The organism is Streptomyces sp. NPDC048565 (assembly GCF_040650935.1).
Lineage (GTDB): Bacteria > Actinomycetota > Actinomycetes > Streptomycetales > Streptomycetaceae > Streptomyces.
This window is the reverse complement of record NZ_JBEZIH010000015.1, coordinates 114,960-172,630: the sequence shown is the minus strand read 5'-3', so window position 1 is coordinate 172,630 and position 57,671 is coordinate 114,960. Positions and strand designations below refer to the sequence as shown.

Here is a 57,671-nt window from a genome sequence, read left to right as displayed (position 1 = left end):
TCCTCAGGGGCGGGGTGGGCGCCCCCCGCACGGGACGCGCGGGCGCCGTCGAGCAGGGGGGTGGCACGCGGGGCGGTGGCAGGCGGGGCGGACCGCCTCCGGTGTGCCTGGCGGCCGCGCCCCTGCTGGGTGAGCGCCCGCAGGCATGTCCATCTGGCCAGGGCGTACAGCCAGGATTTACGTTCCTCCTCGGCCGTGGGGCACCGGCCGTCCTGCCGCTCGGCGATCGCCAGGACCGAGCCGAGCGCCTCGGTGGCCGCCTCGTGGTCGCAGAGCACGGAGAGGCAGTAGGTGAACAGGCCGTCGAGGTGCGGCTCGTACCGTGCGGACGACCGCCGCGCCGAGGGGCGGACCTCGCGGCGGTGCGCCCGGTGTACGCCGGTGGTGTGTGTGGGGGTCTCCTGCCTGCTGCTCGTCACGTGGCGACCGTAGGCAGATGCGGGCGGAACCCTGACGGCACTTTCCGGCATTTAATCCTTACGAGTGACGGTCTCACTCGAAAGGGGACAGGAATCCCAGATTCCACCGGAAATACCGCACCGAGCGCATGTTCGGTCTCCATGCCCACACCCGGTGCTGTCGGACCCCACCTATACGGTGACGCCATGGCTGCCCGTACGAAATCCGCGAAGGACCGTCCGTCCTACCGTTGCACCGAATGCGGCTGGACGACGGCCAAATGGCTCGGCCGCTGCCCTGAGTGCCAGGCCTGGGGGACGGTCGAGGAGTTCGGCGGCGCACCGGCGGTCCGTACGACGGCCGCGGGCCGGGTCTCCGCAGCCGCGGTGCCGATCGGCCAGGTCGACACCCGGCAGGCCACCGCCCGCTCGACCGGGGTCAGCGAACTGGACCGCGTGCTCGGCGGAGGGCTCGTGCCCGGCGCCGTCGTGCTGCTCGCGGGCGAGCCGGGCGTCGGCAAGTCGACGCTGCTGCTCGACGTGGCGGCCAAGGCGGCGTCCGATGACCACCGGACGCTCTATGTCACGGCGGAGGAGTCCGCCGGCCAGGTGCGGATGCGCGCCGACCGGATCCGCGCGATCAACGACCATCTGTATCTGGCCGCCGAGACCGACCTCTCCGCGGTCCTGGGGCATCTGGACGCGGTCAAGCCGTCCCTCCTCGTCCTCGACTCCGTACAGACCGTCGCCTCGCCCGAGCTGGACGGCGCGCCCGGCGGCATGGCCCAGGTCCGCGAGGTCGCGGGCGCGCTGATCAGGGCATCCAAGGAGCGCGGCATGGCGACGCTCCTGGTGGGCCATGTCACCAAGGACGGCGCGATCGCGGGACCGCGCCTCCTGGAGCACCTCGTCGATGTGGTGCTGTCCTTCGAGGGCGACCGGCACGCCCGCCTCCGCCTGGTCCGAGGCGTGAAGAACCGGTACGGCGCCACGGACGAGGTCGGCTGCTTCGAGCTGCACGACGAGGGCATCACAGGCCTGGCCGACCCCTCCGGACTCTTCCTCACCCGCCGTGACGAGCCCGTCCCAGGCACCTGTCTGACGGTCACCCTGGAGGGCAAGCGCCCGCTCGTGGCCGAGGTGCAGGCACTGACGGTCGACTCGCAGATCCCCTCGCCCCGGCGCACCACATCGGGCCTGGAGACCTCCCGTGTCTCGATGATGCTGGCCGTTCTCGAACAGCGGGGCAGGATCAGCGCCCTCGGCAAACGGGACATCTACAGCGCGACGGTGGGCGGCGTGAAGCTCACCGAGCCCGCCGCGGACCTCGCGATCGCCCTCGCGCTGGCCAGTGCCGCCAGCGACACACCGCTCCCGAAGAACCTCGTCGCGATCGGCGAAGTGGGCCTCGCCGGGGAGGTCAGAAGGGTGACGGGGGTCCAGCGCAGGCTGGCGGAGGCGTACCGTCTCGGGTTCAAGCACGCCCTGGTCCCGAGGGACCCGGGAAGGGTCCCGGCCGGTATGAAGGTCACGGAAGTGGCCGACATGGGCGACGCCCTGAGAGTCCTTCCCCGTCGCTCTCGGCCGGACGGACCACAGGACGACGGCGCACGCCGGTAGACTTTGCCCTGGTCTCGCCCGCCCGTACGAACGGTATGAGGGACGCAAGGGCACCGCAAACCTGTGACCGGAGGAGTGCAGTGGCAGCCAACGACCGGGCAGCATCGCCCGGAAAGTCCGGCCAAGGCACGGGGAACGAGGCGCTGATGCGCGCCTCGTTGAGCGCTGTCGCGCCCGGAACTGCCCTCCGGGACGGCCTGGAGCGCATCCTCCGTGGCAATACCGGCGGACTGATCGTCCTCGGCATGGACAAAACCGTCGAATCCATGTGTACCGGCGGCTTCGTGCTGGACGTGGAGTTCGCCGCGACGCGCCTGCGTGAACTCTGCAAGCTGGACGGCGCGATGATCCTCGACAAGGAGATGACCAAGATCCTCCGGGCCGGCGTGCAGCTGGTCCCGGACGCCTCCATCCCCACCGAGGAGACGGGCACCCGCCACCGCACCGCGGACCGCGTCTCCAAGGCGTGCGGCTTCCCCGTGGTTTCGGTCTCCCAGTCGATGCGCCTGATCGCGCTGTACGTGGACGGGGAGCGGCGGGTCCTGGAGGAGTCCTCCGCGATCCTGTCCCGCGCCAATCAGGCGCTCGCCACCCTGGAGCGGTACAAGCTCAGGCTCGACGAGGTCGCAGGGACGCTCTCCGCGCTGGAGATCGAGGACCTGGTCACCGTCCGGGACGTCACGGCGGTCTCGCAGCGGCTGGAGATGGTGCGCCGCATCGCGACCGAGATCGCCGAGTACGTGGTGGAGCTGGGCACCGACGGCCGTCTTCTGGCGCTCCAGCTGGACGAGTTGATCGCCGGCGTGGAGCCGGAGCGCGAGCTGGTCGTCCGCGACTACGTCCCCGAACCCACCGCGAAGCGGTCCCGTACGGTCGCGGAGGCGCTGGCCGAGCTGGACACGCTCACCCACACCGAGCTGCTGGAACTCCCCGTGGTGGCACGGGCGCTGGGCTACAGCGGCTCGCCCGAGACGCTGGACTCGGCGGTCTCCCCGCGTGGCTTCCGGCTGCTGGCGAAGGTGCCGCGGCTGCCCGGAGCGATCATCGAGCGACTGGTGGAGCACTTCGGCGGCCTGCAGAAGCTGCTCGCAGCGAGCGTGGACGACCTCCAGACCGTGGACGGGGTCGGCGAGGCGCGGGCCAGGAGCGTCCGCGAGGGACTCTCGCGGCTGGCGGAGTCCTCGATCCTTGAGCGGTACGTCTAGAAATCACCCGTCACGGCCCGTCCGGGCCTGACACGTCCGAGCCCCGCCGGTCCTGACCGGCGGGGCTCGGGCGTGTCTCCGGGAGGCGCCGGCTCAGTTCGTGGAGTCGAGCCTGGTGCGCTGCTCGGGGGTCAGTTCGAGGTCCACCGAGGCCAGGCTCTCGTCGAGCTGCGCGACCGACGACGCTCCGACCAAGGGGAGGATCGGGATGTCTCCGCCCAGGAGCCACGACAGGACGACCTGGTTGACGGTCGCTCCGACCTCCTCCGCGACCTCGGCCAGCGCCGCGAGGCGGGCCGGGGTGCCGGCGTGCTCGAAGCCCGGCCCCAGAGGCTTGTCGTCACGGACGTACGCACCGGAGAGCAGAGGCGTGTAGGCGACCTGGGTGAGCGAGGGAGTCGCCCGTACGTAGCTGAGCAGGTCGCCGCTGACGAGGCCCTGGTTGCCGTCGGGGGAGCGCAGGCTCGGGGTGTCCATGCGCTGGCGCAGGTAGCTGTGGTGGTGCTGGAGCACCTCGTAGCCGGGAAGTCCGGCGGCAGCGGCCAGCGCACGGGCCCGCTCCACCCGCCAGGCCCAGTGGTTGCTGGCGCCGAGCAGTCCGGCGATGCCGTCCTCGACGACTCCGCCGAAGCCCTCGACGGTCTCCTCCAGGGGGGTGTGCTCGTCCATGACGTGTGCGTAGAGCAGGTGGATCCGCTCGATCCCGAGCCGGTCACGGCTGCGCTCGGCGGACTCACGGATCACCTTGGCCGAAAGACCCTCGATGTCGAGGCTGAACCCGCTGGTGGGGGCGTTCGGGCGGGCGCCCAGCTTGGTGGCGAAGGTGATCTCGTCACCGATTCCGCGGCTGCGGATCCAGCGCCCGAGCAATTCTTCGCTTTCACCACCCTGTGTCCCGTTGACCCAGAATGAGTAGTTGTTGGACGTGTCGATGAAGGTGCCGCCCGCCTCCACGAAGCGGTCGAGAAGGGCAAAGGACGTCGCCTCGTCGGTCACCGTTCCGAAAAGCATCGAACCGAGGCTCACCACACTGACCTCGCGGCGGGTCTTCGGGTCGCTGCCAATGACGCGGTATTTCATGTGCATCCTATCCGGAAGGGGATCCGTGCTCAGAAGACGGAATTGTTAATTCCGTGTCGACAATGTTTGAACGGCGGAAAGGGACTGGACCATCGTCTTCGCCACGGCTTCGAGATGGGGGACCAGAAAGAAGTGCCCCCCGCTGAAGACGTCGAGCCGGAAGCTGTCCGTCGTGTGGTCGGCCCACGCCTCCGCCATCGGAATGTCCACCCGCGGGTCGCTGTCCCCGATGAACGCGGTGACGGGGCAGTCGAGTCGGGGGGCGCCCTGGTAGCGGTACGTCTCCGTGGCGACGTAGTCGCTCCTCACAGCCGGAAGAATAGCGTCCAGCAGGTCCGGGTTCCTCAGCATCCGGGCATTCGTGCCGCCCAAGTACTCCATGTCGGCGATGAGTTCCTCGTCGGTCGCGAGGTGTACCGAGCCCGGCGCGGGGATGGACGGAGCCCGTCGCCCGGAGACGAACAGCGCCGTCGCCGCGGCCCCGCGTGCGCGCAGCCGGCAGGCGACCTCGAAGGCCAGGGTGGCACCCATGCTGTGACCGAAGAGGGCGAAGGGCTGCCCGACCCGGTCGGCCAGTTCGGCGGTGACGGCGTCGGCCAGGTCGGTCAGGCTCTCGATACAGGGCTCGTTGAACCGCTCCTGGCGGCCCGGGTACTGCACGGTCAGCATCTCGATCCCGGGCGCCAGGAGGGCCGAGAGCGGGTGGAAGTACGAGGCGTTGCCACCGGCGTGCGGGAAGCAGAAGAGCCGCAGCGCACAGGGATCCGCGGCGTGGAACCGGCGCAGCCACGGGGTGTCGGGCAGGTCCGCGGTCATCGGGCCCGGGCCGTGATGGGCACCCGCTTGTAGCCGGAGACGAAGTTCGAGGCGAGGCGCTCGGGCTTGCCGGCGGGCCGGAAGTCCTCGAAGCGGGTGAGGAGTTCCTCGAAGAGGATCCGCAGCGTGATCCGGGCGACGCTGTGACCGATGCAGTAGTGCGGGCCGATGCCGAAGGCGATGTGCTTGTTGGGCTTGCGGCGGATGTCGAAGTCCGTGGCGTCGGGGAAGACCTTCTCGTCCCGGTTGGCGGCGCCGAGCCAGACCACCAGCGCGTCCCCCGCGGCGATCCGGGTGTTGCGGACCTCCGTGTCACGGGTGGCGTAGCGCAGGAAGTGGTTGACCGGGGAGGCCCAGCGCAGCGCCTCCTCGACGGCGGTGTTGTTGACCTCCGGGTGGGCTGCCCAGTCCTCCAGCACCCCGCTGTCGATGAACTGCGCCATGACGAAGTTCGGCGAGTGCGGGGTGGTGACGTTGGCGCCCAGGAGAAGGCTGTAGCAGTTCGCCACGATCTCACCGGGGTCCATGTGGCGGCCCTCGAACTCGGTGGTGATCAGCACACTGAGCAGGTCGTCGCCGAGGTTGTTGCGGCGGAACCGGACGAGGTCCTGGAAGTAGGCGAACAGCTCCCGGTGCGCGGCCTCCAGGGTGGCCGCCTTGCCGCCCGCGTCCTGATAATCCGGGTCGTCCGCGGCTATGCACACCGTGGTGAGGCGGCTGAGCCAGGGCCAGTCGGTGCTGGGCAGGCCCATCATCGTGCCGGTCACGGACATCGGCATGGCCAGCATCGCCTCGGCGAAGTCGAAGGTGCCACCGTCCCCGAGCGGACTGATCAGATCGATGATCAGCGGACGGATCATGTCCTTCTGGCGCTCCACGGCCTTGACCGCCAGCGCCTTCTTCAGCCGGGTCTGCATCTCCGTGTGCCGGGGCGGGTCGGTGACGGCCAACTGCTTGCCGCCGGCCGGGTCGTCCGTGCCCAGGAGGTCGAGCATGGTGCCGCGCTCGGAGGTGAAGACGGCGGTGTCGCGCAGTACCCGCTCGGCGTCGTCGAACCCGACGACGTTCCAGAACCCCCGCTTGTCGTCGACCTCCTGCCGGGTCAGCGTGTCGAGGCCGCGCATCCGCTGCCAGACGGCGTGCGCGTCGCCGTCGCTGTAGATCAGCGGGTCGACGAGGTCAGTGGGTCCCTGGTGTACGGGGCATCTGGAAAACGGGGCGTCGTGGACCTTCAAGAGCTGTTGTCCTTCCGTCCGGTTCGGGGCCGACTTTCCGGAATTGATATGGGAAGAGTGGCGCGGGACAACATACAGGCGAACCGCAGAAATGGGCGTCGCTTTCCAGCCATGTGAGGCGGGTCAAGCCACTTTGTCGAATCTTTGAATTCGGCGTGTTAAGGACTGTACCGGGCCCGCCAAGATCACCCTTGACGTGTCATATCACGTGACGTAGCGTCCTCCCCCGGCTACGAACGGGCCCCTTTCCCACTCATGCCGGAGTCGGGAAGGCCGGGGCATGGGCGGCCGTACACGGGGGGGAATTCTTAGTGTTACCCGAATCCAATTTGGGAGATGGTCCCTGGTACCCGGCCACCCCTATGCAACAGGGCCTGTGGGTGCTGGACCGCGACGAACTGCTGCGGCCTACGCAGCTGGTCCCCTCGGTCGTCGAGTTCACCGGGCCGGTGGATCACCCGCTGCTGGTCTCGGCGGTCCGCCGGGCGCTGAGCCGGCATCCGTCGCTGCGGGCCCGCTTCCGGCTTGATCTGAAGCATCGCCGGGTCGAGTACAGCACCCATGAGGCGCCGGCTGACGCCGGGTTCCTCGACGCGGCCGCCGAGGGGTGGACCGAGGACGAGATCGACCGGTTGGTGCAGGCCCTGTGCGGCACTCCGTTCGACCTGGCCACCGAGGCCCCCGCACGGGCCGAGGTCATCCGGACCGGCGCCGATCGCACCCTCCTGGTGATCACCTCGCACCACATCGTGTTCGACGGTCTGTCACGCACGATGCTGCTGGAGGAGATCTTCACCATCTACCGCGCCGGACTGACCGGTACGGAACCGGAGTTGAGCAGCCCTCCGCACCCTGCCTCGGTGGTCGCCACACCCTCGGCGGAGGACGTGGCCGCTCAGGTCGAAGAGGTGGTCGAGCGGCTGCGCGGTGCTCCCACGGAGGTGCCGCTCCCCTTCGAGCGTTCCGGCGCGGCCAAAGGGGAAACGTCACTTCTCGGTACCACCATCACCACCGGCCTCGACCCGGAGCGGACCGCCGGCGCCTTGGCGGTGGCGTCCGAGGAGGGCTGCACCACCTTCATGCTGGGCGTCGCGCTGCTGGCCGGGACCCTGGCCCGCCGCAGCACCCAGCGGGACTTCCTCATCGCCTTCGCCTGGCCCGGCCGCGACCACCCGGACGCCGCCGACGTCATCGGCATGTTCATCACCACCGTGGTGCTACGCGTGTCACTCGAACCCGACACCACGTGGCGCGAGCTGCTGGGCAACGCGCGCGTCAGCAGCATGGAGGCGTTCATGGACAGCGACGTGCCGCTGGACGCGATCTCCGGCCGGCTCAATCCCGACCGCAACGCCCTCTGGCCGCCGCTGACCCCGGTGCTCCTCAACCTGGACGACGCGCCGCACGCCCCTGAACTCGCGCCGGGCGTCACGGGCCGGCTGCGTCCGCTCGACCCGCTGTACATCAAGTACGACCTCGCACTGTTCGTCCGCATCGAGGACGGTGCCGACGGACGGCGGCTGGAGCTGTCCCTGGATTACCCGGCAGACGTCAACGACCACTCCACCGTCTCCGCCTTCCTGTCGGATCTGCGGCGCAGTGCCGCGGACCTTGCCACTTCTCCGGAGGAAACCGTGCTCGAACAGTCCATCGACGCGATCGATCTCGACGACCCCGCCCAGCGGCTCGACCTCGTACGGTCCACCTGGCAGGAGGTCCTGCAGAGCGACGACATCGAGGACGACGTCAGTTTCTTCGAGTCGGGCGGTGACTCCCTCCTTCTCGTGATGCTCGTCGAGCGGCTGAGCCAGGCCTCCGGCCGCATGCTGCGCACGGTCGACCTCTTCAGATCCGCCACGGTGAGCGGCCAGGCGGACCTGCTCGCGGCCCCCTCCACGGAGCCGCGGAAGGCCGCCGGCCCCGCCGACAGCCGCCTCGGCATGCTCGACGCCGCCCGCAACCGGCGCGCGACCGAAGAGGCCGTCTGATGACATGCGCAGACCTGGCCGTATCCGTCCTCGGCGAGGGGACGGACCCGGCGGACTTCGCCACGGACAGCTTCATCGCACTCGGCGGCGACTCGCTGCGCGCCATGCGCCTGGCCGCGCTCGCCGAGGAACAGCTGGGTCTGCGCATCGCGGCGGCGGCGCTGCTGAGCGAGACCCCGCTCGCGACCGTGCTCTCCGGCGCCGAGCCGGTCACGGGGGCCGGCGCGGACCCCTCGGCCGGTGACGTCTCCGACGACGGCTCCCTCTCCCCGGCACAGCGCGGGATGTGGCTCATCGAGAGCCTGGCCGGCGGTTCTCCGTACAACCTGGTGTTCACCTGTTTCGTCGAGGACGGCGCGCTGGACCGGGACTGCCTCGCGAAGGCTCTGGCCGAGACCACCGGCCGCCACGAGGGGCTGCGCACCGTCTTCCGCGAGACGGAGCGTGACGTCGTGCGCGAGGTCCTGTCCGCCCACGTACCGGAACTGACGACGTACGTGTACGACGGCCCGACGGCGGGATTCGAGGAGTACGTCCGCCACGAGGGCGCCCGGCAGGGACGCAGGCCCTTCGACCTGTCCGCGGCCCCCGCCTACCGGTGGCTGCACTTCTCGCAGCCGGGAGGCGGCGAGGCGGTCGTCCTGGCCGCTCATCACATGGTGCTCGACGGCTGGGCGGTGGGGCTGCTCCTCACGGAGGTCTTCGCCCGCTACGGCGCACTCGCCGACGGAGCGGCCGAGCCGGACCTCGGCCCGGACGTACCGGTGGGAGTGCTCTCCCGCCGCCAGGAGTCCCTGCGCGCCTCAGGCGTGTGGGACGGCCAGGCCGAGCTGTGGAAGAGCCACCTCGACGGAGTGCCCAGGGTCCTGGAGCTGCCGGCCGACCGGCAGCGCCCGGCCGTCCAGGACGCCACGGGCGGTCGCAGCGCACTGGACCTCGGCCCCGAGGTGACCGCCGCGGTGACCGGACGGGCCCGGGAGCTCGGCATCACCCCGTACGCCTTCCTGCTCGGCGCCTTCGGCCTGACCCTGAGCCGGCGGACGGGCAGCCGGAGCCTGCTCGTCGGCGTGCCGCTGCTCGGTCGCGGGTTCTCCGAGCTGGAACACCTGGTGGCGGTGACGGGCAACCTGGTTCCGGTACGCGTCGACGTCGACGACGAGGCCACCGCCGCCGGGTACCTCCGCTCGGTCCACGCGTCCCTGGGGCGCAGCATCGACGCCGGGGACCTGCCCTTCGAGGAGCTGGTCGCCCGTCTGGGCGTCGAGCGCAGCCTCGGCTGCCACCCTCTCGTCCAGGTCTGCTTCGGCATGCACGACCAGCTCGTCCCGCAGGGACTGCGCGCCGGCTCCGCCCGGCTACGGGTCGAGGAAGGACATGGCGGCGGTTCGCAGTTCGACCTCACGATGCTCGTCGGGCACGCCGATCCGTCGTTCTCCGGCCATGTGGAGTACGCGACGAGCGTCTGGACCGAGGACGAGACCCGTGCGTTCGTCGCGGACTTCCGCGCCGCGGTCGAGCAGCTGGCAGCGGACCCGGCCGCCCGGCTGGAGGACGTCCGCTGCATATCCGCCGCGAGCCGAGCCCGGCTCGACGGGATCAACACGTCGGGCGACGACTTCCCCGGCAGCTCCCTCGACGCGCTCTTCCGGGAGGTGGCCGCGCGCACACCGGACGCCGTCGCCGTACGCGACGAGGCGTCCGTCCTCACCTACGCGCAGCTGGCGGTCGCCGCCGCCGAGCAGGCACGCCTGCTGCGGGAGGCCGGTGTCGGGCCGGGCGACCGGGTGCTGGTCGGCGTGGACCGGTCGGTCGCCGAGGCCGTCGCCGTGCTGGGCGTGCAGTGGGCGGGCGCCGCGTACGTCGGTGTGGAGCAGGGTGTGACCGACGCCCACCTGGCCAGGATCGTGAGGCGCGCCGCGCCTGCCGCGGTGCTGGCGGGGCCGGTTTCCGCGCCTGCCGCGTCGCGGGCGGCCGCGCTCGGAGTCCGTCCGGTCGCCACGTGGGAGCCGTCCTGGCCCTCGGCCGCGGAGGACGGCGCCGTGCCGTTCGCGCCCGAGGACCCCACGCGGCTCGCCTATGTGGCCTTCACCTCCGGGTCGACCGGTGAGCCCAAGGGCGTGTCCGTGCCGCACCGCGCCGTGATCAGGCTGGTCCACGAGGCCGGCTTCGTGCGGCTGGGACCCGGCGAGCGGATGCTGCGTCTGTCGCCGCTGGCCTTCGACGCCTCGACGCTGGAGCTGTGGGGTGCGCTGCTGACCGGGGCGACCCTGGAGGTGCACCCGCCCGGTCTGGCCTCGCCCACCGAGCTCGGGGCCTTCCTGCGGGAGCGCGGGATCACCGTCGCCTGGCTCACCGCGGGCCTGTTCCGTCTGGTGGAGGAGTTCGCCCCCGACTCGCTCGCCGGGGTGCGGCAGTTGCTGACGGGTGGCGACGTCGTCCCGCACGAGCACGTGGCGCGCGCGCTCACCCGCCACCCGGGCCTGGTCGTCACCAACGGCTACGGGCCGACGGAGAACACCACCTTCACCACGACCCACTCGGTGGAACGGCCCGAGGACGTCGACGGCCCGCTGCCGATCGGCACCCCGGTGCCGGGTACTCGCGTGTACGTGCTCGACGAGCGTCGGCGGGTCGTGCCGGCGGGCGCGGTCGGCGAACTCTACGCGGGTGGTGCCGGCCTGGCCGACGGCTACCTCGGCGACGAGGCCGAGACGGTGCGCTCGTTCGGGACGTTCTCACCGGACGTCGACGAACGTCTCTACCGCACGGGCGACGTCGTCCGGATGGACGGCCTGGGGCGGCTTCGCTTCCTCGGCCGGGCGGACGACCAGGTGAAGCTGCGCGGCTACCGGGTCGAACTGGGCGCGATCAGCGACGTCCTGACCGGTCACCCCGGGGTGCTGGACGCTGTCGTGCACGTCACCGACGGCGACAGCGCGGAGAAGCGTCTGGTGGCCTCGGTGGTGCCGGCCCCCGGAGGCGGGACCGGCGCGGTCGCCCTGCGCGCCCTGCTCAAGGAGCGGCTCCCGGCCTACATGGTGCCGAGCCTCTGGACCGTCGTGGACCGCCTCCCCCTGACCGTCAACGGCAAGGTCGACCTGCGCGCCCTCGCGGCGCGCGCGGTGCCGGCCGCACGGGCCGGACTGCCCGCGTCCGCGGACGGGGCGGGCACCGCGGCCGCACCTGCGGAACCGGACAGGACCGCCCCTGACCCGGCGCGGGAGAGCGCACCCTCACTGACGGAGCGGATCGCGGAGCTGTTCACCGCGGTCATCGAGGACCCCGAGGCGGCCGTCGCCGTGACCGCCGACACCGACTTCTTCATGGTGGGCGGCAACTCCCTCGGCGCGGTCCGGCTCATGCGCAGGCTCAAGGCCGAGCTGGGAGTGAGCGTGCGTCTGCGCGACTTCCTGCTGGCCCCGACACCGGACGGTCTGCGGGCACTCGTGGAGAAGGCCGGCGCCGAGTGAACCGCACGCGGACGAAGGCCCCGCCGCTGTCCCTGCCGGACGGCGCCGGGGCCCCGGAGTGGGACGAAGGGCTGGAGTGCTGGGTCGTCGCCGATCCCCGGCTGGCCCGGCAGGTCCTCAACCACACCGGCTTCACCTCCGGAACCTTCGAGCGTTCCTTCCAGCTGTACATGACGGAGTCCTCGCGCGAGGAGTTCCGCGAACTCACCGAGTTCCTGCGGCTCTGGTTCGTCCAGACCGACGCCCCGGAGCACGCGGCGCTGCGCCGTCCCGTGCAGCGGATCATGTCCGCCTCGTACGTCCGCTCCCTCGCCCCGCGCATCGAGGAGATCACCGAGGAGTGCCTCGACGATCTCGCCGCGGCCCGGCCGCACGACGTGATGCCGACGGTCGCCGACGGCATCTCCGGCCAGGTCATGGCGCACGTGGTCGGCGTCGGCGAGCAGCCGGCGGTGCTGCACCGCTGGTCGCGGGCGCTGTCCTTGTTCATCGGTGCCATGTACCGGCGGGACCACGCGGAGCGGGCGCACACCGCCATGGAGGAGATGGCCGAGGCGCTGTCCCGGGCCTCCGCCCCCGCGGCCTTCCCGCGCGACACACCGCTCGACCGTGCCCGTACGACCGCGACCTGGGCCATGAATCTCTTCGGCGGCCTGGAGACGACGGCGTCCCTCCTCGGCTCGGTCGTCCTGACCGCGCTCGGCGACAAGGCCGTCTGGGACGCGGTCCGCGAGGAGCGGGAGGGCGCCGTGGAGGCGCTCGTGGAGTCCGTGCTCGTGGCACGGCCGCCGCTGCGGCACCTGGGACGTGTCGTCGCCTACGACCAGGAGGTGGGCGGGAACCTGCTGAAGGAGGGCGATCTGGTGCTCGTCAGCCTCACCGGCGACAGGCTCCTCGCGGAAGGGGAACCGGACGCCCCGGCCACCGGCTGCCCGGTCACCGGAGCCACGGCCGTCAGCGGGGCGGACGAGGAGGCCGGGCGGCCGGAGCAGCATCTCGTCTTCGGCCACGGACCCCACTACTGCGTCGGCGCGCCGCTCGCCCGCCTGGAGGCGGCCGTCCTGCTGCGCCGGTTCGCGAAGCGGTTCCCGGACGCCCGGCTCGCCGACGAGGCCGCCGTCTGGGGCCCCAACCTCTCGTACGTGGGCCTCGACCACCTCTACGTCGACCTGGGGGTGTGAGCGTGCCGACGGAGAACGCCGTGGCCGTGGTCGGCATGGCCTGCCGGCTGCCGGGCGCCGATGACACGGACCGGTACTGGGCGGCGCTGACCGGTGGTGTGGACGGCATCAGCCGGTTCAGCCCCGAGTGGCTGCTGGCCCAGGGGGCGGACCCGGCCTATGTGGGCAGGGACAACTTCGTCCCGGCCATGGGGGTCATCACCGGCTCCCGTCGTTTCGACTGGCCGTACTTCCGGTACAGCCGGGCGGAGGCCGCGGCGATGGACCCGCAGCAGCGCGTCTTCCTGGAGTGCGCGACGACCGCCGTCGACGACGCGGGCATCGACCCCACCCGGTTCCCGGGCCGGATCGGGGTCTACGCGGGGGCCGACCGGGTCGGCCGCCGGGCCGACGACTCGCTGGGCGAACTCGCCCTCTACATCGGCCAGGAGAAGGACTTCCTGGCCACGCGCGTGGCCTACAAGCTGGGTCTGCGCGGCCCCGCGCTCACCGTCCAGACGGCCTGCTCGACCTCGCTGACCGCGCTGCACCTCGCGGCGCGCGCCCTGGCCGGCGGCGAGTGCGACGCGGCACTCGCCGGGGGCGTCACCGTGATGCCCAGAGGCGAGTGGGGCTACCTCTTCGAGCAGGGCGGCATCCTCTCGCCCGACGGGCGCTGCCGGCCGTTCGACGAGCAGGCGGGGGGCACCGTGCCCGCCGAGGGCGTCGCCGTGGTCGTGCTCAAGCGGCTCGCGGACGCGCTGCGTGACGGCGACCGGATAGCCGGGGTGATCGCGGGCACCGCGATCAACAACGACGGCTCCGACAAGATGGCGTACACCGCGCCGTCCGTCTCCGGTCAGAGCGAGGTGATCCGCGCCGCCCAGCGGATCGCCGGGATCGATCCGGCGGACATCGACTACGTGGAGGCGCACGGCACGGCGACCCGGCTCGGCGATCCGATCGAGGTGGAGGCGCTGACCGATGTCTTCCGGGACTCCACCGGGACCACCGGACGGTGCCTGCTCGGCGCGGCCAAGGGGAACATCGGGCACACCGGGGTCGTGGCCGGCGTCGCCGGGCTGATCAAGACCGTGCTGATGCTGGAGCGCGGGCAGATCGTGCCCACCGCCCACTTCTCCAGCCCCAACCCGCTGCTGGAACTGGAGGCTTCGCCCTTCCGGATCGCCGCGGCCAACGAGCCCTGGCCCGACCGCGGGACCCGTCTCGCGGCCGTCAGCTCCTTCGGGGTGGGCGGCACCAACGCCCACGTCCTGCTCCAGGGCGCGCCGAGCCGCGCTCCCCACAAGGGCCGTCCCGGCTTCCGCCCGCTCACCCTGTCGGCGGCCTCACCGGACGCACTCGGACGGCTGGCCGGGGCACTCGCCGACCGGCTGGCACCGGACGCCCCCGGCGAAGCGGCTCCCACGCTCGCCGAGGTGTCCCGCACCCTCGCGGAGCGGCGCGTGCACCGGCACCGCAAGGCGCTGGTCGCGGCCGACCCCGCGGCGGCGGCGCGACTCCTGCGAGGCGCGGCGGAGCCCGGTCCGCCTCCCGGGAAGCTGGGCAAGGCCGCCTTCCTCTTCCCCGGGCAGGGCACCCTGCGGCACGGCGCGGGCAGCGCCGCGTACCAGCTGCTGCCCGGTTTCCGGGCGGAGTTCGACGAGATACGCAAGGCCGTGCGCGACGCCCACGACGTCGACCTGACCCCGGTCGTCACCGACCCGTCGGACCAGGACTGGTTCGCCGACACCGTCCACCAGCAACTGGGGCTGTTCGCACTCGGCTACGCCTTCGGGCGCCAGTTGCAGGCATGGAACATCCGCCCCGCCGCGATGCTCGGCAACAGCATCGGCGAGTACGTGGCCGCCGCCCTAGCCGGGGTCTGGGCCCCGCAGGACGCCGCGGCCCTCGTGTACCTGCGGGCCCGGGCGATGTGGGACACCGAGCCCGGCCGCATGGTGAGCGTCGCCGCCTCCGCCGCGGAGGTCGTCCCCCGGCTGCCCGAGGACGGCGAGGTCACCGTCGCCGTCGAGGCCACCGGCTCCGTCGTCCTGTCAGGACCCGAGGCCGCGATGACGGAGCTGCTCGCGGGCGACCGTCTGGCCGGGCTGGAGACCACTCCGATCCACACCCGGCGCGCCTTCCACTCGAAGGCCATGGACGGGGCTGCCGAGAAGGTGCGGGCCGCCATTTCGTCGATGCCCGTCCGTCCTCCGCGGCAGCCCCTCATCTCCGGCACGACCGGACGGCGGGCCGATCCGCAGGAGGTGACCGACCCCGGCTACTGGGCCGCGCAACTGCGCAGGCCCGTCCTCCTCGGGGAGGCGATGCGCACCCTGCTCGGCTCGGGCTGCACGACGTACGTCGAACTGGGCCCCGGCAGCTCGATGACCGGCGGCCTGCGCCGCACCCCCGGCTGGGACAGCTCCTTCACCGCGGTGCCACTGACCTCCCGGCGCGAGGACCCGGCCGAGGCCGGGCTGCTGAGGGCGCTGGCCACCCTGTGGGAACTCGGCGCCGACCGCGCGCTGGAGGACGTGCTCGACACGGCGCCCGGCGCCGGCGAGGAGAGGCCGCTGCGCTGCTCCCTGCCGGGATACCAGTTCCTCGGTGAGGACCCGGAGCAGGCGGATCAGGCCGTCCCGCCCGCGCCGGTGGCGCGGCGCGTCCCGGCACCTGCCTCGTCACCGTCACCGGCCTCGTCACCGCCACCGTCACCGTCACCGTCACCGTCACCGTCACCGGCTCAACGGCCCGGCACGCGGGCCGTGCTGGCGGAGCTGTGGTGCCGCACCCTCGGCGTCCCGGCGGCCCTCGACGACGACAGCTTCTTCGCGTTGGGCGGGGAGTCGCTCATGGCCGTCACCCTGACGGCCCAGGTCAGGGAGCTCACGGGCTGTGTGCTGTCCGTGACGGACTTCTCCCGTGAGCCGTCGTTCGGCAGGCTGGTCGAGACCGTCGAGCGGCAGTCTCCCGCGCGGCCCGCCCCGGCAGCGACGGGCACGCTCCCGGTCCCGGGGGTCGCCACCCTGGCCGAAGGCGGCTCGGGCCGGCCCGTGTTCCTCGTCGCGGACGCCACCGGCACCGCACTCCCCTACCGGAACCTGGCCGCCCTGCTGGCGCGCCTCGCCGAGGACCGGCCGGTCCTCGGTCTGGAGGACCCCGGGGGCCCTCGCACCCGCACGATCCAGGCCATCGCTGCCGACCACGTCACCGCGCTGCTCCGCACCCAGCCCGAGGGCCCCTACACGCTCGGCGGATGGTCGTTCGGCGCGGTCGTGGCCCACGAGATGGCGTTCCGGCTCGCACGGCTCGGCAGGCGCGTGGACCTCCTCGTGTGCCTGGACGGCTTCGTGCCGGACACCGGAGGGCTGCCGGTGGCCTTCGCCCCCGAGTTCCTCCGCGCCGGACTGCGGTCCCAGGCCGAAGCGCTGCTCGGAATCGGCCCGGTGGCGCGGCGTCTGCGGCGCAGCGCGGCCCTGCGCAGGCAGTTCGCCGCCAACCAGGCGACGCTGCTGCGCTACCGGCCACGCCCCGTCGCGTGCCCGGCTGTGCTCTTCAAGGCGTCGAGCGGGCCGGCGGAGGCGGACCGGCTGCGCGGCCGGCTGTCGGGGCTCTACGGGGACGGGATCCGGGTCGAGCCGGTCGGCGGCGACCACTGGTCGATGCTCACCAGCCCGTACGCGGACGATCTGGCGCTGAAGCTGGCGCATGCACTTCCGGCCGAAGCATCGGCCGAGCAGAGAGAGAGATGACGATGTCCGACAAACCACCGGGCGGGGTCGACACCCCTGATCCCGCAGCCGTGACGACGGCGGGCCCGGACGCGGCGACCGCGGAGACCCCGCTGCTGCGCAACGGCAACTTCCAGGCGCTGTGGACCTCCGAGGCCTTCGCCGCCCTGGCCAAGGAGGCCGCGGAGGTCGCCTATCCGCTGCTGATCCTCACCACCACCGGCTCCGCCTTCTACGCCGGTGCCGTGGGATCGGCCCAGCTGCTCACGGCGAGCGTCATGTCGATCCCGGGCGGCACCCTGGCCGACCGGGTCGACCGGCGAATGATCCTCATCGTCTGCAACCTGGTCCGCGTCGTCCTGCTCGGGCTCTTCGCCCTGCTCATCTGGACCGAGGACACCAACCCGTTCATCATCTTCAGCATCGCCGTCGGTTCGGCGGTCTGCCTGGGCGTCTCGAACCCGACCGGCCTCGCGGTCATCAAGCAGCTGGTGCCTCCGTCGCAGCTCACCCAGGCGACGGCGCAGAACCAGGTCCGGTACTTCGCGGCGACCATGGGCGGCCCGCCCCTGGGCGGCTCCCTCTTCGCGGTCGGCAGGGCCTTCCCGTTCCTGAGCTCGGCCGTGGCCTTCCTGGTCTCCACGGTGCTGCTGCTCTTCGTCCGCAAGCCCCTCAAGGTGGAGAACGCGGCGCCGGGGGAGAAGCGCCACGCGGTCGAGGGCTTCAAGTTCCTGGCCCGGCAGCCGGTCCTGCGCCTCCTGATCATCTGGATCATGGGCTCGAACATGGCGTTCACCCACACCGGAGTCTTCCTCGCGCTGATCGCCACCGCCGAGAGCCGGGGCGCGTCCCCGGCCTTCACCGGCATGCTGCTGTCGATCGCCGGCGTCGGCGGACTGGTCGGCTCCCTGCTTGCGGGCCCGATCATCAAGCGGGTGCGCCCGCCGGTGCTCTTCCTCACCGCCGCCTGGATCGGGCCGGTCGCCGCCGTCCTGCTGGCGAACGTCTCCGGACTGATCCCGCTCGGCATCATCGTGGCCTGCGTGTTCCTGCGCGGGCCTGTCACCAGCGCGCTGTTCCTCGCCTACCTGGCGGCCATGGCACCCGACAAGGTGCAGGGCCGCGTACTCGGCGCGGTGATGTTCATGTCCATGATCGCGGCCCCGGTCGGCGTGTTCGCCGTCGGGACCATCTTCGACCTGGCCGGCGCCACCTGGGTGTTCACCAGCATGGCCGTCGTCTCCGCCCTCGCGGCACTGCCCACGCTCAGCCCTGTCATACGCAAGCTCGCGCCGCCCGAGCACTACGCCGACGCCGGCGCGGCCCCCGACGCACACCCCACTCCCAAGGAGACGTGATGGCCGACACCGACCAGCTGCCGCCGGAGTTCTTCACGGCACCCGAGCCCGGCGACACCCACGCGGCCAACAAACGGCTGCGCGCGGCCGGCTGCCCCGTACGCGCCATCAACTACCCGCCGGGCGGCGACGCGTACGTCGTCGCCGACTACGAGACCGCGCTCAAGGGGTTCAGCGATCCCCGCCTGTCCAAGCAGGTGGAGAACTCCCCGGCCTGGTTCCGGGACCTCCTGGAGGACAGCAGCCCGGTCCTCATACGCAACATGATCACCGCGGACGCGCCGGAGCACACCCGGCTGCGCAGGCTGGTCAGCAGGGCCTTCGTGCCGCGCCGGATGGCGCTGCTCCAGCCCCGCATCCAGGAGATAACCGACGAGATCATCGACGCCTTCCCCGAGTCGGGGGAGATCGACCTGATGGAGTTCGCGTTCACCCTGCCGATGCGCGTCATCTGCGAGTTCCTCGGCGTGCCGATCGAGGACCGGCCGGAGCTGCACGCCTGGGGCTACTGGCTCAGCGGCGCCCCGTTCGCGGACGACGAGTCGAACCGGCAGCTGAAGCTGGCGAGCGACGGGATCGAGCGCTACCTCGTCGACCTGCTGGACCAGAGACGGAGCTCCGGCCTGGGCGAAGACCTGGTCAGCATCCTGCTCCGGGCCGCCGACGAGGACGTCTTCACCAATGACGAGCTCGTCTCGACCCTCGTCCTGCTGATCATCGCGGGCCACAAAACCACGGCCAACCTGATCGGCAACGGGATGCAGGCGCTGTTCAGCCACCCGGACCAGCTCGAACTGCTGCGCTCGAAGCCGGAGCTGGCCGAGACGGCCGTCGAGGAGTTCCTGCGTTTCGAACCCCCGGTCTACCGCGGGACGCTGCGGGTGGCCACCGAGGACATGGAGCTGGCGGGCTGCCCCATTCCCCGGGAGGGCTTCGTGCACATCCTGATGGACTCCGCCAACCGGGACCCGGAGGCGTTCGAGGACCCCGACCGGCTCGACATCACCCGCACCTCCAACCGCCATCTCGCCTTCGGCCAGGGAGCGCACTTCTGCGTGGGCGCACCGCTCTCCCGCGTCGAGGGGCTGGTGGCCTTCCCCACCCTGCTGCGCAGGCTGCGCGGCCTGGAGCTGGCGATCCCGCACGACCAGCTGGACTGGGTCTTCGACAACTCCACCAGTCGCGGCCTGAAGTCGCTGCCGGTGCGTTACGACGCCCGGCTGGCCGCCGACGCCCTGGAGGACTGAGATGTCCGTCCGCACCACCCTCGTCTGCCTGCCCTTCGCCGGCGCCGGCGCCTCCTTCTACCGCCCGTGGCAGCGGCTCGCCGGTGACGCTCTGACCATCCTCCCGCTCCAGCTCCCGGGCCGGGAGCGGCGGATCGACGAGGACCCGTACACGGACGCCGGCGCAGCCGCCGACGGTCTGCTGGCCGACCTCCGTGGCGCCCTTGACGACTCGGCGCAGCCGCACCGGATCGCGCTGTTCGGGCACAGCCTCGGTGCCGTACTCGCCTACGAACTGGCGCACCGGCTGGTCTCCGAGCCGGGCGTCGAGACGGCCCGGCTCTTCGTCAGCGGGTCCCCGCAGCCCGCCGAACAGCGGTCCCGCCGCGCCACCGGTCTGCCCGACGACGCCTTCCTGGCGCGCGTCAACGAGTTCGCCGGCTACACGCACGAGGCCCTGGAGGACCCCGAGATGAGGGAGATGATCCTCCCGACCCTGCGGGCGGACGTCGAGATGCACGAGAACTACGTGCCGGGCACCGACCTCCCGCTGCCCGTGCCCGTCACCGCCCTGCGCGGCGCCGACGACGAGCTGGTCAGCCGTGACGAGGCGGCCGCCTGGTCGAAGGCCGCCGGCGCCGACTTCCGTTACGTGGAACAGCCGGGCGGTCACATGTACCTCACCGAGTCGCCCCGAGGGCTGCTGGAGGTCATCTCCGGCGAGCTCGGCGCAGGGGTGGGCGAGCCGTGCGCCTGAAGGGGAAGACCGTCGTCGTCACCGGGGCGGCCCGCGGTCTCGGCCGTGCCACCGCGGTGGCGTGCGCGGCCGAGGGCGCCGACCTGATGCTGCTCGATCTCTGCGGTGACCTGCCCGGTGTGCCCTACCCGCTCGGTACGGCGGGCCAGCTCGCGCACACCGCGGCGCTCTGCCGCAAGGGGGACTCCGCGGTCGCCACGGCGGAGTGCGACGTACGTGACCTGCGGTCGGTGGAAGCGGCGATCGCCCTGGCCGAGGACCGTTTCGGCCCGATCGACGCCGTGGTCAACAACGCGGGGATCGCGGCCCCTTCGGGCAAGCCGGCGCACGAGATCGGCGAGGACGAGTGGGCGCTGATGATCGACGTCGACCTGTCCGGCGCCTGGCGGGTGATCCGTACGGTCGGCAAGGCGATGAGCGCCCGCCGTTCGGGCAGCATCGTCAACATCGCCTCCACCGCCGGCCTGGTCGGGTACCGGCACTTCGCCGGTTACGTGGCGGCCAAGCACGGCCTGATCGGGCTGACGAAGGCCGCCGCCCTCGACTACGCCCCCACGAAGGTGCGGGTCAACGCCGTCTGTCCGGGCTCGGTGCGTGACGGGACGTTGGTGGAGGGCCGGATGCTGGCCGAGATCGCGCGCGCTCTGGACGTACCGGTGAGCGAGCACGAGCAGGCGTTCGTCGAGGCGCAGCCGATGAACGCGCTGATCGAGCCGGAGGACGTCGCCGCCGCCGTCGTCTTCCTCGTCTCGGACGACTCCCGGCAGGTAACGGGGTCGGTACTGACCGTCGACGGCGGCTTCACAGCCCGCTGAAAGAGCGTCGAACACCCGGCTGGACAGACAGCCGGACAGACAGGGGAGGACACCCGTGCTGGGTGCACAGTGCCATGCGGTCCGCGTCCGGCTGGCCGGCCCTCCGGTGCCGGAGGAGACACTCGCCGAACGGCTGTCCGCCGCAGGGCCCTGGCGGCTGTGGGTGGACGACGTGCCGGCCGGGGCGGCGGAGCCGCTCGCCGTCCGCCGCCTCGACGCGGAGATGCGGAGGCCGGCGGCAGGCGTGCGGTGTGTCCTCCTGCGGTACGCCGACGGGGAGGCCGACCTGGTGGTCGTGGCGGACCGGGACCGGCTGGACCGGCGCGGTCTGCGGACGCTGACCGCGATGCTGTCCGGGACGCGGCCCGCCGAGCCGTGCCCCGCGCCCGACGTGCGCCGTTCCCCGCGGCCCGCCGAGGGCCCCGCGCCCGACTGGGGCCTCGGGGAGCCCGGTTCGTCGGGCCACGGCACGCACCACCTGGACCTGCCCCCCGGGCCGGCCGACGGCCCGGCCCGGCTGACGGCCGCCCTGGCCCTCACCCTGAGCCGCTACGACGGGCACGGCTCGACCGGGACCGTGACCCTCGCCGGCTCGCGTGGCGTCGCGCGGGAGATCGCGGTGGATCCGGCCGCGACCCTCGCGGACCTCGCGGCTCTGTGCGACTCCGCCCCCGTCCCGGTGGACCGCCCCGTCACCGCCGGACTGCTCGACGGCCCCGGACCGGACGGACCGCCCGGCGACGACTACCTGCCCTTCCTCGCGCCCCTGTTCCCGCTGACCACGACGCTCGTCCCCCTGCCGAGCGGGGGCTCACGCCTGTGGTTCTCCTACCGCCGCAGCCACTTCTCCCCAGGGGCCGTCGAACGGTTCGGCCTGCACCTGGCCCACGTGTACGAGCTGTCGGCGCGCGCGCCGGGGACCCTCGTCGGCGACGCGGAACTGCTGGACGCCGCCGAGCGGGACCGGGTCGCACGGCTCGGCCGCCCCCGTGAGGGCTTCGCCGCCGAGAGGATCTCGCTGCTGGAGGCGTTCCGGCGGACCGTGTCCACGACACCCGACGCCGTCGCGGTGAGCGGCGGCGGTGTGAGCCTCACCTACCGCGAACTGGACGACCGGGGCACGCGGCTCGCCGCCGGTCTCGGCGCACACGGTGTCCGGCACGGCGACCGGGTCGGCATCTGCCTGGAACGGACGGTCGAACTGGTCGTCGCCGTGCTGGGCGTGCTCAAGGCGGGGGCCGCGTACGTACCCTCCGACCCGGCCTATCCCGCCGAGCGCCTGGCCCGGACGGCGTCCGACGCCGGTCTGCGCGTGGTGGTCACGCGGCTGTCCGGCTTCCCGCGCGGCGACGGCGCCATCCCGCTGACCCCCGACGAACTGCTGGAGGCCGCGCCCACCGGGTCCCCGGCACCGGCGGCGGCACCGGGCCCGGACGATCCCGCCTACGTCATCTACACCTCGGGCTCCACCGGGCGCCCCAAGGGTGTCGTCGTGCCGCACGGCAACGTCGTCTCGCTCGTCGAGGCCACCCGTGACACCTACCGGCTCGGCACCGGTGACGTATGGACGCTGTTCCACTCCGGGGCCTTCGACTTCTCCGTGTGGGAGATCTGGGGCTGCCTGCTCACGGGCGGGCGGCTCGTGGTCGTGCCCTACTTCGTCTCGCGCGATCCCGACGAGTTCCGCGACCTGCTGGTCGCCGAACAGGTCACCGTCCTCAGTCAGACCCCGTCCGCCTTCTCGCAGCTGCTCCGGGTCGACCACACCGAACTCTCCGTCCGGCTGGTGGTGTTCGGCGGCGAACCGCTCGACAGCCGGATGCTGCTTCCCTGGTTCGACCAGCACCCGGAAGACACCTGCCGCATGGTCAACATGTTCGGCATCACGGAGACGACCGTGCACGTCACCGCCCAGACCGTCACCCGCGAGCTCGCCCTGGCCGGCTCACGCTCCGTGGGCCCCGCCCTCCCCGGCTGGCACCTGTACGTCACCGACGCGCACGGAAGGCCGGTACCGCCGGGGGTGACCGGCGAGATCTGCGTGGGCGGGGCCGGAGTCGCCACCGGCTACCTCGGCCGGCCCGAACTGACCGCGCAGCGTTTCGTGACCGACCCCGTCACCGGCGGGCGGATGTACCGCAGCGGGGACCTCGGGCGGCTGCTGCCCGACGGCAGGCTGGAACACCTCGGGCGGATCGACAGCCAGGTCAAGATCCGCGGCTTCCGCATCGAGCTCGACGAGATCCGCTCCGTACTGCTGGAGGACCCCGGCGTCCGTGCGGCCGCCGTGGTCGTCCGCCGCGACGACCCCGACGACCCCGCAGCCGCCCGGCTGGACGCCTATGTCGTGCCGGCCGAAGGCGTCGCCGACACCTCCGGCATCCGCAGACGCAGCGCCGGGATCCTGCCCGGCCACATGGTCCCCTCCACGGTCACCGCCGTGGAGACGCTCCCCCTCACGACCAACGGCAAGCTCGACACCGCCCGTCTCCCCGTCCCGTCCCGGCCCTCCGCCGCCCCCCGGCAGCCGGCCGCCGGACCCGGGGCGGCCACGGGCCTGCCCGAGGCGCTCCTGGACATCTGGGCGACCGTCCTCGGCACACCCGTGGGCCTGGACGACGACTTCTTCGAACTGGGCGGCAACTCGCTCTTCGCCGTCCGTGTCAGCGCCGCACTCCGCGCCCGCGACCTGCCGTCCCTGCCCCTGCGCGACCTCTACCGCACGCCGACGATCCGCGCGCTGACCGAGGGCGTGTGACGGCGTGGGCGCCGGGCGGCCGGCCGGGTGCCGGCCGCTCCGGGTGACGCGTCGCCACCGAGCCGTCGAAACCCACAGTCCCGCCGGACGCCCGCCCGGCGGGGCTGTGGGGGTGTCAGTCCTTGGCCAGGACGAAGGAGGCGGGCTGGACGGTCACGCCCGGGACCTCGGCCTCCAGCAGATACGTCCCCGGCTCCGCGGCCTTCACCGGCGGTGTCGCGCACCGGGGCGCGCTCCCCTTCCGGTCCCACTTCACGGTGTGGACGACCGTCGCACCCGCCGGGATCCTCAGGAAGAGGGCAGCACCGTTCTTGGGGCAGTCCTCGGAGGACCACACCTGTGCGTCGTCCTCGCCGGCCTCGGTGATCGTGAACACCGCGCTCTTCGGGCCGAAGTCGGCCTTGCAGTCGGCAGCCGAGGTGTTCCTGGCGCTCAGCTCGAACTTCGGCTTGTCGTCGGGCCCGTAGCTGTTCTTCGTCTTCAGGCTCAACTGGAGCACGGCGGGTGTGCAGTCGGGGAGCGACGATCCGGCCGGTACCTGCTGGCCGCCCGTGCTGCCGGCGGTGCCCGCGCCCGTACCCGCTGATCCGGAGCCGCCTGCCGCGTCTCCACCGCCGTCCGTGCCACCGGCCCCGCCGGAGCCGGTCCCGCCGGAGCCGCCGTCCGAACCGGAGCCCCCGCCGTCCCCACCGGAGCCCCCGTCATCCGACTCGTCGCGTCCGCCGGGGGGTTGACCGGTGTCAGGGCCCGAGCTCGAAGGTCCGGGAGTGATGGACGGGGCGGGGCCCGATCCTCCGGACTTCCCGTCGTCCTGTCCGCCGTCGCTGCCGCCCGAGGTGACGGCCCACAGGACCAGCGCCGCGAGCAGCGCGATCACCAGCACCGCTACTGCTCTCCTACGCCAGTAGATGCTGGAGGGAAGCGGCCCGACCGGATTGCGCATAGAACCCACGGACCGAACTGTACGAGAGATCCACGCCAACTCCGGCCCCCAACCGCCGCTCTGATCGACAAGTTTTCCGGATCATCATCATGGAGCGGCCGTTCCAGGGGTACTTACGGCCGCTTTGCACCGGCTCGGACCCCAGCCGGCCCCCTGGGAGGGGTCAGAACGGGTGGCGTTATCACTCCCGGGACGCCCGGCGGGGCCGACACCCCCGTAGCCGTGCCCGATGTCCCGCCTTCCGTGCCAGGATCGGGGGTGCGATGACTGCCACGACTTCGACACAGACGCCCCCCGCCTCCCTCCATACCCCCGTCATCGGGTGGTTCGAGCAGCACGCCCGCGATCTGCCCTGGCGCCGCCCCGATGCGGGTGCCTGGGGTGTGATGGTGAGCGAATTCATGCTGCAGCAGACCCCGGTGACCCGAGTCCTGCCGGTCTACGAGCAGTGGATGGCCCGCTGGCCGCGCCCCGCCGACCTGGCCGCCGACGCACCGGGCGAAGCCGTCCGTGCCTGGGGACGGCTCGGTTACCCGCGGCGTGCGCTGCGGCTGCACGGGGCCGCGCAGGCGATAACGGAACGCCACGGCGGCGACGTGCCGAGCGAGCACGGTCAGCTGCTCGCACTGCCCGGGATCGGGGAGTACACGGCAGCGGCCGTGGCCTCCTTCGCGTACGGGCAGCGTCACGCCGTGCTGGACACGAACGTCCGCAGGGTGTTCGCCCGGGCCGCCACCGGCATCCAGTACCCGCCGAACGCGACCACCGCGGCCGAGCGCAAGCTCGCCCGCGCACTGCTCCCCGAGGAGGACGAGCGCGCCGCCCGCTGGGCCGCGGCGACGATGGAGCTCGGCGCACTCGTGTGCACCGCGAAGAACGAGGACTGCACGCGCTGCCCGATCGCCGGACAGTGCGCCTGGCGGCTGGCCGGGAAGCCCGCCCACCAGGGTCCACCGCGCCGTGGCCAGACCTACGCGGGCACGGACCGGCAGGTGCGGGGCCGGCTGCTCGCGGTGCTGCGCGAAGCGGTCACGCCGGTGCCGCAGTCGGCGCTGGACTCGGTCTGGGAGGAACCCGTGCAGCGGGCGCGCGCCCTGGACGGGCTCGTCTCCGACGGTCTGGTCGAGCCCCTGGCGAACGGCCGGTACCGGCTGCCTCTGACCTGACTGACCCCGCTACCGGGCGGACCGGCTGTCCAGCGGCTGTTACACAACCGATGGGCAGCCGTGCGTCCGCCTACGGCTGCTCCGCACAGCCCCGTGACAACGCCTCCGTAACGTCACCGGACGTCGGCAACGGGACCACCCGGCCGACGCATACGGGGAACCACGGGGACGGAGGCGGTTGTGATGGCGCAGGGCGAGGTACTCGGATTCGAGGAATACGTGCGGACCAGGCAGGACGCGCTGCTGCGCAGTGCGCGTCGGCTCGTCTCCGACCCCCTGGACGCACAGGACCTGCTCCAGACCGCTCTGGTCCGCACCTTCGGCCGCTGGGACGGCATCGCCGACAAGTCCCTCGCCGACGCCTATCTGCGCCGCGTCATGATCAACACGCGTACGGAGTGGTGGCGGGCCCGCAAGCTCGACGAGATCCCCACCGATCAGCTCCCCGACGCGAGCGTCGACGACGGCAGCGAGCAGCGCGCCGACCGTGCCCTGCTCATGGACGTACTCGGAGTGCTGGCTCCGAAGCAGCGCAGCGTCGTCGTGCTGCGACACTGGGAGCAGATGAGCACGGAGGAGACGGCCGCGGCCCTCGGCATGTCCGCCGGCACGGTGAAGAGCACGCTGCACCGTGCGCTGGCGCGCCTGCGCCAGGAGCTGGAGGACCGGGCCGCCCGGAGCCATGAGGCCGGGGAGACGCCGGCGCGGATACCCGCGCAGCGCGACGGGCGGCACGACGAGCGGGGGCGGGAGCGGTGCGCGGCCTGACAGGCAGCAGCGGGGGGACGAGGGCGGGCCGCGGGAGATCCGCGGCCGGCCTGGCGGCGGTGAGCACGGCGGTGGCCGGGCTCACCGCCTTCGGCCTGTTCTGCGCCGGCTGTTCCGCCGGGGGCAAGGGGACGCGGGACGAGGGCCCTGCGAGCACGCAGCAGGCCGTCCGGGACACACCGGCGAGCACGGTGCCCAGCGGGACGGCGAAGCCGTACTCCCGGGTCAACGCCGTGATGCTCGTCAAGGCCGACCCGAAGGCGAGCAAGCAGCTCAAGGACGATCTGAAGCCCTGCACCGGCGACGAGTACCCGGTGGACACCTCCTACGGCACGCTCACCGGCGGCTCCGAGGCCGACGTCGTGGTCAACGTCATGACCTGCGGCGATTCGGTGGGAGTCGGTACGTACGTCTACCAGCGGCGTCCCGACGGCACGTACGGGAACGTCTTCGCCGCCGAGGTGCCCGCGGTCTACGGAACCATCGACCGGGGCGATCTCGTCGTGACGACGCAGGTGTACGGATCGAAGGACTCGGTCGCCTACCCCTCAGGGGAGAATGTCGTGACCTACCACTGGGCCACCGGCGGGTTCACCGAGACCGACCGGGTACACAACGACTTCAACCGAGCTGTCGGCAGCGGGGAGGGCGACCTCCCCGCACCGCAGACGACGCAGAACTGAGAGCCGCTCGCAATGGCCGAGACCCATGTCCTCTTCGTCGAGGACGACGACGTCATCCGTGAGGCCACCCAGCTCGCGCTGGAGCGGGTCGGCTTCACGGTCACCGCGGTGCCCGACGGGCTGCTGGGCCTGGAGGCCTTCAGGGCTGACCGCCCGGACATCGCACTGCTGGATGTGATGGTGCCCGGCCTGGACGGGGTCAGTCTGTGCCGGCGCATCCGCGACGAGTCGACCGTGCCTGTGATCATGCTGTCGGCGCGCGCCGACAGCATCGATGTGGTGCTCGGCCTGGAGGCGGGGGCCGACGACTACGTCACCAAGCCGTTCGACGGGGCGGTGCTCGTCGCCCGCATCCGCGCCGTGCTGCGCCGCTTCGGCCACGCCGCCGGTACGGACGGTGCACCCGACGGGGTCCACGGCACGGAGGACGGGACGGACGGTGTGCTGGTCTTCGGTGATGTGGAGATCGACACGGAGGGCATGGAGGTACGCCGCGGGGGCGCGCACGTGGGGCTGACCCCGACGGAGATGCGGCTGCTGCTGGAGTTCTCCTCGGCGCCCGGCACCGTGCTCTCCCGGGACAGGCTGCTGGAGCGGGTCTGGGACTACGGCTGGGGCGGGGACACCCGCGTCGTCGACGTCCATGTGCAGCGGCTGCGCACCAAGATCGGGCAGGACCGGATCGAGACGGTCCGCGGCTTCGGCTACAAGCTGCGCCCGTGAAGCGGCTGGCTCTGCGGACCGGTGTCCGCTGGAAGATCAGCGTCGCGATCGCGGCGGTCGGCGCGCTCATCGCGCTGGCGCTGAGCCTCGTCGTCCACAACGCGGCCCGCGTCTCGATGCTGGAGAACGCGCGCGAGGTGCAGCTGGAGCGGCTGCTGTTCGCCCAGCGGCTGTACGAGGCGACCAGCACGCAGAAACAGTCGCCGAAGTTCGGCGCCAAGATCAACGACCCGTCGCTGCCGGCGAGCCTGCGCAAGCAGATCCGGGAGAACCGGCGTGCCACTCATGTCGACGAGTACGCGAACGGGGTGCCCGACGTCTGGGCGGCCGTACCGCTGGCCAACGGCGAGGTACTCTCCCTGCACACCCGCTTCGCCGACCGCAGCGCCACGGTCATGGGTGACCTCGACCGGGCCCTCGTCATCGGCTCGGTCTCGGTCGTCGTCGGCGGCTGCGCGCTGGGCGTGCTGATCGGCGGCCAGCTGTCCAGGAGGCTGCGCAAGGCGGCGGCAGCGGCCGGCAAGGTCGCCCAGGGCAACACGGAGGTCCGGGTACGGGAGGCCGTCGGCGGGGTCGTACGGGACGAGACCGACGAGCTGGCCCGGGCCGTGGACGCGCTCACGGACGCGCTGAACGAGCGGATCGAGGCGGAGCGCCGGGTCACCGCCGATATCGCCCATGAGCTGCGCACCCCCGTGACCGGGCTGCTCACCGCGGCCGAGCTGCTCCCCTCTGGCCGGCCCACGGAGCTCGTACGGGACAGGGCCCAGGCGATGCGGACCCTGGTCGAGGACGTCCTTGAGGTGGCCAGGCTGGACAGCGCGTCGGAGCGGGCCGAGCTGCAGGAGCTACAGCTGGGGGAATTCGTCAGCCGGCGGATCGGGCTGCTGGATCCGGAGGTCACGGTGCGGGTGGTGCACGATTCCTGGGTGTCCACGGATCCGCGGCGGCTGGAACGCATCCTGGGCAATCTGCTGGGGAACGCCGCCAAGCACGGGGCGGGCCCGGTCGAGGTCACGGTCGAGGGCCGGGTGGTGCGGGTCCGCGATCACGGCCCTGGGTTCCCCGAGGCGCTGGTGCGGGAGGGGCCGAGCCGGTTCCGTACCGGAAGCAGTGACAGGTCAGGACACGGCCACGGCCTGGGGCTGACCATCGCCGCGGGGCAGGCACGGGTCCTGGGGGCCAGGCTGACGTTCCGCAACGCGGGGCCCGCCGGGGGCACGGGCAGCGGTGACACGGGCGGTGCGGTCGCCGTGCTGTGGCTGCCCGAGCACGCGCCGACGAACACCGGAAGCTTCCCGGTCCTGTGGCAGGCCGGAAAGGACTGAGCCCCGGGGACGGGACGGACGTGATGTCCGGGACGTCTCCGGGGCTCGTTCACTGACAGGGGCCGCTCAGGCGTTCTGCGTGGTCCTGGCCGCCGCGGTCGGGGTGGGTGCCGTTCCGGCGTCGTCCGGCGCGGGCTCCGGCTTCGCCGAGCCGCGCAGCGGGACCTCCTTGACGAACAGCGCCGCCACCAGGGCGAACACCGCGACCGAGCCGCCCACGAGGAAGGCGATGTGGGTGCCGGATGCCACCGCGTACTCGTACGCCTCGCGCATCGCGTCCGGCAGCTTCGCCAGGCTCGCCGCGTCCAGCTGGGCGGACTTCGCGGTGGCTCCGCCGCCGCCGCGTGCCGTCATCTCGTCCTGCACCCGGCCGGTGAACAGCGCGCCCATGATCGCGACTCCGAAGGAGCTGCCGAGCGTACGGAAGAGCGTGGTCGATGACGAGGCGACGCCCATGTCCTTGAGCTCGACGCTGTTCTGGGCGACGAGCATCGTGATCTGCATCAGGAAGCCCATGCCCGCACCGAGCACCGCCATGTAGACGCCGGAGGTGAAGCGGGTGGTGCCGGTGTCCATCGTGGACAGCAGGAACAGGCCGACGACCATCAGGGCGCTGCCCAGGATCGGGAAGATCTTGTACCGGCCGGTGCTGGTGGTGATCCGGCCCGCGACCAGCGAGACGACCATCATCGAGAGCAGCATGGGTAGGAGCAGCAGTCCGGAGTTCGTCGCGGACGCCCCCTGGACCGACTGCTGGAACAGCGGGAGGAAGAGCACCGCGCCGAACATCACGAAGCCCGCCATGAAGCCGACCAGGGACATCAGGGTGAAGTTGAGGTTCCTGAAGATGTGGAACGGCAGGATCGGTTCGGCGGCCTTCCTCTCGACGAAGAAGAAACCGGCGAGGGAGGCGACGCCGAGGGCGATGAGCTCCATGATCACGGCCGAGCCCCAGGCGTACTCCGTACCGCCCCAGGTCGTGACCAGCACGATCGAGGTGATACCGACGGTGAGGAGCGCGGTGCCCAGGTAGTCGACCTTCGCCTTCCTGCGCTCCTTGCGGGGCAGGTGCAGCACGGCGGTGACCATGGCCAGCGCGACGGCGCCGAGCGGCAGGTTGATGTAGAAGCTCCAGCGCCAGCCCAGGTGGTCGGTGATGGTGCCGCCGACCAGCGGTCCGCCGATCATGGCGACCGCCATCACGCCGGCCATCATGCCCTGGTACTTGCCGCGCTCCCTGGGCGGTACGAGGTCCCCGATGATGGCCATGACGCCGACCATGAGACCACCCGCGCCGAGGCCCTGAACGGCCCTGAACCCGATCAGCTGGCCCATGTCCTGGGCCATTCCGCTCAGCACCGAACCGATCAGGAAGATCACGATGGACGTGAGGAAGATTCCCTTGCGTCCGTACATGTCGCCGAGCTTGCCCCAGATGGGGGTGGAGACCGCGGTGGCCAGGGTGTAGGCGGTGACGACCCAGGACAGGTGCTCCATACCGCCCAGGTCGCCGACGATGGTGGGCATCGCGGTGCCGACGATCATGTTGTCGAGCATGGCCAGCAGCATCGCGATCATCAGCGCGAGTATCACCACCCGGACGCTGCGTGCGGGTGGTTCCGCTTTCCCGTCCGCCGTCGCTTTCTTGAGTTCCGTCATGCCGTCCGCTCCCCTGATCCCCTGATACCTGGTCTGCCACCGACCCGACGCTTACTTGCCGCCCGGCTAGTTAGCTACACTGAGGAAAGTAGACCCGTAACTAGCCGGGCGTCAAGTAAGTTCTTGGGAGAGTCACATGGGCAGCACGCCGCAGCCGCGCCGGGGCAACACCCGCCAGCGCATTCAGGACGTCGCCATGGACCTCTTCGCCCAGCAGGGGTACGAGAAGACCTCGCTCCGCGAGATCTCCGAGCAGCTACAGGTCACCAAGGCTGCGCTGTATTACCACTTCAAGACCAAGGAAGACATCCTCATCAGCATCTTCGAGGACCTGAACCGGCCCGTCGAGGAGCTCATCGCCTGGGGCCAGGAGCAGCCGCGCACCCTGGAGACGAAGAAGGAGATCCTGGTCCGCTACAGCGAGGCGCTGAAGGCCGTCACGCCGCTCTTCGTCTTCATGCAGGAGAACCAGGCGACGGTGCGCGAGCTGAGTATCGGCCACACCATGAAGAACCGGGTCGTGGCCCTGGTGGACCTGGTCAAGGATCCGGACGCCCCGCTCGTCGACCAGGTCCGCTGCTTCACCGCGCTCTTCGCGATGCACGCCGGGATGCTGGCCCTCAAAGACAGCGAAGGCGACCCCGACGAGAAGCGCAAGGCTGCTCTCGAGGTCGCCTTCGAGCTGGTGACCAAGGCCCACGACCATGAGCCGGGGCCCGCCGCCTAGGATCGCTCAGCGGCTACGGGGACGCGTGTCAGACCTTGACGTGCACGGTCTTCAGGTACGCGACCGGGTCGAGCGCGGAACCGTAGTTCGGCGAGGTACGGATCTCGAAGTGCAGGTGCGGACCGCTGGAGTTTCCGGTGTTGCCGGACTTGGCGATCTCGTCACCGGTGTTCACCCGGTCACCGACCTTGACCTCGATCTTCGACAGGTGCGCGTACTGCGAGTACTTGCCGTTGGCGTGCTTGATCACGACGGCGTTGCCGTACGCGGGACCGTCGCCGCCACCGTTCGGGCCGACCTTGACGACCCGGCCGGTGTGAGCGGCCTCGACCTTGGTGCCGATCGGAACCGCGAAGTCCTGACCGGAGTGCTTGCTGGCCCAGCGGTCGCCGCCGGTGCCGTAGGTGGCGCTCAGCTCGTAGTGGTTGACCGGGGTCTCCCACGAGGCGGCCTTCTTCTTGGCGGCGGCCTTCTTCTTCGCGGCCGCCTTCTTCGCGGCCTCGGCCTTGTCGGCCTTGTCGGTCTTCGCCTTGGCCGCGGCCTTGCTCTGGGCGGTGGCCTGCTTGGCGACGGAGTCGGCGGTGGCAACGCTGGCGCTGGCCGCGGTGTCCGCCGTGTCGGACGACGCGAACGCCGCGCCCGCACCGAACACCATCGACGCACCCAGGCCTGCGGCCACGACGACGCCACTGGCGCGGGACATGGACGGGCGGCGGGAGTGCGGGAACGTAACGCGCTTCGACATACGGGAGAACCTCCGGGGTAACTGGACCCGGTGCTCGACCGGGCTTGCTCCACCTTGGTAACCCGCACCCCCAGCAACACTCAAACACCCCATCTACGATCAAAAGCCGTAGCTGAGGCGCCGGGAATTCAGCGCGTCCATCGCGTCGACGGCGGTGGACGATCTTCCGGACATTTATCGCGCAGCAGGTTTAAACCCTGCTCTAAACCACCCCTACGGGACACAGGCCCACGAATAAGGCCATATTCACCCGAATGCCTAAGGGCTCACCCGGGGATGGACCAAGGTCCCACGACCGTCCACCCCGACTTCTCCTAGTGCGCCTAGTAGGCCCCCGAAGGCCTGTGCGCCTTGTCACGGCCGGTGGGCCGGAAGCCTGCCCGTTTCGGGACCTTCGGCTACCCCGTGCCGGCTGCGCTGTCCGGGCAGGCGCTCGCACGGCAACCGCGACGAACGCCGCAGGATCGACAGCCCCGAGGGCGGCCTCGACGAACCGCAGCAGGCACCCGCGGCAGGTCCGTCGGCCTCGACGAACCGCAGCAGGCACCCGCGGCAGGTCCGGCTGCGCAACGACGCGTCGTCGCCCCTCCCCGCCGCGTGCCCTCTCTGGACTCACCGTCACGGTCCTCGGCCACGTCAGGCGACCGGAGCAGCGGGCCCCGATAGCAGGGGATAGCAGGGAGCCGTGAAACCGAACGGAAGAAGGGGCTGCCCCGGACCGGAAACCGGTCCGGGGCAGCCCCTTCGGCGCTCAGGCGCTATGCGCCCTACGCCTCCTTCGTCAGGTTCGGGCCGCCGCCCGCCGCCTGCTCGATCGGCGGGACGTCGGGCAGAGGCGACTTCTCCTCGCCACGGAACGAGAACGTCTTCTCGTCCCCTTCGCCCTCGGTGCCCACGACCACGATGTGACCGGGACGCAGCTCCCCGAAGAGGATCTTCTCGGAGAGGATGTCCTCGATCTCGCGCTGGATCGTCCGGCGCAGCGGCCGGGCGCCCATCACGGGGTCGTAGCCCTTCTTCGCCAGGAGCGACTTGGCCTCGGCACTGAGCTCGATGCCCATGTCGCGGTCCTTCAGTCGCTCGTCCACCTTGTCGAGCATGAGGTCGACGATCTGGATGATGTCTTCCTCGGTGAGCTGGTGGAAGACGACCGTGTCATCGACACGGTTGAGGAACTCGGGCCGGAAGTGCTGCTTGAGCTCTTCGTTGACCTTGTTCTTCATCCGCTCGTAGTTCGTCTTCACATCTCCCTGGGCGGCGAAGCCCAGGTTGAAGCCCTTCGAGATGTCCCTGGTCCCGAGGTTGGTCGTCATGATGATGACCGTGTTCTTGAAGTCCACGACCCGGCCCTGGGAGTCGGTCAGGCGACCGTCTTCCAGAATCTGGAGCAGGGAATTGAAGATATCGGGGTGGGCCTTCTCGACCTCGTCGAAGAGGACGACGGAGAACGGCTTGCGGCGCACCTTCTCGGTGAGCTGGCCGCCCTCCTCGTAGCCCACGTAACCGGGGGGCGAACCGAAGAGACGGGAAACCGTGTGCTTCTCGCTGAACTCCGACATGTCGAGGGCGATCAGCGCGTCCTCGTCACCGAACAGGAATTCCGCGAGCGTCTTGGAGAGCTCGGTCTTACCGACACCGGACGGGCCGGCGAAGATGAACGAGCCACCCGGGCGCTTCGGGTCCTTCAGACCCGCTCGCGTACGGCGGATCGCCTGCGAGAGGGCCTTGATCGCGTCCTTCTGGCCGATGACGCGCCTGTGGAGCTCGTCCTCCATGCGCAGCAGGCGCGAGGACTCCTCCTCCGTCATCTTGAAGACCGGAATACCGGTGGAGGCTGCCAGGACCTCGGCGATCAGCTCGCCGTCGACCTCGGCGACGACGTCCATGTCGCCGGCCTTCCACTCCTTCTCCCGCTTGGCCTTCGCCGCCAGCAGCTGCTTCTCCTTGTCGCGGAGGGAGGCCGCCTTCTCGAAGTCCTGGGAGTCGATGGCCGACTCCTTGTCGCGGCGGACACCCGCGATCTTCTCGTCGAACTCGCGGAGGTCCGGCGGCGCGGTCATCCGGCGGATGCGCATCCTCGATCCGGCCTCGTCGATCAGGTCGATCGCCTTGTCCGGCAGGAAGCGGTCGGAAACATACCGGTCGGCCAGGGTGGCGGCCTGGACCAGTGCCTCGTCCGTGATGGAGACCCTGTGGTGGGCCTCGTAACGGTCGCGCAGACCCTTGAGGATCTCGATGGTGTGCGGCAGCGTCGGCTCCGCGACCTGGATGGGCTGGAAGCGGCGCTCGAGCGCGGCGTCCTTCTCCAGGTGCTTGCGGTACTCGTCGAGCGTCGTGGCACCGATGGTCTGGAGCTCGCCTCGCGCCAGCATGGGCTTGAGGATGCTCGCGGCGTCGATCGCGCCCTCGGCGGCGCCCGCACCCACCAGGGTGTGGAGCTCGTCGATGAACAGGATGATGTCGCCGCGGGTGCGGATCTCCTTGAGGACCTTCTTCAGGCGCTCCTCGAAGTCACCTCGGTAGCGGGAACCCGCCACCAGGGCGCCGAGGTCCAGGGTGTAGAGGTGCTTGTCCTTGAGGGTCTCGGGCACCTCGCCCTTGACGATGGCCTGGGCCAGGCCCTCGACGACCGCCGTCTTGCCGACGCCGGGCTCGCCGATGAGAACCGGGTTGTTCTTCGTACGGCGGGACAGCACCTGCATGACCCGCTCGATCTCCTTCTCGCGCCCGATGACCGGGTCGAGCTTGGACTCACGAGCTGCCTGGGTGAGATTCCGGCCGAACTGGTCGAGCACCAGGGACGTGGAGGGCGTGCCCTCCGCGGGGCCGCCCGCTGTGGCCGCCTCCTTGCCTCCCGAGTACCCGGAGAGCAGCTGGATGACCTGCTGCCGTACCCGGTTCAGGTCGGCGCCCAGCTTCACGAGGACCTGGGCTGCGACGCCCTCGCCCTCGCGGATCAGGCCGAGCAGGATGTGCTCCGTGCCGATGTAGTTGTGGCCGAGCTGAAGTGCCTCGCGGAGCGACAGCTCCAGGACCTTCTTGGCCCGGGGGGTGAAGGGGATGTGGCCGGACGGGGCCTGCTGGCCCTGACCGATGATCTCCTCCACCTGCTGGCGGACCGCCTCGAGCGAAATCCCGAGGCTCTCCAGGGCCTTAGCGGCGACACCCTCACCCTCATGGATCAGGCCCAGGAGGATGTGCTCGGTGCCGATGTAGTTGTGGTTGAGCATCCGGGCTTCTTCCTGAGCCAGGACGACAACCCGCCGCGCGCGGTCGGTGAACCTCTCGAACATCGTTAATCGCTCCTCAGAGCGGTCAGGCAGTAAGGGGTCGGTCCCCTCCCTGTCCTTCCGCAGCTTAGTCCCGCAAGCGGGGACCGCTCATTTCAACTGCCGACACCCGGCCCTGCTTCCCGAGGGATCTCCTGCCCCGAACGCCGACAACTGCTCCAACCCGATGGTGCGAGACGATGTTCCCGCAGGCCAGGCAGATAGCCCTTTCGCCAGTACGCCGATGGCGAACGTGAGACGTTTTTGCCCGCGTGTCGCCCCTTCCCACTAGGGATGTCTTACCCGCACTCACTGACAGTCCATGCGGCGCACCCCCGTTCACTCCGCTACGGGCGAACAACTTCGCGCTGCCGGACGCTTCCGCACGCCCCCATGGCGGACACGTAGCGCAGTCGATCACGGACAGTGCGTAACTCCAGGGCAGGTTCGCCGGTTCATCGGACATGGTTTCCCTCGTCCCGTCCCCCCGCGCATCGTCCGAATCGGACGACCGCGCGCAGTGGTACGCCCGCGAACTCGACTGGGCCACGGCCGGCACCTCGCCCGTGCGGCTGCTGACGGGGCTGCGCTTCGACGTCCTGGAACTGCCCGTCGCGGTGGGCCACGCGGCGCTGCGCCGGGTCGGGCGCACCGGCCCCGTGGCGCTGGCCGGGCAGCGGATGCGGCTGCTGGTGGCCGCCGGCAGCGCCGACGAACTGCCCGGTCTGCTCGACTGGCTGGAGTGGGGCGGCATCGCCCTCGACCTGTCCGCACTCGGCGTCGGCGGGCACATCACGGCCCCGGTACCGCCGGGCGGGGCCCCGGGCTCGCCGGGGACCGCGGTCTGGCTGCGGCCCCCCGGATCGCGCCAGGAGGTGGAAACATCGCTCCCGGCCGTCGGCGGCCTCGGGAACAGGGGTGGGGACGCTCCCGATCTCGTACGACTCGTGGACGCGGCGGCGACGGAATGCCACCGGGCCAAGCTCGCTCATGCCCGGACGCGCCTGTGGACCCATCGGCCGACAGGTCAGCCGTTCGCCTTCTCGTAAGCCTCGCGGATCTCGGCGGGAACGCGACCGCGGTCATTCACGTTGTGGCCGTTCTCGCGCGCCCACCTACGGATCTCGGCGGTGTCCTTGTTGCCACCGGAAACGGCGCGGCCCTTGCCACGGCCGGTCGCGGCGCGGCCGCCGGTGCGACGTCCGCTCTTGGCGTAGGGCTCAAGAAGACCACGGAGCTTGTCCGCGTTGGCCGTGGTGAGGTCGATCTCGAACGTCTTGCCGTCCAGAGCGAACGTCACGGTCTCGTCCGCCTCGCCACCGTCGAGGTCATCAACAAGAAGGACCTGAACCTTCTGTGCCACCGGATTTCCTTTCATCGAAAATGTAGTACGCGGAAAGGAAACCGCTTTTCCCCGGAAAACACAAACCCCTGGGAGAGGTTCAGGAGCGCAAGAGCGCGGGAAACATGCGCGATTCGGACATAGGGTTCCGGCGTCTTCAGCCGTTCACAGGTGCAGAAGCATCCGGCTGTTGCCCAAGGTGTTCGGCTTCACTCGTTCGAGACCCAGGAACTCGGCGACACCCTCGTCATAGGAACGCAGCAGCTCGCTGTACACATCTCCGTCGACCGGCGTCTCTCCGATCTCGGTGAAGCCGTGCGCGGCGAAGAAGTCGACTTCGAACGTGAGACAGAAAACCCGGCGGACACCGAGCCAGCGGGCGGTCTGCAAGAGCTTGTCCAGGACCTGGTGCCCGACTCCGGTGCCCTTGATGCTGTGATCGACGGCGAGAGTACGGACTTCGGCGAGGTCTTCCCACATCACATGGAGTGCGCCGCAGCCGATGACACGGGCGTCCTCGTCACGTTCGGCGACCCAGAACTCCTGGATGTCCTCGTAAAGCGTGACCGTCGCTTTGTCGAGCAGGATGCCTTCGGAGACGTAGCCGTCAAGGAGCCCGCGTACGGGCGCCACATCGCTCGTCCTGGCCCGGCGGACCGTGATGGCCGGCCTATTTACCGACGGGTCGGTATGAAGTTCTGTGCGCGATCCGGTTTGCGACTGCTCCGATGACATCCTCCGACGCTATCGCTCGCTCCGTGGCGGCGCTTCATCGGCCGTGGTCCCGTCATCGGGCCGGCTCTCGGCCGGTTCGGGGAAGGTGGGCGCGACGACGCGCATCGCGTCACGGAGAGCTTCACGCTGCTCCGCGGACATCATGCCGAAGAACGCGACCAGTGCGGCCGCCGGGTTGTCACTCTGCGACCAGGCCTCGTTCATCAGTGCGGCCGAGTATGCGGCGCGGGTGGAGACGGCCGTATATCGATATGCCCGGCCATCCACTTCCCGGCGTACCCAGCCCTTCTGATGGAGATTGTCCATTACCGTCATGACGGTCGTGTACGCGATGGACCGTTCCTGTTGAAGGTCCTCGAGAACTTCCCGCACGGTGACCGGGCGGTTCCATTGCCAGACCCGTGTCATCACGGTGTCTTCCAGCTCTCCCAATTGGCGAGGCACAGCGTCACCTTAGTGCTAGATGTCTGGAATGGGATAATTACGGGACGGAAAAAGGGCGCACGGCTCCGAGGAGCCGTGCGCCCTTCATGCTCGGGTCCGGGTCAGACGCCCTCGGGCCTCGGAGCCTGCTGAGCCGATTCGGCGCGGGCGAGCGCCGCGTCCACGGCGGCGTCCTCCTTGGCCTTGTTCGGGCCGCCCTGGCTCTTGATGATCGTCACGACGAGGCCGATGAAGAAGACGGCCATCACCACGGGGGGAACGAGCGCGGATACGTATTCCATGCCGTCCAGGGTAGCGAGCCCGGCATTCCGGCCACTCCCGGGCACCCCTCGGGCGCGTCGCGCCTCAGGACACCGCCCGCTCCTCGGGCTCGGGCGCAGACACCGGCCTGCGACGGGGCGGGAAGACCTCGGACGGCTTCGGCATCGGGCGCTCACCGGGGGCCTGCGGGCGGGTCGACGGTGCGGGCTTCGAGGGGGCTTTGGGCCGCTCGGGACCCTCGGCCGCCGCCCGGCCACCGGGGAGGGCGAGCAGCCTGCCGCGCGGCGCGGGCGTCGTCATGGGCACCGCCCGGCCTGCGAGGCGCGCCCGCACCGAGCGCTCGGCGAGCACCTGACAGCGTTCCAGCAGGGCTGCGGCGACCGGCCCCGCACGCAGGGCGCGCAAGGCCGCGAGATCGTCCGGACGGGGGTCGTAACCGGCTGCGAGAGCGTCCTGGAGGAGCTCCAGATAGCCGCTGAGCGAGCCGGGGAGGGCGTCACGGTAGCGGGCGAGATCGGCGAGGAGGAAGGCGCGCAGCCTGCCTGCCTCGCTCACCACCTCGTCCACAGCGCCCGCGAGGCGCAGGCAGTCCTGGACATCCTCTTCCGGCAGGGGCGTGGGGTGGAGGGCGTTGGCGAGAGCACGTCGGAGCACCCGGAGCTCGTCCGCGCTGAACGCCATGCCGCCGCGTGATCCGTAGGGCGTGGGCATGAAGCGACAATACGTGCTAAATGGACAAAATCCGCTTAACCAACCGCTCGGCGGCGCGGCGTCGCGCACCCCGCCGCCTGGTCGTTCCCGCAGGTGACCACGGGCTTGCCCTACATCCGGGCGATGTTGCGCTCGTACACGAGGCGCAGCCCGACGAGCGTCAGCCAGGGCTCGTGCTCGTCGATGACGGAGGACTCCCCCAACACCATCGGAGCAAGGCCCCCGGTCGCGATGACGGTGACCTCGTCGGGGTCGGCCGCCAGCTCCTTCTTCATGCGTGCGACCACACCGTCGATCTGCCCGGCGAAGCCGTACACGATGCCGGACTGCATGGCCTCGACGGTGTTCTTGCCGATGACGCTGCGGGGCCGCGCCAGCTCGATCTTGCGGAGCTGGGCGCCCTTCACCCCGAGCGCCTCCACGGAGATCTCGATGCCCGGTGCGATCACACCGCCCGTGTACTCACCGCGCGCGGAGACCGCGTCGAAGGTGGTGGCCGTACCCAGGTCCACCACGATGGCCGGGCCGCCGTAGAGCTCGACAGCCGCGACCGCGTTGATGATGCGGTCCGCGCCGACCTCCTTCGGATTGTCCGTGAGGACCGGGACGCCGGTCTTCACGCCGGGCTCGACGAGCACCGCCGGGACATCGCCGTAGTAGCGGCGGGTGACCTCGCGGAGCTCGTGCAGTACGGCGGGGACGGTCGAGCAGATCGCGATGCCCTCGATGCCGTCGCCGAGCTCCATCCCGAGCAGCGGGTGCATGCCCATCAGACCCTGGAGCAGGACGGCGAGTTCGTCGGCAGTGCGGCGGGCGTCGGTGGAGATCCGCCAGTGCTCGACGATCTCCTCGCCGTCGAACAGGCCGAGGACGGTGTGGGAGTTGCCGACGTCGATGGTGAGCAGCATCAGGCGTCGGCCCCGCCGGTCGCCGCGTCACGGAAGTCCAGGCCGATGTCGAGGATCGGCGAGGAGTGGGTGAGCGCGCCGACGGCCAGGTAGTCGACGCCGGCCTCGGCGTAGGCGCGGGCCGAGTCGAGGGCGAGGCGGCCCGAGGACTCCAGCATCGCGCGGCCGTCGACAAGGGTGACCGCGGCGGCGGTCTCCTCGGGGGTGAAGTTGTCCAGCAGGATCAGGTCGGCGCCCGCGTCGAGCACCTCGCCGACCTGCTCCATGGTGTCGACCTCGACCTCGATGGCGAGCTGCGGGAACGTCTTCCTGACCCGCTGGAACGCCTCGGCGACGCCGCCTGCCGCGATCACGTGGTTGTCCTTGACCAGGGCCGCGTCCACGAGCGACATGCGGTGGTTGACCCCGCCGCCGCAGCGCACGGCGTACTTCTCCAGCGCGCGCAGCCCAGGTGTGGTCTTACGGGTGTCGCGGACCTGCGCCTTCGTGCCTTCGAGCACATCGGCCCAGGCGCGGGTCGCCGTCGCGATGCCGGAGAGCCTGCACAGCAGGTTGAGCGCGCTGCGCTCGCCGGTGAGCAGATCACGGGTGCGGGTCGTCACCGTGAGCAGCTTCTGGCCGGGCTCGACGCGGGCTCCGTCCTCGACATGGCGCTCGACCTCGAACGCGTCGGTGCAGACGATGGACAGGACGGCCTCGGCGACGCGCAGCCCCGCGACGACACCGGCCTCACGCGCGGTGAAGTCGCCGGTGGCGACGGAGTCCTCGGGGACGGTCGCCACCGTGGTGACGTCCTCACCCCCGTCGAGGTCCTCCTCGATCGCCACATGCGCGATGTCCTCGACCTGCACCGGGTCGAGGCCGGCGTCCGCCAGGAGCTTGGCCAGGGCGGGGTCGAGACCGCACTCCAGGCCGTCGGGGTCGTAGCCGTCGGCGCAGCCGCAGTCGTCGCCGCAGCCGCCACCGGACTCGGCGGGTGCGCCGATGTGGATCAGCGGTACGTCCACAGGTGTGGGTCGCGGATTCTCTTCGGGCGTGCTCACGGTTACGGCTCCTCGGGGGCGTCGGCGGGGTGGTTGCGGAGGCTGTCGGACAGGGGGGAGTCTGCCGGTTCTCCGGGTCGTACGGGCGGGAACGCGGCACTGTCCGTCGTGCGGACGACGGGCCTTCGGTCCGAGGTGACGCGGACCACGAGGTGGCGGCGCCAGGCGGCGTCGTCGCGGTCGGGGCGGTCCTCGCGCCAGTGGCAGCCGCGGGTCTCCTCGCGCTCACGGGCTGCGGCGACCAGCACCCGGGAGACGAGGAGCAGATTCGTGGCCTCCCACGCCTCCACCCCGGGTACGGCGTCCTTGGGGCCGTCGTCCTCGGCGGCGGCCCGCTGGAGCGCATCCAGCTCCCCGGCCGCCGTCGCGAGGCTGTCGGCTGAGCGGATCACGCCGGCGCCCCTGGTCATGATCCGCTGGATCGTCGTACGCGACTCCGCGGTGAGCAGCGGGACGGTCTCGGCTCCGGCGGGGTCCTTCACCGGGGCCGTCACGGGGTCAGCCGCCCGTGCGGTACGGGAAGCCGCCCGTGCGGTACGGGAAGCCGCCCGTGCGGTACGGGAAGCCGCCGGTCCGTCCGTCGCTCCGGCGATCTCCTCGGCGATGCGCTCGGCGAAGACCAGGCCCTCCAGGAGGGAGTTGGACGCCAGCCGGTTCGCGCCGTGCACACCCGTGCAGGCGGCCTCGCCGCAGGCGTACAGGCCGGGCACCGTCGTACGGCCCCTGAGGTCGGTGCGCACACCGCCCGACGCGTGGTGCGCCGCGGGGGCGACCGGGATCGGCTGGGTGACGGGGTCGATGCCGTGCGCGCGGCAGGCGGCGAGGACCGTCGGGAAGCGCTGCTCCCACATCGCGGCGCCGAAGTGACGGGCGTCGAGATACATGTGGTCGGTGCCCGTCAGGAGCATCTGGCGGGTGATGGCCTTGGCGACGATGTCACGGGGCGCCAGCTCGGCCAGCTCGTGCTGCCCGAGCATGAACCGGGTGCCGGAGGCGTCGACGAGATGGGCACCCTCGCCCCGCACCGCTTCGGACACCAGCGGCTGCTGGCCCTCGGAGTCCGCGCCGAGAAACAGGACGGTCGGGTGGAACTGCACGAATTCGAGGTCGGAGACCTCGGCGCCCGCCCGCAGCGCGAGCGCCACCCCGTCCCCGGTGGAGACCGGCGGGTTGGTGGTGGCGGAGAAGACCTGGCCCATGCCACCGGTGGCGAGCACCACGGCCGGGGCGCGGACGGCGCCCACGCCGTCGTGCTGGCCCTCGCCCATGACGTGCAGGGTGACGCCCTCCGTACGGCCTTCGGCGTCCGTGAGGAGGTCGAGGACCAGTGCGTTCTCGATGGTGCGCAGGGCGGCCGAGCGGACCGCCCCGACCAGCGCGCGGGAGATCTCGGCGCCCGTCGCGTCGCCGCCCGCGTGCGCGATACGGCGGCGGTGGTGGCCGCCCTCACGGGTCAGGGCGATGGTGCCGGTGTCGGTGATGTCGAAGTGCGCGCCGGTGTCGATCAGCCGGCGTACGGCGTCGGGACCCTCGGTGACCAGGGCGCGCACCGCCGTCTCGTCGCAGAGACCGGCCCCGGCGACCAGGGTGTCGTCGAGGTGCTGCTCGGGGGTGTCTCCCTCGCCGAGCGCGGCGGCGATGCCGCCCTGCGCCCAGCGGGTGGAGCCGTCGTCGAGACGCGCCTTGGTGACGACCACGGTCGCCAGGCCCGCGGCGGCGCAGCGCAGTGCGGTGGTGAGACCGGCCACGCCGGAGCCGACCACGACGACGTCCGCGTCGATGGCCCAGCCGGGGGCGGGGGCGGTCAGCCGTATTCCGGTCATGTGAGGGCTCCGAGGGTCAGCGGGATGTTGTCGATCAGGCGGGTGGCTCCCACCCGGGCCGCGACGGCGAGGACCGCGTCACCGGTGACGCGGTCGTCGGGGAGCTCGGTGAAGTCCGACGGGTCCACGAGCGCCACGTAGTCCAGGGCGAGGGGCACCGCTTCCTCGGCCGCCTCGTCCAGGACGGCCTGCGCGGCGGCCCGCACCGCGGCGGGTGCGACCGTCGGCCTGGCCAGCACCACGGCCTGGGTGTCGGCCGCGGCACGGGCCTCCCCGAGCTTGCTCAGCGCGGCGGCCCGGCCCTCGCGCTCCGGGACCGTCCGGGCGCGGGCGTGCAGCGTCTGCTGGGCGACCAGCCGGTCGCGGGCGGCGAACAGGGCCCTGGGGATGGCCAAAGCGGTCCGGCGCTCCTCGGCGGAGAGGAAGCGGTTACGACTGGAGAGCGCGAGGCCGTCGGGGTCGCGGACGGTCGGCACCGCGACGATGTCGATGCCGAAGTTGAGGTCGCGCACCATGCGGCGGACCAGCGCCAGCTGCTGCGCGTCCTTCTGTCCGAAGAACGCCGCGTCCGGCCGGGTGAGGTGCAGGAGCTTGGCGACGACGGTGAGCATGCCGTCGAAGTGCCCGGGCCTGGCCGCGCCTTCGAGCCGCTCGCCCATGGGGCCCGCGGTGATCCTGACCTGCGGCTCACCACCGGGGTAGACCTCGTCGACGGCGGGGGCGAAGACCGCGTCGGCGCCGGCCCCCGACGCTACGGCCAGATCGGCCTCCAGGGTGCGGGGGTAGCGATCGAGGTCGGCGGCCTCGCCGAACTGGAGCGGATTGACGAAGACGGTGACCACGACCTGGCCGCCGGGGCCCGCGGCTGCCCGCGCCGCACGGATCAGGGTCGCGTGGCCGTCGTGGAGCGCGCCCATGGTCATCACGACGGCGCGGCGTGCGCCGGGGGCCCGGCCGAGGGCGTCCAGCTCAGCGGCGGAGCGCAGCAGGGTGGCGGGTGCGGTGTTCATCGCTTCTCCCCCGGTCCGGGTTCGTCCGGTCCGTGTGTTCCGTTCGTGCCGTGCGCGGCGTTGCTGTCGGACAGGACGCCGAGGAGGTCCTCCGCGAACTCCGGCTTGAGCATGCCGTGGTCGAGGGCCCGGTCGGCCGTCGCGCGCGCCATCGCGAGATATCCGGCCACCGTCTGCGGCGCGTGCGCGCGCAGCTCGCGGATGTGCGCGGACACCGTGCCCGCGTCGCCCCGGGCGACGGGCCCTGTCAGCGCCGCGTCACCGGAGCGCAGGGCATTGTCGAGCGCGGCACCGAGCAGCGGGCCGAGCATCCGGTCGGGCGCCGCCACACCGGCCTCACGGAGCAGATCCATGGACTGCGCGACAAGGGTGACCAGGTGATTCGCGCCGAGGGCGAGTGCCGCGTGGTAGAGCGGCCTGGACTCCTCGGCGACCCATTCGGGCTCGCCGCCCATCTCGATGACGAGCGCCTCGGCGGCCAGCCTGAGCTCCTCGGGTGCGGTCACCCCGAAGGAACAGCCCGCCAGCCGCTGGACGTCGACGGGGCTGCCGGTGAAGGTCATCGCCGGATGCAGGGCGAGCGGGAGGGCGCCGGCCCGCAACGCGGGGTCGAGCACCTTCGTGCCGTACCGCCCGGAGGTGTGGACGAGCAGCTGGCCGGGGCGGACGGCGCCGGTCTCGGCGAGGCCTTCGACCAGGCCGGGCAGCGCGTCGTCGGGGACGGTCAGCAGCACGAGCTCGGCGCGTGCCAGCACCTCGGCCGGGGTCACGAGGGGGATGTCGGGGAGCAGCGCTGCGGCCCTGCGTACGGACGCGTTGGAGACGCCCGACACGGCGACCGGGCGGTGCCCGGCGAGCTGCAGCGAGGCGGCGAGGGCAGGGCCGACCCGTCCCGCGCCGACGACGCCGACGGTGAGACGGGCAGGGCGGTCCCTCGCGTCGAGGGATTCCTTGGAAACTGATGCGTTCACGCGGCGATGGCCTTCCGTTCCAGTCCGCGGGGGGTACCGGACGATTCCTCTGCATGCTACGCCAGCGTTTCGCCTCACCCCCCGACCGTCCACAGCCTGTGGATAACTTTCCGCGACGAGGGATCCCCGGATGGGTGGTGTCAGCGCTCCGGGCGATGATCGTCCCACGGGAGACACCGATGCCGTACGCCACGGATGTGCTGGACGAGGCGTCGGGGCGGCAGGCGGAGGAGACGGGGGTGACGCTGGTTCGCGGCTCCGGCGTGACCGCCAGGACTCTCGTTCACCAGGTCACGGTGGCAGCGCCGGGGCTGGAGTGGACGGCCGGTGACGTACGGGAAGCGGTGGCGGAATTCGCGGCGCGGGCCGGGGAGCAGGCACCGCCTTCTCGGACTTCCCCGCCTTCTCAGGAGTAGGGCGGCGGTGCCCGGCCGCCCAGGCCAGGATGTGCCCGCGGACGGCGCGCAGGATCCGGTCGTTGCGGCCCGGGGCCCGCCGTCCGGGAGCGGGTCAGCCCGCCTGACCGCCGGCCCTGACAAGACCGGTCTCGTACGCGAGGACGACCACCTGGACGCGGTCGCGCAGGCCCAGTTTGGTGAGGATGCGGCCCACGTGGGTCTTCACTGTCGCTTCGGACAGCACCAGGCGGCCCGCGATCTCGCCGTTCGACAGACCCTGGGCGACCAGCATCATCACTTCGCGCTCACGCCCGGTCAGCTTCTCGACCTGCTGGTGCTGCGGCTCCTTCCTGCCGCTCGGAAGCATCGACGAGAACCGGTCGAGGAGCCTTCGGGTCGTGGACGGGGCCACGACGGCGTCGCCGCTGTGCACCGCGCGGATGGCGGAGAGCAGTTCGCCCGGCGGCACGTCCTTGAGCAAGAAACCGCCGGCGCCCGCCTTCAGACCGGAGAAGGCGTACTCGTCCAGGTCGAACGTGGTCAGGATCAGCACCTTGGGCGGATCGGTCTGCGCGCAGATACGCCGGGTCGCCTCGACGCCGTCCAGCCTTGGCATGCGTACGTCCATCAGCACGACGTCGACGGCGGTGGAGCGAAGGATCTCGATCGCCTCGGCGCCGTCGCCCGCCTCCGCGACGACATCCATGTCCGGCTGGGCGGCGAGCACCATCCGGAAGCCGGTGCGCAGCAGCACCTGGTCGTCGACGAGCATCACTCGGATCGCCATGCGGTGTCCTGTCCTTCCTTCGTTCACTGACTGGCCGACTTGAGGGGGAGCAGCGCGCTGATCCGGAAGCCGCCGCCCTGGCGCGGGCCGGCGTCCAGCGTGCCGCCGACCATGCCGACCCGCTCCCGCATCCCGATCATCCCGTGTCCGGCGCCGTCGGCGCCGCCGTCCTCGTAGAGCTCGTGCGGGGCCCCGCGGCCGTCGTCCTCGACGAGCAGGCCGAGCCCGTCGTCGAAGTAGACCAGCCTTACGCTCGCACCGGCGTCGGGGCCCCCGTGCTTGCGGGTGTTGGTGAGGGCCTCCTGGACGATGCGGTACGCGGTCAGCTCGACCCCGCTCGGCAGCGGCCGTGGAGTGCCCTCGATCTTGAAGTCCACCGCGAGGCCGGTCTCCCTGACCTTGCCGACGAGCTCCTCGATCTGCCCGACGTCGGGCTGGGGGACGTACTCCCCGCTCTCCTCGGAATCGCCGGTCCTGAGCACCCCGAGCAGCCGCCGCATCTCGGCGAGCGCCTGGCGGCCGGTGCCCGAGATGGTCTCCAGCGCCTGCCGGGCCTGATCCGGGGACGAGTCCATGACATATGCGGCACCGTCGGCCTGCACCACCATCACCGAGACGTTGTGCGCGACGACGTCGTGCAGTTCACGGGCGATACGGGCCCGCTCGGCGGCCACCGCGACCTTCGACTGCGCCTCCCGCTCCCGCTCCAGCCGGGCGGCCCGCTCCTCCAGCTGACTGAAGTAGGCCCGGCGGGTGCGTATGGAGTCGCCGAGGACCCAGGCCAGGACGAAGGGCACGGTCATCACGACGACGTAGAAGACCGCCTCGCCCCAGCCGCCCCTCGGTGCGTCGTCGGACCAGCGCAGCCGCGAGAGCCCCGCAGCGCACAGACTGCACCCGAGGGCGAGCCGGGACGCCCAGCGCTCCCCCACCGTGGCCACGGTGTACGTGATCACCAGCATGGCGAAGTCGGCCGCGTCGGGCCGCACTCCCAACAGCAGCTGGGCGAGCCCCATCAGGATCGCGAGCAGCAGCATCTTCTCCGGCAGGCGCCGGCGCAGGGCGACCACGACGGCCAGGCCGACGGCGATCGGGACCGCGGCGACGCGCTCCCGCCCGCTGCCGTCCTGGCCGGCCACGATGGACACGCCGGAGAACCCGAGGAGCAGGACAGCCCAGAGGATGTCGACGCCCGTCGGGTGTCTGCGGATGAAATCGTAGAAGCGCTGCACATTACCCAGCGTAGGGACAGCATCTCGGTGCCCGGGTCAGCCGAAGGGTCGATCCGGGTCAAGGGACCCTACTCCCCAAGGTGGAGACTTACCTCTGTGACGCATGACTGGTGCCGCTGGCGGGAAGCCGCCGAGACCGCTTTGTACGGGGAAGAGGGCTTCTACCGGCGCCCGGAGGGTCCTGCGGGTCATTTCCGCACCTCGGTGCACGCCTCCCCGCTGTTCGCCACGGCCGTCGCCCGGCTGCTGGCCGGCACCGCCCGGGAGCTGGGCGCGGACTCGGTCGCCCTGGTCGACATGGGGGCGGGCCGCGGCGAGCTGCTGACGGGGGTGCTGGCGGCGCTGCGGACCGGGGCCGCTCCTGGCCTCGCCGTACGGGCGTACGCCGTGGAGCTCGCCCCGCGCCCGCCGGGCCTGGACCCGGACATCGAGTGGTGCGCGGAGCCGCCGCGGGGCGTGCGGGGGCTGCTGTTCGCCAACGAATGGCTGGACAACGTACCCACGGACATCGCCGAGGCCGACGCGGACGGGGTGCCCCGCTACGTCCTCGTACGCGGGGCCGACGGCGCCGAGCGGCTGGGCGATCCGGTGACCGGTGAGGACGCCCGGTGGCTGAGCCGCTGGTGGCCGCTGTCCACGCCCGGCGACCGCGCGGAGATCGGCAGGCCACGCGACGAGGCCTGGGCCGGGGCCGTCGCGACGCTGGCCGGCGGAAGGGCGGTGGCCGTGGACTACGCGCATGTACGGGCCTCGAGGCCGCCGTTCGGGACGCTGACCGGATTCCGGGGAGGCCGTGAGGTGGCGCCCGTGCCCGACGGGAGCCGCGACCTGACCTCGCACGTGGCCCTGGACGCCTGCGCGGCGGCGGTGGGCGGCGAGACCGAACTCCTGGACCAGCGGACGGCACTGGCGGACCTGGGCATCAGCGGCGGACGTCCGCCGCTGGCGCAGGCCTCGGCCGACCCCGCCGGCTACGTACGGGCGCTGGCCTCGGCCGGGGAGGCGGCGGAGCTCACGGCGCGGGGCGGGCTGGGCGACTTCGGCTGGCTGCGGCATCGGGTCCCGGACCGCGCGGAGGGATGAGGAGGGATACTGTCCCGCATGACGGAGACGACGATCGGCATCGGCGGCGCGGCGGAGAGCACCGACATGGTGCTGAACATCGGTCCGCAGCACCCCTCCACCCACGGCGTCCTCCGCCTTCGGCTCGTCCTGGACGGCGAGCGGATCCAGCAGGCCGAGCCCGTCATCGGCTATATGCACAGGGGCGCCGAGAAGCTCTTCGAAGCCAGGGACTACCGGCAGATCATCATGCTCGCCAATCGCCACGACTGGCTGTCGGCGTTCTCCAACGAGCTCGGGGTCGTCATGGCCGTCGAGCGGATGCTGGGCATGGAGGTCCCCGAGCGCGCCGTCTGGACGAGGACGCTGCTGGCGGAGCTGAACCGCGTCCTGAACCATCTGATGTTCCTCGGCTCCTACCCCCTCGAACTCGGCGGGATCACCCCGATGTTCCACGCGTTCCGGGAGCGCGAGGAGCTCCAGGCCGCGATGGAGGAGGTCTCGGGCGGCCGGATGCACTACATGTTCAACCGGGTCGGCGGCCTCAAGGAGGACCTGCCCGCGGGTTGGCTCGGCCGGGCCAGGGACGCCGTGGCGTCCGTGCGCTCACGGATGGACGTGTACGACCGGCTGGTGCTCGGCAACGAGATCTTCCGGGGCCGCACCCGCGGGGTGGGCGTGCTGTCCGCCGCGGCCGTGCACGCCTACGGGGTGTCGGGGCCGATCGCCCGTGCCTCCGGGGTCGACTTCGACCTGCGGCGCGACGAGCCGTATCTCGCGTACGGGGAGCTGCGGGACACCCTTGAGGTCGTCACCAGGACCGAGGGCGACTGCCTGGCCCGCTTCGAGTGCCTGCTGGAGCAGACGCACAACGCCCTGGACCTCGCCGACGCCTGCCTGGACCGGATGGCCGACCTGGCGCCCGGGCCCATCAACCAACGGCTGCCCAAGGTGCTGAAGGCGCCGGAGGGCCACACCTACGCGTGGACCGAGAACCCGCTGGGCGTGAACGGCTACTACCTGGTCTCCACGGGCGAGAAGACCCCGTACCGGCTGAAGCTGCGCTCCGCCTCGTTCAACAACATCCAGGCACTCACCGAGCTGCTGCCCGGCACGCTCGTCTCCGACATGGTGGCGATCCTGGGCTCGCTCTTCTTCGTCGTCGGAGACATCGACAAGTAGGGCCTCCGGCGGGCGGGTACCCGCCCGGGCAGACCCTGGGAGCGGGGCCGCCGGCTACTACGAGATCGCGCTGCGCAGCTCGACGACGTCCAGCTGCTCGGTGTCGTCGTGCGCCGTGAGGTCGATGACCTTGCCTACGGCGCGGTTCTCGGCCGTGCCCGTGCGGTGTGCGGCCAGTGCCTCCTCGCCCACCACGTCCGCGAGGTCCTCGTTCTGCACGGACTCGATCGCGGCGCTCGCCTTCTGCGCGCCGAAGAAGTCGAAGCTTCCCTGCGGCATCAGCTGACGGCGCGCGGCGTCGTACGGCGCGACGGCCGATGCCGCGGGCACGGCGCGGGGCGTGTGCACGGCGGGGGACAACTGCGGTGCGGGGAGGGCGGCCTGGGCGCGGCGGTGCTGGGGGTCACCCGCTCCGGAGACCGCCTCGTGCTTCCCCGCCGGGCCGTCGCCCTCCGCGTCCCGCTCCGCCGACCGCTCGGCGATGTCGCGCTGCCGGGCCGACTCGGCCGTGCGGCGCGCCTCCTGGAGGGCGGCGTTGCGGGGCAGCTCCTGCAGGGCCTGGGCGGCACGCTGATAGGCGCCGGGCGTCGGCGTGGACCTGGCGGGCAGCAGCTCGCGCGGCGCGGACGCCTCGATGGCCAGCTGCCTGCGGCCCTCAAGCGCGCTGGCACGCTCCGTCTCGGCGTTGGCGTACCGGCGCAGCAGCGCGGCGTGTTCACCCCGCAGGCCGGCGAGCTCCACACGCTTGCGGCGCAGCTTGGTCTCCAGCCGGGTGCGCAGCTCCCTTGATTCCTCGAGGTCCGCCTCGAGTTCGGCTATGCGCTCCTCGGTCTTCCACTCGTCGCTCGCCCTGGCCCGGGTCAGCTCGGCGACACGCAGTCCGGCCGCGCGGTCCCAGCCGCGCATCAGACAGCCACCGGTGACGGCGGCTGCCGCTGTCACGGCCACCAGGGCGCGCAGCGGCAGGGGTTCCGCGAGGAGCCAGGCACCGGCGGCACAGACGACCGGCACTCCGGCCACCACAGCGGGGGGCAGGATTCTGTGGAGGGGCGGTGAATGGCGGTGACGTCCTCGTGGCATGGCTCGAAATTTACCGTGCGTACGGGTCACTTGGGAGGCCGCCCGGCAATCTGTTCCCCGCCGGTTACCTCGCGGCGTCCCGCGCGGCCCCCCGAGTGGCCCTCCCGTACGTCCTTCTACTTCTTGATCAGGCCCTTCGACCGGAGATAGTCACCGGCCGCGTCGGAGGGCTTGGCGCGCTCCGCGTCGACCTTGCGGTTCAGTTCCGCGAGGTCCTCCGTGGTGAGTACGTCGGTGAGCTTTCCGAGCGCCTCCGCGATCTCAGGCGCGCCCGCTTCCTTCGCGTTGAGCACCGGAACGACGTTGTCCGCATTCTGCAGCTTCTTGTCGTCCTCCAGGAACACCAGCCCGTAGGAGTCGAGTACCGCGTCCGTGGTGGTCGTGAGGACCAGCTGGTCCTTGCCGTCCTTCACGGCCTGCTTGGACTGCGGGGTGCCGACGCCCTTGGGGTCGATCCCGGAGACGTCGATGCCGTACGTCGTCTTCAGCCCGGGCGCGCAGAACGGGCGCACCTCGCACTCGTCGCCCGCCGCGATCTTGACCTTGATCTTCGAGCTGCCGAGATCGGAAAGGGTCGTGAGGCTGTTCTTGTCGGCGAATTCCTTCGAGACCGCGAAGGCGTTCTGGTCGACCGCCTTCCCGACCGGAAGGACCTTCAGTCCGAGCGGGGTGGCGAGCTTCTCCAGAGCGGTGACGGTCGCCTTCACGTCGCCCGATGCGACCGGTGCCTTCTCCGCCTCCTTCGCGCCGTTGACCTTGGCGTTGAGGAATTCCGCGAGGGTCGCCGCGTATTCCGGGACGACGTCGATCTCGCCCTTCTCCAGCGAGGGCTCGTACAGTTCGCGGTTCTTCACCGTGGTGACCGACGTGTCGTAACCGGCGCCGCCCAGGACCTGGGCGTACAGCTCGGCGAGCACCTTGGACTCGGTGAAGCCGGCGGCGCCCACGACGAGCGAGCCCTTCTTGGAGCCGGCGTCGGCACCCGTGTCCGAGCCGCCCTTGTCCTTCTCCAGGCTGTCGCCGCCGCACGCGGCGAGCGACCCTGCCAGCGCGACCGCGCCGATGACCGCACCCGCTATGCGCGAGGTCCTGCTCATGTTGTTCTCCGTCCGCGAAAAATGGTGTGCACAGTCCGAAAAGTCAGCGCGTTCATACGGTCCGGCGGCGGCGCAGGGGCGACAGCAGCCGGTCGAGCACCACCAGGACGCCCTCCACCACCAGCGCCAGGAGGGCGACCAGCACGGCGCCCGCGAAGACCTGCGGGGTGTCGTAGGTGTTGAATCCGGCGGTGATGATCCGGCCCAGCCCACCGAGGCCGACCATCGCCGCGATCGAGGCGGTGGCGATCACCTGGACCGCGGCGGACCGGAGGCCGGTCATGATCATCGGGTAGGCGAGCGGAAGCTCGACCCTGGCGAACAGCTGCGCGCCGGACATCCCCATGCCGCGCGCGGCCTCCACCACCGAGCGGTCCACCTCCGTCATCCCGACGTAGGCGTTGGTCAGCAGCGGGGGCACGGCGAACAGGACCAGCGCGATGACCGTGGGCAGATAGCCGGAGTTACGCAGGGGCGTCATCATGAACAGCGCCAGCACCGCGAACACCGGGACCGCGCGGCCCACGTTGGAGATGTTGACGGCGAGCCCGCCCCCCTTGCCCACATGCCCGAGATACAGCGCGACCGGCAGGGCGATGAGGCAGGCCACCGCGAGGGCGATCCCGCTGACGTACAGATGCTCGGCCAGCCGGTGTCCCGCCCCGCCGTCCCCCGACCAGTTGGCGCCGGTGGTGAGCCAGCTCCATGCCTCCCCGATGACTCCCATGGCTCAGACCGCCTCCGTCTTCGCGATGCCCGCCCCGGCGGATGCCCCGGCGGGCGTCCGTATCCGGGTCCAGGGCGTGAGCAGGCGTTGCACACCGAGCAGGAGCAGGTCCGCGGTTACCGCGAGGAGCACGCAGAGCACGGACGCGGTGAGCACTTGGGCCTTGAAGAAGCTGGGCAGCGCGTCCTCGATGAGATTGCCGAGGCCGCCCTTGCCGACGAGCGAGCCGACCGTGGTCAGCGCGACCGTCGACACCGTGGCGATCCGCAGCCCGGCCATGAGCGCGGGCAGCGCGAGGGGGAGCTCGACCTCCCAGAGAAGCCTGACCGGGCCGTATCCCATGCCCTCGGCGGCCTCCCTGGCCTCCTGCGGGACCGCTTCGAGACCCGCCAGGATGTTGCGCACGAGAATGGTCAGCGAATAGAGCACCAGGCCGGTGACGACGAGCGCCGCCGAAAGGCCGAAGAGCGGCAGCAGCAGCGAGAACATCGCCAGCGAGGGCACGGTGTAGAGCACGGTCGTCAGACCCAGCACCGGGCCCGCGAAATGCCGGCCGCGGCGGGCGAGCAGCGCGAGCGGGAATGCCACCACGAGCCCTATCAGCACGGAAACCACCGTGATCCAGATGTGCTGGACGGTCGCATCGGCCAACTCATGGCTGCGGGAGCGCAGATACTCTCCGCAGATCCAGTCGTTCGCCACCAGGCAGTTCTGCTCGGCCACCCGCCCCCACCTCCTGTTTGCCCTCGCGATGCCGTCCCGGATCCGGTCCTGGGAGACCCTATCCTCGACCACCGACAATCGCCGAGGCTGTCTTATTCCGGCAACATGGCCTTCACATAACCCGCGTCACAATGGGGAATCATGATCCGTTTCGAGCACGTCACCAAGCGGTACGCGGACGGCACCACAGCCGTCGACGACCTTTCGTTCGAGGTCGCCGAGGGTGAACTGGTCACGCTCGTCGGGCCTTCCGGCTGCGGCAAGACGACCACCATGAAAATGGTGAACCGGCTGACCGAACCGACCGAGGGCCGGATATTCCTCGACGGGGACGACATATCCGCCATCGACCCGGTCCAGCTCCGGCGCCGTATCGGCTATGTGATCCAGCAGGTCGGACTCTTCCCGCACAAGACGGTCCTGGAGAACACGGCGACCGTTCCCCATCTCCTCGGCTGGGGGCGCGAAAAGGGCAAGCGCCGCGCCGCCGAACTGCTGGATCTCGTCGGACTCGACCCGTCCGTCTACGGCGGCCGCTATCCCGAGCAGCTTTCCGGCGGCCAGCGTCAACGCGTCGGTGTGGCAAGGGCGCTGGCCGCCGATCCGCCGGTCCTGCTGATGGACGAGCCGTTCGGCGCGGTCGATCCGGTCGTGCGGGAGAGGCTCCAGAACGAATTCCTGAAGCTGCAGGCCCAGGTCCGCAAGACCGTGCTCTTCGTCACCCATGACATCGAGGAGGCCGTCCGGCTCGGCGACCGGATCGCCGTGTACGGGCAGGGCCGCATCGAGCAGTTCGACACCCCGGCCACGGTGCTCGGCGCCCCGGCGACCGGATACGTCGCCGACTTCGTCGGAGCGGACCGCGGCCTGAAGCGGCTCTCGGTCACGCCGGTGGAGGAGAGCGACCTGGACCAGCCGCCGGTCGTCCATCTCGACGACCCGCTGTCGATGGCGACCGAGCGGCTGCGGGCCGAGGGAGCACGCTGGGCGGTCGTACTCGACGGCCAGGACAATCTGCACGGCTGGATCCCGGCGGACGAAGGGGCGGCGGCCAAGGGCACGGTCCGTGAACACGCCCGGCGCATGGAGGCGTGGCTTCCGCTCGGCGCGCCCCTCAAGCAGGCCTTCGCCACGATGCTGCAGCACGACGCGGGCTGGATCGCCGTCATCGACGAGGAGGCCACCGGCCGCTTCCTGGGCGTGCTCACCCCGGCCCGCCTCCATGAGGCGCTGCGCCGCTCGATTGACGCGGACGCCCAGGACGTACCGCGCGCCGAGGTCGCCGTGGAGACCGTGGCGGGCGTCGGCACCCCATGAGCGGCGTGTGCGCGCCGGGCGGGGTGTCCTCGGCACGGCCTAGTCTGAAGGCATGAGTACGTTGCGAGGGCGGGGCACGGTGCGGGGTCTCCCGGCGTGGGACCGCTGTGCGGTCATGGGGGTCGTCAACGTGACGCCCGACTCCTTCTCCGACGGAGGCCACTGGTTCGACACCACGGCGGCGATCAAGCACGGCCTCGGGCTGATGGCCGAAGGTGCGGATCTGATCGACGTCGGCGGCGAGTCGACCCGCCCGGGCGCCAGCAGGGTGGACGAGGCCGAGGAGCTGCGGCGGGTGATCCCCGTCGTGCGGGGGCTGGCCTCCGAGGGGGTCACCGTCTCCGTGGACACCATGCGGGCCGGTGTCGCCGAACGGTCCGTCGCCGCCGGCGCCGTCCTGGTCAACGACGTGAGCGGCGGCCTCGCCGACCCGGGCATGATCCCGGTCGTGGCCGACGCGGGAGTGCCGTTCGTCGTCATGCACTGGCGCGGTTTCAGCGAGTCGATGAACAGCCGCGCGGTGTACGGGGACGTCGTCGGCGAAGTCGTCGCGGAGCTCCGGGAGCGCATGGACGCCGTGGCCGAGGGCGGGGTGGACCCCGAGAAGCTGGTGATCGACCCGGGGCTCGGCTTCGCCAAGAACGCGGCCCAGGACCTCACGCTGGTCGCGCACCTGGACCGGCTGCACGACCTGGGCAGGCCCCTGCTGGTCGCCGCCTCCCGCAAGAGGTTCCTCGGCCAGGTGCTGGCCGGCGAGGACGCGGTCCCGCCACCCGCGCGTGAACGCGACGCGGCGACGGCCGCGGTCTCCGCGCTCTCCGCCGCCGCGGGCGCCTGGGCGGTCCGGGTGCACGCGGTACGGCCCACGGCGGACGCGGTGCGGGTCGCCCGCGCCGTCGAGGGAGCCGCGTGAGCGCCGCCCGCGACGAGCACGAGGAGGCCGCGGCCGACATCGCGGCGGTCGAACAGGCCAACACCGCCTTCTACGAGGCGATGGAGCGCGGCGATTTCGACGAGCTCTCCGGTCTGTGGCTGCCCGGCGAGGACCTCACCGTGTCCTGCGTCCACCCTGGCTGGCCGGTGCTCACCGGCCGGGGCGAGGTGCTGCGGAGCTATGCGCTGATCATGGCGAACACCGAGTACATCCAGTTCTTCCTGACCGATGTCGGCGTCTCGATGACCGGCGACACCGCTCTGGTGACCTGCACCGAGAACATCCTCAGCGGTGGCCCGGCCGAGGAGGGCAACGCGCTCGGCCCGCTCGTCGGCCAGCTCGTCGTCGCCACCAATGTGTTCCGGCGCACACCGGAGGGCTGGAAGCTCTGGTCCCACCACGGCTCGCCCGTACTGGCCGAAACCGGTGGGGAAGAGGACGAAGAGCCGACCGCCTGAGCGGACGGCGAGGGTCGCGGGGATTGGCTCCCCCGATCACTGGGTATACGCGGCTACCAACCCCCTGCCGGGCCGGTCCGCGCCCCCGCGGGCGGGCGCTGTCTGTGCTCGCGGGTAGATTCGAATACGGCACCTGCGCCGCCCGCACGCGGCCAGGTGCTCCAGAGACGACAAACAGCAGGAGTGATTCGCGTGGATCGTGTCGCGCTGCGCGGCCTCAAGGCCCGTGGATACCACGGTGTCTTCCCCCGGGAACGGGCAGAGGGTCAGACCTTCATCGTGGACCTGGTGCTCGGACTCGACACCCGCCCCGCGGCAGCCGCCGACGACCTGTCGAAGACCGTTCACTACGGCGTGGTCGCGGAGGAGGTCGCCGACGTCGTCAAGGGTGAGCCCGTCGATCTGATCGAGACCCTCGCGGAACGCATCGCGCAGCAGTGCCTCAAGCACGAGGGAGTAGAGGAGGTCGAGGTCGTCGTCCACAAGCCGGACGCCCCGATCACCGTCCCCTTCGACGACGTGACCATCACCATCACCCGGAGCCGAGCATGACTGCATTTCACACCGAGGGGCAGAGCGACCCGACCGTACAGCCGGTTCCCGCCGCAGTGGTCGAGCAGGTCGACGCGGCAGACGTCACCCTCTCCAACCCGAAACGAGCCGTGATCTCCCTCGGCTCCAATCTCGGCAACCGGCTGGAGACCCTCCAGGGCGCCATCGATGCCCTGGAGGACACCCCCGGCCTCCGGGTCAAGGCGGTCTCCCCGGTCTACGAGACGGCGCCCTGGGGCGTCGAGCCCGGCTCCCAGCCCTCGTACTTCAACGCGGTGATCGTCGTGAAGACGACCCTGCCGCCCTCCTCCCTGCTGGAGCGCGGCCAGGCCATCGAGGAGGCCTTCGACCGGGTCCGCGAGGAGCGCTGGGGACCGCGCACCATCGACGTCGACATCGTGTCGTACGCCGAGGTGGTCTCCGACGACCCGCTGCTGACCCTCCCGCACCCCCGCGCCGGTGAGCGCGCCTTCGTTCTCGCCCCCTGGCACGACGTGGACCCGGAGGCCCAGCTCCCCGGTTCGGGCCCGGTCGCCGACCTGCTGGCCGGTGTCGGCCGCGAGGGCGTGCTTCCCCGGCCCGACCTGGAACTCCGCCTCCCCGAGTAGTCGTTAGGCTCAAGGACGACCGGTCACGGACCAACGACGCGTCCGACGGCACGGGCGACCCATGACGGGCAACGGCGACGAAGGGCGGCACTCTCGGTGAAGCAACTACGGCTCGGGCTCCTGGCCGGACTCTTCGCCGGAGCCGGCGTGCTGTCCTGGGGCGCTGCCCGCCTCTGGGACGCCCTGGGGACGCTGCCCAGCGTGCCGCTCGCGGCGCCCGTGGTGCTGGCCGTGATCGCCGTCGTGCTGCTGGCCACGGCCCTGTCGATCCGGTCGAGGCTTCGCGCGCAGCGGGAGCGGCGCCCCGGAGCGAAGGGCGTGGAGCCGATGATGGCGGCGCGCGCCGTGGTCTTCGGCCAGGCGAGCGCGCTCGTCGCCGCACTCGTCGCGGGGATGTACGGCGGCACGGGCGTCTTCCTGCTCGGCTCCCTCGACATCCCGCCCCGGCGGGACCAGGCGATCTACGCCGGCTTCGCCGTGCTGGCCGGCGTCGCGGTCGTCGCCGCGGCCTTCTTCGTCGAGCGTGTCTGCAAGCTCCCGGACGACGGGGACGACGACGGGAACACCGCCCGGGCCGCCTGAGGGCCATCCTGCGGTGCCGCGCGCAACGCGCGTCAGTCGGAGGAGGACAC

General features: G+C 71.3%; 51 protein-coding genes and 1 pseudogene (2 of these 52 cut by a window edge). 27 read left to right on the top strand and 25 right to left on the bottom strand.

All coding sequences use genetic code 11. The features are described 5' to 3' along the window. Positions 1–470 carry the 5' end (the start) of a hypothetical protein gene (locus AB0C75_RS19860; RefSeq protein WP_362892492.1) on the bottom strand. Its footprint begins 1,411 nt before the window's first position, so the window shows 470 of its 1,881 coding nt (coding positions 1–470); its start codon is at positions 468–470; its stop codon lies off the left edge, out of view. 135 nt (positions 471–605) lie between these two features. Here AB0C75_RS19860 and radA point away from each other — a divergent pair, with 135 nt between their 5' ends. Together radA and disA are read left to right on the top strand one after the other, a co-directional pair. Beyond that, the gene (gene radA, locus AB0C75_RS19855; protein ID WP_362892490.1) at positions 606–2,018 is read left to right on the top strand and encodes a DNA repair protein RadA; all 1,413 of its coding nucleotides are present in this window, start codon (positions 606–608) and stop codon (positions 2,016–2,018) included. 80 nt (positions 2,019–2,098) lie between these two features. After that, a complete protein-coding gene (disA, locus tag AB0C75_RS19850) occupies positions 2,099–3,223 on the top strand; it encodes a DNA integrity scanning diadenylate cyclase DisA (protein ID WP_362892488.1) in 1,125 nt (374 codons plus the stop codon). Positions 3,224–3,316: 93 nt separating this feature from the next. On the opposite strand, the gene AB0C75_RS19845 is transcribed toward disA, so the two are convergent. The 3 genes from AB0C75_RS19845 to AB0C75_RS19835 are packed head-to-tail and all read right to left on the bottom strand — an operon-like array spanning position 3,317 to position 6,354. Beyond that, on the bottom strand, positions 3,317–4,303 hold the full coding sequence (locus AB0C75_RS19845; protein WP_362892486.1) for an aldo/keto reductase: 987 nt from the start codon (positions 4,301–4,303) through the stop codon (positions 3,317–3,319). Between the two features lie 45 nt (positions 4,304–4,348). Beyond that, positions 4,349–5,119, bottom strand: coding sequence for an alpha/beta fold hydrolase (locus AB0C75_RS19840; RefSeq protein WP_362892484.1), 771 nt, complete (start codon positions 5,117–5,119; stop codon positions 4,349–4,351). After that, positions 5,116–6,354, bottom strand: a complete 1,239-nt coding sequence (locus AB0C75_RS19835) for a cytochrome P450 (protein ID WP_362892482.1) — start codon at positions 6,352–6,354, stop codon at positions 5,116–5,118. Before AB0C75_RS19835 ends, AB0C75_RS19840 begins: the two co-directional genes overlap by 4 nt. Before the next feature lie 362 nt (positions 6,355–6,716). On the opposite strand from AB0C75_RS19835, the gene AB0C75_RS19830 reads away from it, so the two are divergent. From AB0C75_RS19830 to AB0C75_RS19790, 9 genes are read left to right on the top strand one after another with little or no spacing between them, the layout of a single operon-like run. Next, the gene (locus AB0C75_RS19830; RefSeq protein WP_362892480.1) at positions 6,717–8,342 is read left to right on the top strand and encodes a condensation domain-containing protein; all 1,626 of its coding nucleotides are present in this window, start codon (positions 6,717–6,719) and stop codon (positions 8,340–8,342) included. After that, a complete protein-coding gene (locus tag AB0C75_RS19825; protein ID WP_362892478.1) occupies positions 8,342–11,812 on the top strand; it encodes an amino acid adenylation domain-containing protein in 3,471 nt (1,156 codons plus the stop codon). The genes AB0C75_RS19830 and AB0C75_RS19825 overlap by 1 nt, the downstream gene beginning before the upstream one ends. Beyond that, positions 11,809–12,993 carry a cytochrome P450 gene (locus tag AB0C75_RS19820; RefSeq protein WP_362892476.1) on the top strand — a complete coding sequence of 395 codons (1,185 nt, stop codon included), beginning with the start codon at positions 11,809–11,811 and terminating at the stop codon, positions 12,991–12,993. The genes AB0C75_RS19825 and AB0C75_RS19820 overlap by 4 nt, the downstream gene beginning before the upstream one ends. 2 nt (positions 12,994–12,995) lie before the next feature. Further along, positions 12,996–16,730, top strand: coding sequence for a beta-ketoacyl synthase N-terminal-like domain-containing protein (locus AB0C75_RS19815; protein WP_362892475.1), 3,735 nt, complete (start codon positions 12,996–12,998; stop codon positions 16,728–16,730). A 2-nt stretch (positions 16,731–16,732) separates the two neighbouring features. Beyond that, the gene (locus tag AB0C75_RS19810; RefSeq protein ID WP_362892473.1) at positions 16,733–18,067 is read left to right on the top strand and encodes an MFS transporter; all 1,335 of its coding nucleotides are present in this window, start codon (positions 16,733–16,735) and stop codon (positions 18,065–18,067) included. Further along, positions 18,067–19,314 carry a cytochrome P450 gene (locus tag AB0C75_RS19805; RefSeq protein WP_362892471.1) on the top strand — a complete coding sequence of 416 codons (1,248 nt, stop codon included), beginning with the start codon at positions 18,067–18,069 and terminating at the stop codon, positions 19,312–19,314. The genes AB0C75_RS19810 and AB0C75_RS19805 overlap by 1 nt, the downstream gene beginning before the upstream one ends. 1 nt (position 19,315) lies before the next feature. Next, positions 19,316–20,050 (top strand): alpha/beta fold hydrolase, encoded by a 735-nt coding sequence (locus AB0C75_RS19800; RefSeq protein ID WP_362892469.1) that lies wholly within the window; start codon positions 19,316–19,318, stop codon positions 20,048–20,050. Further along, positions 20,041–20,865 (top strand): SDR family oxidoreductase, encoded by an 825-nt coding sequence (locus AB0C75_RS19795; RefSeq protein WP_362892467.1) that lies wholly within the window; start codon positions 20,041–20,043, stop codon positions 20,863–20,865. Before AB0C75_RS19800 ends, AB0C75_RS19795 begins: the two co-directional genes overlap by 10 nt. A gap of 55 nt (positions 20,866–20,920) precedes the next feature. Continuing rightward, positions 20,921–23,623, top strand: coding sequence for a non-ribosomal peptide synthetase (locus AB0C75_RS19790; RefSeq protein WP_362892465.1), 2,703 nt, complete (start codon positions 20,921–20,923; stop codon positions 23,621–23,623). 115 nt (positions 23,624–23,738) lie between these two features. Here the strand turns inward: AB0C75_RS19790 and AB0C75_RS19785 are convergent, their stop codons facing one another. Continuing rightward, complete coding sequence (locus AB0C75_RS19785; protein WP_362892533.1) at positions 23,739–24,566, bottom strand: hypothetical protein; 828 nt, start codon at positions 24,564–24,566, stop codon at positions 23,739–23,741. A gap of 263 nt (positions 24,567–24,829) precedes the next feature. Here AB0C75_RS19785 and AB0C75_RS19780 point away from each other — a divergent pair, with 263 nt between their 5' ends. The 5 genes from AB0C75_RS19780 (at position 24,830) to cseC (ending at position 29,234) form a co-directional block, all read left to right on the top strand. After that, the gene (locus AB0C75_RS19780) at positions 24,830–25,732 is read left to right on the top strand and encodes an A/G-specific adenine glycosylase (protein ID WP_362892463.1); all 903 of its coding nucleotides are present in this window, start codon (positions 24,830–24,832) and stop codon (positions 25,730–25,732) included. A gap of 183 nt (positions 25,733–25,915) precedes the next feature. Then, entirely contained in the window at positions 25,916–26,500 is a 585-nt protein-coding gene (locus tag AB0C75_RS19775) for a SigE family RNA polymerase sigma factor (protein ID WP_362892461.1), read from the top strand. A gap of 50 nt (positions 26,501–26,550) precedes the next feature. Beyond that, entirely contained in the window at positions 26,551–27,183 is a 633-nt protein-coding gene (locus tag AB0C75_RS19770; RefSeq protein WP_362892531.1) for a hypothetical protein, read from the top strand. A 12-nt stretch (positions 27,184–27,195) separates the two neighbouring features. After that, complete coding sequence (cseB, locus tag AB0C75_RS19765; protein ID WP_362892459.1) at positions 27,196–27,906, top strand: two-component system response regulator CseB; 711 nt, start codon at positions 27,196–27,198, stop codon at positions 27,904–27,906. Then, positions 27,903–29,234: a two-component system sensor histidine kinase CseC gene (cseC, locus tag AB0C75_RS19760; RefSeq protein ID WP_362892457.1), complete on the top strand. Its 1,332-nt coding sequence runs from the start codon at positions 27,903–27,905 to the stop codon at positions 29,232–29,234. Before cseB ends, cseC begins: the two co-directional genes overlap by 4 nt. 66 nt (positions 29,235–29,300) lie before the next feature. Here the strand turns inward: cseC and AB0C75_RS19755 are convergent, their stop codons facing one another. Next, positions 29,301–30,893 (bottom strand): MDR family MFS transporter, encoded by a 1,593-nt coding sequence (locus AB0C75_RS19755; protein WP_362892455.1) that lies wholly within the window; start codon positions 30,891–30,893, stop codon positions 29,301–29,303. 136 nt (positions 30,894–31,029) lie between these two features. Here AB0C75_RS19755 and AB0C75_RS19750 point away from each other — a divergent pair, with 136 nt between their 5' ends. Further along, positions 31,030–31,620 carry a helix-turn-helix domain-containing protein gene (locus AB0C75_RS19750; protein WP_362892453.1) on the top strand — a complete coding sequence of 197 codons (591 nt, stop codon included), beginning with the start codon at positions 31,030–31,032 and terminating at the stop codon, positions 31,618–31,620. A 28-nt stretch (positions 31,621–31,648) separates the two neighbouring features. On the opposite strand, the gene AB0C75_RS19745 is transcribed toward AB0C75_RS19750, so the two are convergent. Then, the gene (locus AB0C75_RS19745) at positions 31,649–32,365 is read right to left on the bottom strand and encodes a M23 family metallopeptidase (RefSeq protein ID WP_362892451.1); all 717 of its coding nucleotides are present in this window, start codon (positions 32,363–32,365) and stop codon (positions 31,649–31,651) included. A gap of 767 nt (positions 32,366–33,132) precedes the next feature. Beyond that, positions 33,133–35,658 carry an ATP-dependent Clp protease ATP-binding subunit gene (locus AB0C75_RS19740; protein WP_362892449.1) on the bottom strand — a complete coding sequence of 842 codons (2,526 nt, stop codon included), beginning with the start codon at positions 35,656–35,658 and terminating at the stop codon, positions 33,133–33,135. 440 nt (positions 35,659–36,098) lie between these two features. On the opposite strand from AB0C75_RS19740, the gene AB0C75_RS19735 reads away from it, so the two are divergent. Further along, positions 36,099–36,683, top strand: a complete 585-nt coding sequence (locus AB0C75_RS19735) for an SCO3374 family protein (RefSeq protein WP_362892447.1) — start codon at positions 36,099–36,101, stop codon at positions 36,681–36,683. On the opposite strand, the gene AB0C75_RS19730 is transcribed toward AB0C75_RS19735, so the two are convergent. The 10 genes from AB0C75_RS19730 to AB0C75_RS19685 form a co-directional block, all read right to left on the bottom strand. After that, positions 36,662–36,997, bottom strand: coding sequence for an Lsr2 family protein (locus AB0C75_RS19730; RefSeq protein WP_362892445.1), 336 nt, complete (start codon positions 36,995–36,997; stop codon positions 36,662–36,664). The genes AB0C75_RS19735 and AB0C75_RS19730 overlap by 22 nt on opposite strands. A gap of 144 nt (positions 36,998–37,141) precedes the next feature. Beyond that, complete coding sequence (locus AB0C75_RS19725; RefSeq protein WP_362892443.1) at positions 37,142–37,711, bottom strand: amino-acid N-acetyltransferase; 570 nt, start codon at positions 37,709–37,711, stop codon at positions 37,142–37,144. 9 nt (positions 37,712–37,720) lie between these two features. Further along, entirely contained in the window at positions 37,721–38,155 is a 435-nt protein-coding gene (locus AB0C75_RS19720) for a BlaI/MecI/CopY family transcriptional regulator (RefSeq protein WP_362892441.1), read from the bottom strand. Between the two features lie 101 nt (positions 38,156–38,256). Then, positions 38,257–38,436 (bottom strand): hypothetical protein, encoded by a 180-nt coding sequence (locus AB0C75_RS19715; protein ID WP_362892439.1) that lies wholly within the window; start codon positions 38,434–38,436, stop codon positions 38,257–38,259. A gap of 64 nt (positions 38,437–38,500) precedes the next feature. Continuing rightward, the gene (locus AB0C75_RS19710; protein WP_362892529.1) at positions 38,501–39,097 is read right to left on the bottom strand and encodes a hypothetical protein; all 597 of its coding nucleotides are present in this window, start codon (positions 39,095–39,097) and stop codon (positions 38,501–38,503) included. 140 nt (positions 39,098–39,237) lie between these two features. Next, a complete protein-coding gene (locus AB0C75_RS19705; RefSeq protein ID WP_362892437.1) occupies positions 39,238–40,035 on the bottom strand; it encodes a type III pantothenate kinase in 798 nt (265 codons plus the stop codon). Continuing rightward, entirely contained in the window at positions 40,035–41,078 is a 1,044-nt protein-coding gene (gene nadC, locus AB0C75_RS19700; protein WP_362892436.1) for a carboxylating nicotinate-nucleotide diphosphorylase, read from the bottom strand. Before nadC ends, AB0C75_RS19705 begins: the two co-directional genes overlap by 1 nt. A gap of 2 nt (positions 41,079–41,080) precedes the next feature. Then, positions 41,081–42,901: an L-aspartate oxidase gene (locus AB0C75_RS19695; RefSeq protein ID WP_362892433.1), complete on the bottom strand. Its 1,821-nt coding sequence runs from the start codon at positions 42,899–42,901 to the stop codon at positions 41,081–41,083. Continuing rightward, on the bottom strand, positions 42,898–43,911 hold the full coding sequence (gene panC / locus AB0C75_RS19690) for a pantoate--beta-alanine ligase (protein ID WP_362892431.1): 1,014 nt from the start codon (positions 43,909–43,911) through the stop codon (positions 42,898–42,900). The genes AB0C75_RS19695 and panC overlap by 4 nt, the downstream gene beginning before the upstream one ends. Next, positions 43,908–44,882 (bottom strand): DUF2520 domain-containing protein, encoded by a 975-nt coding sequence (locus AB0C75_RS19685; protein ID WP_362892429.1) that lies wholly within the window; start codon positions 44,880–44,882, stop codon positions 43,908–43,910. Before AB0C75_RS19685 ends, panC begins: the two co-directional genes overlap by 4 nt. A gap of 179 nt (positions 44,883–45,061) precedes the next feature. Between AB0C75_RS19685 and AB0C75_RS19680 the strand changes: the two are divergent. Further along, positions 45,062–45,298, top strand: a pseudogene (locus AB0C75_RS19680) (hypothetical protein); the annotation flags it as partial. Positions 45,299–45,392: 94 nt separating this feature from the next. On the opposite strand, the gene AB0C75_RS19675 reads toward AB0C75_RS19680, so the two are convergent. Both AB0C75_RS19675 and AB0C75_RS19670 read right to left on the bottom strand, forming a co-directional pair. Then, positions 45,393–46,067 (bottom strand): response regulator transcription factor, encoded by a 675-nt coding sequence (locus AB0C75_RS19675; protein ID WP_362892427.1) that lies wholly within the window; start codon positions 46,065–46,067, stop codon positions 45,393–45,395. A 23-nt stretch (positions 46,068–46,090) separates the two neighbouring features. After that, a complete protein-coding gene (locus AB0C75_RS19670; protein WP_362892425.1) occupies positions 46,091–47,299 on the bottom strand; it encodes a sensor histidine kinase in 1,209 nt (402 codons plus the stop codon). A gap of 96 nt (positions 47,300–47,395) precedes the next feature. On the opposite strand from AB0C75_RS19670, the gene AB0C75_RS19665 reads away from it, so the two are divergent. Then, a complete protein-coding gene (locus AB0C75_RS19665) occupies positions 47,396–48,382 on the top strand; it encodes an SAM-dependent methyltransferase (RefSeq protein WP_362892423.1) in 987 nt (328 codons plus the stop codon). Positions 48,383–48,400: 18 nt separating this feature from the next. Beyond that, a complete protein-coding gene (locus tag AB0C75_RS19660; RefSeq protein ID WP_362892421.1) occupies positions 48,401–49,543 on the top strand; it encodes an NADH-quinone oxidoreductase subunit D in 1,143 nt (380 codons plus the stop codon). Positions 49,544–49,600: 57 nt separating this feature from the next. Here AB0C75_RS19660 and AB0C75_RS19655 read toward each other — a convergent pair whose 3' ends face one another. The 4 genes from AB0C75_RS19655 to AB0C75_RS19640 form a co-directional block, all read right to left on the bottom strand. Then, a complete protein-coding gene (locus tag AB0C75_RS19655; protein ID WP_362892419.1) occupies positions 49,601–50,623 on the bottom strand; it encodes a hypothetical protein in 1,023 nt (340 codons plus the stop codon). Between the two features lie 116 nt (positions 50,624–50,739). Next, positions 50,740–51,720, bottom strand: a complete 981-nt coding sequence (locus tag AB0C75_RS19650) for an ABC transporter substrate-binding protein (protein WP_362892417.1) — start codon at positions 51,718–51,720, stop codon at positions 50,740–50,742. Between the two features lie 52 nt (positions 51,721–51,772). Further along, entirely contained in the window at positions 51,773–52,447 is a 675-nt protein-coding gene (locus AB0C75_RS19645; protein ID WP_362892415.1) for an ABC transporter permease, read from the bottom strand. Between the two features lie 3 nt (positions 52,448–52,450). Next, a complete protein-coding gene (locus AB0C75_RS19640) occupies positions 52,451–53,170 on the bottom strand; it encodes an ABC transporter permease (protein WP_362892413.1) in 720 nt (239 codons plus the stop codon). 141 nt (positions 53,171–53,311) lie between these two features. Between AB0C75_RS19640 and AB0C75_RS19635 the strand changes: the two genes are divergently transcribed. From AB0C75_RS19635 to AB0C75_RS19610, 6 genes are all read left to right on the top strand, one after another. After that, positions 53,312–54,487, top strand: coding sequence for a betaine/proline/choline family ABC transporter ATP-binding protein (locus AB0C75_RS19635; RefSeq protein ID WP_362892411.1), 1,176 nt, complete (start codon positions 53,312–53,314; stop codon positions 54,485–54,487). A gap of 52 nt (positions 54,488–54,539) precedes the next feature. Then, complete coding sequence (gene folP / locus AB0C75_RS19630) at positions 54,540–55,400, top strand: dihydropteroate synthase (RefSeq protein ID WP_362892409.1); 861 nt, start codon at positions 54,540–54,542, stop codon at positions 55,398–55,400. Further along, positions 55,397–55,879 (top strand): nuclear transport factor 2 family protein, encoded by a 483-nt coding sequence (locus AB0C75_RS19625; protein WP_362892407.1) that lies wholly within the window; start codon positions 55,397–55,399, stop codon positions 55,877–55,879. The genes folP and AB0C75_RS19625 overlap by 4 nt, the downstream gene beginning before the upstream one ends. 192 nt (positions 55,880–56,071) lie before the next feature. Next, a complete protein-coding gene (folB, locus tag AB0C75_RS19620; RefSeq protein WP_362892405.1) occupies positions 56,072–56,431 on the top strand; it encodes a dihydroneopterin aldolase in 360 nt (119 codons plus the stop codon). Continuing rightward, positions 56,428–57,039: a 2-amino-4-hydroxy-6-hydroxymethyldihydropteridine diphosphokinase gene (gene folK / locus AB0C75_RS19615; protein ID WP_362892404.1), complete on the top strand. Its 612-nt coding sequence runs from the start codon at positions 56,428–56,430 to the stop codon at positions 57,037–57,039. The genes folB and folK overlap by 4 nt, the downstream gene beginning before the upstream one ends. Before the next feature lie 96 nt (positions 57,040–57,135). Continuing rightward, positions 57,136–57,621, top strand: a complete 486-nt coding sequence (locus AB0C75_RS19610) for a DUF3180 domain-containing protein (RefSeq protein ID WP_362892402.1) — start codon at positions 57,136–57,138, stop codon at positions 57,619–57,621. Between the two features lie 32 nt (positions 57,622–57,653). Here the strand turns inward: AB0C75_RS19610 and AB0C75_RS19605 are convergent, their stop codons facing one another. After that, positions 57,654–57,671 carry the 3' end of a VOC family protein gene (locus tag AB0C75_RS19605; protein ID WP_362892400.1) on the bottom strand. The gene runs 339 nt beyond the window's last position, so 18 of the gene's 357 nt are visible here — the last part of the coding sequence; the start codon falls outside the window, past its right edge; its stop codon occupies positions 57,654–57,656.

Bases quoted from the DNA above. Each gene is read 5' to 3' on its own strand.
- AB0C75_RS19655 (WP_362892419.1), bottom strand. From the start codon at position 50,623: ATGCCACGAGGACGTCACCGCCATTCACCGCCCCTCCACAGAATCCTG.
- AB0C75_RS19750 (WP_362892453.1), top strand. From the start codon at position 31,030: ATGGGCAGCACGCCGCAGCCGCGCCGGGGCAACACCCGCCAGCGCATT.
- AB0C75_RS19735 (WP_362892447.1), top strand. From the start codon at position 36,099: ATGGTTTCCCTCGTCCCGTCCCCCCGCGCATCGTCCGAATCGGACGAC.
- cseB (WP_362892459.1), top strand. From the start codon at position 27,196: ATGGCCGAGACCCATGTCCTCTTCGTCGAGGACGACGACGTCATCCGT.
- AB0C75_RS19660 (WP_362892421.1), top strand. From the start codon at position 48,401: ATGACGGAGACGACGATCGGCATCGGCGGCGCGGCGGAGAGCACCGAC.
- folP (WP_362892409.1), top strand. From the start codon at position 54,540: ATGAGTACGTTGCGAGGGCGGGGCACGGTGCGGGGTCTCCCGGCGTGG.
- AB0C75_RS19810 (WP_362892473.1), top strand. From the start codon at position 16,733: ATGTCCGACAAACCACCGGGCGGGGTCGACACCCCTGATCCCGCAGCC.
- AB0C75_RS19825 (WP_362892478.1), top strand. From the start codon at position 8,342: ATGACATGCGCAGACCTGGCCGTATCCGTCCTCGGCGAGGGGACGGAC.
- AB0C75_RS19785 (WP_362892533.1), bottom strand. From the start codon at position 24,566: ATGCGCAATCCGGTCGGGCCGCTTCCCTCCAGCATCTACTGGCGTAGG.
- AB0C75_RS19725 (WP_362892443.1), bottom strand. From the start codon at position 37,711: ATGTCATCGGAGCAGTCGCAAACCGGATCGCGCACAGAACTTCATACC.
- AB0C75_RS19755 (WP_362892455.1), bottom strand. From the start codon at position 30,893: ATGACGGAACTCAAGAAAGCGACGGCGGACGGGAAAGCGGAACCACCC.
- AB0C75_RS19800 (WP_362892469.1), top strand. From the start codon at position 19,316: ATGTCCGTCCGCACCACCCTCGTCTGCCTGCCCTTCGCCGGCGCCGGC.
- AB0C75_RS19650 (WP_362892417.1), bottom strand. From the start codon at position 51,720: ATGAGCAGGACCTCGCGCATAGCGGGTGCGGTCATCGGCGCGGTCGCG.
- AB0C75_RS19675 (WP_362892427.1), bottom strand. From the start codon at position 46,067: ATGGCGATCCGAGTGATGCTCGTCGACGACCAGGTGCTGCTGCGCACC.
- AB0C75_RS19695 (WP_362892433.1), bottom strand. From the start codon at position 42,901: ATGACCGGAATACGGCTGACCGCCCCCGCCCCCGGCTGGGCCATCGAC.
- folK (WP_362892404.1), top strand. From the start codon at position 56,428: ATGACTGCATTTCACACCGAGGGGCAGAGCGACCCGACCGTACAGCCG.
- AB0C75_RS19715 (WP_362892439.1), bottom strand. From the start codon at position 38,436: ATGGAATACGTATCCGCGCTCGTTCCCCCCGTGGTGATGGCCGTCTTC.
- AB0C75_RS19705 (WP_362892437.1), bottom strand. From the start codon at position 40,035: ATGCTGCTCACCATCGACGTCGGCAACTCCCACACCGTCCTCGGCCTG.
- AB0C75_RS19775 (WP_362892461.1), top strand. From the start codon at position 25,916: ATGGCGCAGGGCGAGGTACTCGGATTCGAGGAATACGTGCGGACCAGG.
- AB0C75_RS19840 (WP_362892484.1), bottom strand. From the start codon at position 5,119: ATGACCGCGGACCTGCCCGACACCCCGTGGCTGCGCCGGTTCCACGCC.
- radA (WP_362892490.1), top strand. From the start codon at position 606: ATGGCTGCCCGTACGAAATCCGCGAAGGACCGTCCGTCCTACCGTTGC.
- AB0C75_RS19830 (WP_362892480.1), top strand. From the start codon at position 6,717: ATGCAACAGGGCCTGTGGGTGCTGGACCGCGACGAACTGCTGCGGCCT.
- AB0C75_RS19780 (WP_362892463.1), top strand. From the start codon at position 24,830: ATGACTGCCACGACTTCGACACAGACGCCCCCCGCCTCCCTCCATACC.
- AB0C75_RS19645 (WP_362892415.1), bottom strand. From the start codon at position 52,447: ATGGGAGTCATCGGGGAGGCATGGAGCTGGCTCACCACCGGCGCCAAC.
- panC (WP_362892431.1), bottom strand. From the start codon at position 43,911: ATGAACACCGCACCCGCCACCCTGCTGCGCTCCGCCGCTGAGCTGGAC.
- AB0C75_RS19745 (WP_362892451.1), bottom strand. From the start codon at position 32,365: ATGTCGAAGCGCGTTACGTTCCCGCACTCCCGCCGCCCGTCCATGTCC.
- AB0C75_RS19740 (WP_362892449.1), bottom strand. From the start codon at position 35,658: ATGTTCGAGAGGTTCACCGACCGCGCGCGGCGGGTTGTCGTCCTGGCT.
- AB0C75_RS19805 (WP_362892471.1), top strand. From the start codon at position 18,067: ATGGCCGACACCGACCAGCTGCCGCCGGAGTTCTTCACGGCACCCGAG.
- AB0C75_RS19635 (WP_362892411.1), top strand. From the start codon at position 53,312: ATGATCCGTTTCGAGCACGTCACCAAGCGGTACGCGGACGGCACCACA.
- AB0C75_RS19845 (WP_362892486.1), bottom strand. From the start codon at position 4,303: ATGAAATACCGCGTCATTGGCAGCGACCCGAAGACCCGCCGCGAGGTC.
- AB0C75_RS19710 (WP_362892529.1), bottom strand. From the start codon at position 39,097: ATGGCGTTCAGCGCGGACGAGCTCCGGGTGCTCCGACGTGCTCTCGCC.